Source organism: Hymenobacter fastidiosus, from assembly GCF_039539565.1.
GTDB classification, from domain to species: domain Bacteria; phylum Bacteroidota; class Bacteroidia; order Cytophagales; family Hymenobacteraceae; genus Hymenobacter; species Hymenobacter fastidiosus.
Window position 1 is genome coordinate 1 of record NZ_BAABDJ010000014.1, and the last position, 57,671, is coordinate 57,671.

General features: G+C 59.8%; 45 protein-coding genes. 17 read left to right on the forward strand and 28 right to left on the reverse strand.

What is annotated here, in order from left to right; genetic code table 11:
- Positions 1-83: 83 nt before the first annotated feature.
- From ABD833_RS08560 to ABD833_RS08605, 10 genes are all read right to left on the reverse strand, one after another.
- Positions 84-992, reverse strand: coding sequence for a DUF5777 family beta-barrel protein (locus ABD833_RS08560; protein ID WP_345072333.1), 909 nt, complete (start codon positions 990-992; stop codon positions 84-86).
- A 5-nt stretch (positions 993-997) separates the two neighbouring features.
- Positions 998-1,567, reverse strand: coding sequence for a YceI family protein (locus ABD833_RS08565; RefSeq protein WP_345072335.1), 570 nt, complete (start codon positions 1,565-1,567; stop codon positions 998-1,000).
- Between the two features lie 11 nt (positions 1,568-1,578).
- Entirely contained in the window at positions 1,579-1,953 is a 375-nt protein-coding gene (locus tag ABD833_RS08570; RefSeq protein ID WP_345072336.1) for a hypothetical protein, read from the reverse strand.
- A gap of 48 nt (positions 1,954-2,001) precedes the next feature.
- Positions 2,002-3,633, reverse strand: coding sequence for a porin family protein (locus tag ABD833_RS08575; RefSeq protein WP_345072337.1), 1,632 nt, complete (start codon positions 3,631-3,633; stop codon positions 2,002-2,004).
- The gene (locus ABD833_RS08580) at positions 3,608-4,204 is read right to left on the reverse strand and encodes an RNA polymerase sigma factor (RefSeq protein ID WP_345072338.1); all 597 of its coding nucleotides are present in this window, start codon (positions 4,202-4,204) and stop codon (positions 3,608-3,610) included. Before ABD833_RS08580 ends, ABD833_RS08575 begins: the two co-directional genes overlap by 26 nt.
- 195 nt (positions 4,205-4,399) lie before the next feature.
- Positions 4,400-7,405 carry a protein translocase subunit SecDF gene (gene secDF, locus ABD833_RS08585; protein WP_345072339.1) on the reverse strand — a complete coding sequence of 1,002 codons (3,006 nt, stop codon included), beginning with the start codon at positions 7,403-7,405 and terminating at the stop codon, positions 4,400-4,402.
- 114 nt (positions 7,406-7,519) lie between these two features.
- Positions 7,520-7,885 (reverse strand): hypothetical protein, encoded by a 366-nt coding sequence (locus tag ABD833_RS08590; RefSeq protein ID WP_345072341.1) that lies wholly within the window; start codon positions 7,883-7,885, stop codon positions 7,520-7,522.
- A gap of 225 nt (positions 7,886-8,110) precedes the next feature.
- On the reverse strand, positions 8,111-8,734 hold the full coding sequence (locus tag ABD833_RS08595) for a uridine kinase family protein (protein WP_345072343.1): 624 nt from the start codon (positions 8,732-8,734) through the stop codon (positions 8,111-8,113).
- Between the two features lie 101 nt (positions 8,735-8,835).
- Complete coding sequence (gene rdgB / locus ABD833_RS08600) at positions 8,836-9,432, reverse strand: RdgB/HAM1 family non-canonical purine NTP pyrophosphatase (protein WP_345072345.1); 597 nt, start codon at positions 9,430-9,432, stop codon at positions 8,836-8,838.
- Between the two features lie 122 nt (positions 9,433-9,554).
- Positions 9,555-9,965, reverse strand: a complete 411-nt coding sequence (locus tag ABD833_RS08605) for a hypothetical protein (protein ID WP_345072346.1) — start codon at positions 9,963-9,965, stop codon at positions 9,555-9,557.
- A gap of 196 nt (positions 9,966-10,161) precedes the next feature.
- Here ABD833_RS08605 and ABD833_RS08610 point away from each other — a divergent pair, with 196 nt between their 5' ends.
- From ABD833_RS08610 to ABD833_RS08635, 6 genes are all read left to right on the forward strand, one after another.
- Positions 10,162-10,407, forward strand: coding sequence for a type B 50S ribosomal protein L31 (locus ABD833_RS08610; RefSeq protein ID WP_345072348.1), 246 nt, complete (start codon positions 10,162-10,164; stop codon positions 10,405-10,407).
- Between the two features lie 433 nt (positions 10,408-10,840).
- Positions 10,841-12,052 (forward strand): GlmU family protein, encoded by a 1,212-nt coding sequence (locus tag ABD833_RS08615; RefSeq protein ID WP_345072349.1) that lies wholly within the window; start codon positions 10,841-10,843, stop codon positions 12,050-12,052.
- 180 nt (positions 12,053-12,232) lie between these two features.
- Positions 12,233-13,372 (forward strand): DNA polymerase III subunit, encoded by a 1,140-nt coding sequence (locus tag ABD833_RS08620; RefSeq protein WP_345072351.1) that lies wholly within the window; start codon positions 12,233-12,235, stop codon positions 13,370-13,372.
- 201 nt (positions 13,373-13,573) lie between these two features.
- Entirely contained in the window at positions 13,574-14,512 is a 939-nt protein-coding gene (hemC, locus tag ABD833_RS08625; RefSeq protein WP_345072353.1) for a hydroxymethylbilane synthase, read from the forward strand.
- 98 nt (positions 14,513-14,610) lie between these two features.
- Positions 14,611-15,255, forward strand: coding sequence for a peptidylprolyl isomerase (locus ABD833_RS08630; protein ID WP_345072355.1), 645 nt, complete (start codon positions 14,611-14,613; stop codon positions 15,253-15,255).
- A 3-nt stretch (positions 15,256-15,258) separates the two neighbouring features.
- Positions 15,259-16,191 (forward strand): SDR family oxidoreductase, encoded by a 933-nt coding sequence (locus ABD833_RS08635; protein WP_345072357.1) that lies wholly within the window; start codon positions 15,259-15,261, stop codon positions 16,189-16,191.
- Positions 16,192-16,839: 648 nt separating this feature from the next.
- Here ABD833_RS08635 and ABD833_RS08640 read toward each other — a convergent pair.
- The 3 genes from ABD833_RS08640 to ABD833_RS08650 all read right to left on the reverse strand — a co-directional run bounded on the left by ABD833_RS08640 (position 16,840) and on the right by ABD833_RS08650 (position 20,660).
- A complete protein-coding gene (locus tag ABD833_RS08640) occupies positions 16,840-17,823 on the reverse strand; it encodes an ABC transporter permease (RefSeq protein WP_345072359.1) in 984 nt (327 codons plus the stop codon).
- Complete coding sequence (locus ABD833_RS08645; RefSeq protein ID WP_345072360.1) at positions 17,820-18,782, reverse strand: ABC transporter permease; 963 nt, start codon at positions 18,780-18,782, stop codon at positions 17,820-17,822. Before ABD833_RS08645 ends, ABD833_RS08640 begins: the two co-directional genes overlap by 4 nt.
- Before the next feature lie 105 nt (positions 18,783-18,887).
- A complete protein-coding gene (locus tag ABD833_RS08650) occupies positions 18,888-20,660 on the reverse strand; it encodes an ABC transporter substrate-binding protein (RefSeq protein ID WP_345072361.1) in 1,773 nt (590 codons plus the stop codon).
- Positions 20,661-21,236: 576 nt separating this feature from the next.
- Between ABD833_RS08650 and ABD833_RS08655 the strand changes: the two genes are divergently transcribed.
- Positions 21,237-22,778: a hypothetical protein gene (locus ABD833_RS08655; RefSeq protein WP_345072362.1), complete on the forward strand. Its 1,542-nt coding sequence runs from the start codon at positions 21,237-21,239 to the stop codon at positions 22,776-22,778.
- Between the two features lies 1 nt (position 22,779).
- Here the strand turns inward: ABD833_RS08655 and ABD833_RS08660 are convergent, their stop codons facing one another.
- Entirely contained in the window at positions 22,780-23,148 is a 369-nt protein-coding gene (locus ABD833_RS08660) for a hypothetical protein (RefSeq protein ID WP_345072363.1), read from the reverse strand.
- 852 nt (positions 23,149-24,000) lie between these two features.
- On the opposite strand from ABD833_RS08660, the gene ABD833_RS08665 reads away from it, so the two are divergent.
- On the forward strand, positions 24,001-26,979 hold the full coding sequence (locus ABD833_RS08665; RefSeq protein ID WP_345072365.1) for a PAS domain-containing protein: 2,979 nt from the start codon (positions 24,001-24,003) through the stop codon (positions 26,977-26,979).
- A 207-nt stretch (positions 26,980-27,186) separates the two neighbouring features.
- Here the strand turns inward: ABD833_RS08665 and ABD833_RS08670 are convergent, their stop codons facing one another.
- Positions 27,187-29,238: an OmpA family protein gene (locus tag ABD833_RS08670; RefSeq protein WP_345072367.1), complete on the reverse strand. Its 2,052-nt coding sequence runs from the start codon at positions 29,236-29,238 to the stop codon at positions 27,187-27,189.
- A gap of 104 nt (positions 29,239-29,342) precedes the next feature.
- Positions 29,343-30,404: a tetratricopeptide repeat protein gene (locus ABD833_RS08675; protein WP_345072368.1), complete on the reverse strand. Its 1,062-nt coding sequence runs from the start codon at positions 30,402-30,404 to the stop codon at positions 29,343-29,345.
- 322 nt (positions 30,405-30,726) lie between these two features.
- Here ABD833_RS08675 and ABD833_RS08680 point away from each other — a divergent pair, with 322 nt between their 5' ends.
- On the forward strand, positions 30,727-31,149 hold the full coding sequence (locus ABD833_RS08680; protein WP_345072369.1) for a BrxA/BrxB family bacilliredoxin: 423 nt from the start codon (positions 30,727-30,729) through the stop codon (positions 31,147-31,149).
- 168 nt (positions 31,150-31,317) lie between these two features.
- Here ABD833_RS08680 and ABD833_RS08685 read toward each other — a convergent pair whose 3' ends face one another.
- Complete coding sequence (locus ABD833_RS08685) at positions 31,318-33,390, reverse strand: M3 family metallopeptidase (RefSeq protein ID WP_345072371.1); 2,073 nt, start codon at positions 33,388-33,390, stop codon at positions 31,318-31,320.
- A 158-nt stretch (positions 33,391-33,548) separates the two neighbouring features.
- Complete coding sequence (gene recQ, locus ABD833_RS08690; protein ID WP_345072372.1) at positions 33,549-35,744, reverse strand: DNA helicase RecQ; 2,196 nt, start codon at positions 35,742-35,744, stop codon at positions 33,549-33,551.
- Positions 35,745-35,865: 121 nt separating this feature from the next.
- Between recQ and ABD833_RS08695 the strand changes: the two genes are divergently transcribed.
- Together ABD833_RS08695 and ABD833_RS08700 are read left to right on the forward strand one after the other, a co-directional pair.
- On the forward strand, positions 35,866-36,804 hold the full coding sequence (locus ABD833_RS08695; RefSeq protein WP_345072373.1) for a KpsF/GutQ family sugar-phosphate isomerase: 939 nt from the start codon (positions 35,866-35,868) through the stop codon (positions 36,802-36,804).
- Between the two features lie 253 nt (positions 36,805-37,057).
- Positions 37,058-38,149 carry a mannose-1-phosphate guanylyltransferase gene (locus ABD833_RS08700; protein WP_345072374.1) on the forward strand — a complete coding sequence of 364 codons (1,092 nt, stop codon included), beginning with the start codon at positions 37,058-37,060 and terminating at the stop codon, positions 38,147-38,149.
- Positions 38,150-38,236: 87 nt separating this feature from the next.
- Here the strand turns inward: ABD833_RS08700 and ABD833_RS08705 are convergent, their stop codons facing one another.
- The 6 genes from ABD833_RS08705 to ABD833_RS08730 all read right to left on the reverse strand — a co-directional run bounded on the left by ABD833_RS08705 (position 38,237) and on the right by ABD833_RS08730 (position 46,225).
- Positions 38,237-38,908, reverse strand: coding sequence for an outer membrane beta-barrel protein (locus ABD833_RS08705; protein ID WP_345072376.1), 672 nt, complete (start codon positions 38,906-38,908; stop codon positions 38,237-38,239).
- A gap of 177 nt (positions 38,909-39,085) precedes the next feature.
- On the reverse strand, positions 39,086-40,018 hold the full coding sequence (gene rlmB, locus ABD833_RS08710) for a 23S rRNA (guanosine(2251)-2'-O)-methyltransferase RlmB (RefSeq protein ID WP_345072377.1): 933 nt from the start codon (positions 40,016-40,018) through the stop codon (positions 39,086-39,088).
- Positions 39,982-41,220, reverse strand: coding sequence for a GWxTD domain-containing protein (locus ABD833_RS08715; RefSeq protein ID WP_345072379.1), 1,239 nt, complete (start codon positions 41,218-41,220; stop codon positions 39,982-39,984). Before ABD833_RS08715 ends, rlmB begins: the two co-directional genes overlap by 37 nt.
- 161 nt (positions 41,221-41,381) lie before the next feature.
- The gene (locus ABD833_RS08720; protein ID WP_345072381.1) at positions 41,382-44,372 is read right to left on the reverse strand and encodes a protein O-mannosyl-transferase family; all 2,991 of its coding nucleotides are present in this window, start codon (positions 44,370-44,372) and stop codon (positions 41,382-41,384) included.
- A gap of 218 nt (positions 44,373-44,590) precedes the next feature.
- Entirely contained in the window at positions 44,591-45,250 is a 660-nt protein-coding gene (locus tag ABD833_RS08725; protein WP_345072382.1) for a T9SS type A sorting domain-containing protein, read from the reverse strand.
- Positions 45,251-45,511: 261 nt separating this feature from the next.
- Complete coding sequence (locus tag ABD833_RS08730) at positions 45,512-46,225, reverse strand: biotin--[acetyl-CoA-carboxylase] ligase (protein WP_345072384.1); 714 nt, start codon at positions 46,223-46,225, stop codon at positions 45,512-45,514.
- A 92-nt stretch (positions 46,226-46,317) separates the two neighbouring features.
- On the opposite strand from ABD833_RS08730, the gene rsfS reads away from it, so the two are divergent.
- Complete coding sequence (rsfS, locus tag ABD833_RS08735) at positions 46,318-46,704, forward strand: ribosome silencing factor (RefSeq protein WP_345072386.1); 387 nt, start codon at positions 46,318-46,320, stop codon at positions 46,702-46,704.
- Between the two features lie 81 nt (positions 46,705-46,785).
- On the forward strand, positions 46,786-48,903 hold the full coding sequence (gene ftsH / locus ABD833_RS08740; protein WP_345072387.1) for an ATP-dependent zinc metalloprotease FtsH: 2,118 nt from the start codon (positions 46,786-46,788) through the stop codon (positions 48,901-48,903).
- Positions 48,904-49,002: 99 nt separating this feature from the next.
- Here ftsH and ABD833_RS08745 read toward each other — a convergent pair whose 3' ends face one another.
- Positions 49,003-49,440, reverse strand: a complete 438-nt coding sequence (locus ABD833_RS08745) for a hypothetical protein (protein ID WP_345072389.1) — start codon at positions 49,438-49,440, stop codon at positions 49,003-49,005.
- A 164-nt stretch (positions 49,441-49,604) separates the two neighbouring features.
- Between ABD833_RS08745 and ABD833_RS08750 the strand changes: the two genes are divergently transcribed.
- Together ABD833_RS08750 and ABD833_RS08755 are read left to right on the forward strand one after the other, a co-directional pair.
- Positions 49,605-50,261 carry a LutC/YkgG family protein gene (locus ABD833_RS08750; RefSeq protein ID WP_345072390.1) on the forward strand — a complete coding sequence of 219 codons (657 nt, stop codon included), beginning with the start codon at positions 49,605-49,607 and terminating at the stop codon, positions 50,259-50,261.
- Positions 50,233-51,021: a UDP-2,3-diacylglucosamine diphosphatase gene (locus ABD833_RS08755; RefSeq protein ID WP_345072392.1), complete on the forward strand. Its 789-nt coding sequence runs from the start codon at positions 50,233-50,235 to the stop codon at positions 51,019-51,021. The genes ABD833_RS08750 and ABD833_RS08755 overlap by 29 nt, the downstream gene beginning before the upstream one ends.
- Before the next feature lie 24 nt (positions 51,022-51,045).
- On the opposite strand, the gene ABD833_RS08760 is transcribed toward ABD833_RS08755, so the two are convergent.
- Complete coding sequence (locus tag ABD833_RS08760; protein ID WP_345072394.1) at positions 51,046-51,273, reverse strand: hypothetical protein; 228 nt, start codon at positions 51,271-51,273, stop codon at positions 51,046-51,048.
- Here ABD833_RS08760 and ABD833_RS08765 point away from each other — a divergent pair.
- Together ABD833_RS08765 and ABD833_RS08770 are read left to right on the forward strand one after the other, a co-directional pair.
- A complete protein-coding gene (locus tag ABD833_RS08765) occupies positions 51,266-51,988 on the forward strand; it encodes a hypothetical protein (RefSeq protein WP_345072395.1) in 723 nt (240 codons plus the stop codon). The two genes, ABD833_RS08760 and ABD833_RS08765, sit on opposite strands and share 8 nt — an antisense overlap.
- Before the next feature lie 254 nt (positions 51,989-52,242).
- The gene (locus ABD833_RS08770) at positions 52,243-53,406 is read left to right on the forward strand and encodes a zinc-dependent alcohol dehydrogenase (RefSeq protein WP_345072396.1); all 1,164 of its coding nucleotides are present in this window, start codon (positions 52,243-52,245) and stop codon (positions 53,404-53,406) included.
- A gap of 1,348 nt (positions 53,407-54,754) precedes the next feature.
- Here ABD833_RS08770 and ABD833_RS08775 read toward each other — a convergent pair.
- Positions 54,755-55,132: a cupredoxin domain-containing protein gene (locus ABD833_RS08775; RefSeq protein ID WP_345072397.1), complete on the reverse strand. Its 378-nt coding sequence runs from the start codon at positions 55,130-55,132 to the stop codon at positions 54,755-54,757.
- 87 nt (positions 55,133-55,219) lie between these two features.
- The gene (locus tag ABD833_RS08780) at positions 55,220-57,493 is read right to left on the reverse strand and encodes a heavy metal translocating P-type ATPase (protein WP_345072398.1); all 2,274 of its coding nucleotides are present in this window, start codon (positions 57,491-57,493) and stop codon (positions 55,220-55,222) included.
- Between the last annotated feature and the right edge of the window lie 178 nt (positions 57,494-57,671).

Consider the following 57,671-nt stretch of genomic DNA (forward strand, 5'->3'; position numbering starts at 1 on the left):
CTAACGCATGGATTAGCTTGGCAAACATCAAACGGGTGCTCAAATTCTGCTAACTCAAACAGCTTCTGAGGAATGGAGCAGGGCTACCGCCGGTCTTTGACGGTAAATGCCCGGCTCACGTTGAAGCCGAAGTAGATGTCGCCATCGAAGAAGTTGCCCAGGGTCTGGGGAACGAAGAACTTCTCGATCATGCCCTGGGCGTTGGTGAAGTGCAGCTGAAATACGTGGCCGCCGGTTTCAATATCTACGCCCACGCCAATAGCGTTGCGGAAAGTATCGGCGGTAGCACCGGGCAACAGGTAATAGTAGTCGCCCGTCAGGGCCAGCCGCTTGGAGATTTTCTGGCGTACTGCTCCTCCGATGGCGTACACGTCGTTCTGGTCGCGTCGCCTATCAACGAAGTTGCGGTGAATCACCGTGGGCATCAGCTGGGCCGAGAGAGAAGAGCTGAACTTGCGGGCAATCAGCGCCTGGTAGGTGTAGGTGAAGCGGCTGGCCATACTGCGCTCCGGGGCCGGAAATTTAAGCGTGGTGAGGGCCGAGCTGGCCAGCAGCGTCACGGATACGGGCATGGCGCGGGCGCCTTCGCTCTGCCGCAGCGCCCGGTACTTCACGAAGCCGTCGAACGTCTTTTCTTCCGAGCTGCGCCCCAGGCCCACCGCCAGCCGGTCGGTCAGCCCATACTCAAAGCTGAGCCGTAGTACGGCCCGGTCGAGCCCGAAGAAATTGTAGGCCCCGCTGTTGAGCGTCCCGAAGCGGTGCTGAATCAGAAACAGCAGGGTGCCCCCGCCCGGCGTTTCCACCGACTGGCTGTTGATGATGTGGGTGCCCTTAAAAGTAGCCAGGGTGATGTCGCGGGCCGGTCGTACGCTATCCGGACGCTGGGTTTCGAGCTCTTTAAGCAGATCATCCTGAGCGTGGGCCGGGCTGCTGAGGCCCAGCACCATGCCCAGAAGAAGCCCGGCTGCCGGGACGCGTAAAGGTAGTTTCATACTGATTACTTGGCAGGTTGAGTTAGGGCAGCCGGGTCGCAGGTCAGCGCGACGGTCACGGCAATGGTCTTGGCGATGTTGTCGCGGACGAGAGCCGGAATTTCGATGTTGTAGTCGGCAGGGGCGACTATGAACTTCGACCTTACCAGCAGCTGGTTGTTTTTCAGCTCCAGCGTACCGGGGACCTGCACGCGGCGCTTTACCCCGTGAATGGTTAGCTCGCCTTCGACCTGCACGGGCTGCGGACCGGTTTGCTGGACCAGAGCGGGCTGGAAATTCAGCACTTTGCCCGTGAACGTAGCCCGCGGGTATTTCTCCGACTCCACGTAGTTTTCGTTGAAGTGCTCCTGCATGAGGGTGCGCCTGAACTGAAACGCCTTCATGGGCACCGTAAACGCCAGCTGCCCGCTGCTCAGGTCCAGCACGGCCGCCACCTGCGCGTTGCGGGCATCAATATCTTCCAGGGGAGTGCCGGCGAAAAAACTAATCAGCCCGGCCCGGGTCGCGTATTTTCCCTGCGCCCGGCTCCGGGGGAGCAGGAGCAGACTCAGCGCCAGAAACAGCACGTATTTCATAGTCGGAAGGCTTAGTTGTCGGGGGCTCCGGCGGCCACCCAGGTTTTGAGGCTGGCAATATCGCAGTCGGAAAGCCTGGCCGCTCCTACCGGCATCGGGATAAACCCTGGCGCATGGCTCGAAACTCCAACCAGCAGCCCGTTGTCGGCGTAGGGCTTCACCCGCGCATACCCCTCCAGATTCACGTTGGCCTGGGGGGTAAGCTGGTTATGGCAGCTGCGGCAGTTTCGGTCCAGAATGGGAGAAATCGTACCACTGTACGTTACCGCCACTTCGGCACAGGCGGGCAGGGGCTTGCTTTCCAGCAGTTCTTCCGCATTATCGTAGGTACAGCTACTCAGGCCTGAGCCCAGGACAAGTAGCAAAAGAGAAGCGCGGCGCAGCATACGGATGTTAAAAGGAGATGAGTAGTGAACTGGGAAATGGGTTGTCCGTTACCGGACCACCGGCGAAGCGGGCAGCAGAGCATATTTCAAAGCGAAAAATACCCCGGTGCTGCTGAGCTTCACCCTGCCAAAACCGACGCCGCCCAGGGGGATTTTCACGAAGGGCTCCCCCTGTACGGCCCAGCGGCCCCCAAATGTACGCTCATAGCCGGCCGACAGATTGAGGACGCTCAGAAAGTGGTTAGACCCTTTGCGCAGGCTCCAGTCGCGGGAAACGGGCTTACCATAGGAGTAGTAGTTGTAGCGGTAAGCCTCGTTGCGCATCAGCAGCGACGAGAGGCCCGCCGAAGCAAATACCGCCGTCCGGGCGCCTTGCCGCAGATCATAGCGCAGGTTAAGGGGAATATCAATGATTCGGCACGTGGCATCCACTTTATTGATAGCGTAGGAATTGGTCCAGTAGCCAGCCGGCGGATGGTAGTCGGAGCCGCGGGCGGCATAGCGCTTCACCGAGCGGAGCATTCCCGCGCTTATCCGCCACTTCTGCGCAAACCGGTATTCCAGCGCCGCCCCCAGGTTGCTGCCCGGGGTGGTGTAGCTGGCCCACCGCACGGTGCTCAGCTCCGGGGAATACAGTAGGGCAAAACTGAGGCGGGGCGGTGATTTAACCTGGTCGCGTGGTTTTTCTGTGGTCGTTGAGTCAGCACCGGCAGGGGCAGCAGCCACGACGGCGGCTTGTTGCCCTACCGAATCGGAGGCGTCCGGTGCCGGGGACTTCACCGGTACGGCCTCCCGGGACGGTAAACCGGTAGTGGCCGGAGGTGGTGCGGCCGAAACGGCTGTCGAGGGGACCGGAAGGGCGACGAACGGATGGCCGGTCCGGCGCGGCGTCTGGCTCTCAGGCGCCTGTAAGTGCGTGGCGGGAGCCGCGTTACTACCCGGCTCTGGCCGGGAAATATTACCTGCCGGCTGGTCTGCCGGGGCTGACGTAGCGCTGGATAATCCGGCAATGGGTGAACCCATAGCCGGGCTTGCGGGCCGGGCCGCCGCGGATTCGGTCTTAGTCAGTTTCGGTTGCTCCGTTAAGGCTGGCCCCCCCGGCAAACCAGGCCCTGCTTTCTTCGCGTTGCGCGTTACTGGCCCGCCGGCCTGGCGCCACGTCCGCCGCCTGGGCTGTCGGTCATCAAACCCGACGGGTTTCACGCGCCCTGAGGCTAAGCCAGGGGTAGGGTTAGCTGGCTCCGTCGCCATGCTGGCTGCGGCCGGTTGAAGGTCAGCAAGGGGTTTGCCGGCCGTAGGAGCAGGGTGCAGTTTCGAATCGACCCCAATAGCTGGTTTGGCCGAGAGCCCCGGACTGGTCCCGGCGGGCAGACCGACAATAACAGGCGTTGGAGCCGCGGCCAATTGAGAAAATTCCCGGGTTGCGTTGCCGGACGCTACGCCAGCCGGGCGCGACCAGCCCCGCCAGCCCAGCCAGCCCAGCAGAGCCAGCAGGACGATAACGGTTTCCAGGGCAAAAATCCGGAGCACTTTGCCGCGCACCTGCTGCTGCATGGCCTGGGCATCGAGCTTGCGCTCCATGGCCAGCCACGCGCTGAGGTTGTGTTCGTCGGGATAGTGCTCGGCGCCCCGCTGAAACAGCGCGTCGAGTTCTTCATCCGACATGTCCGGCGTATGCATGGGGGCTGGTTTTTTTAAGGAGTTCTTTTAAGCGGGCCCGGGCCTTCGAGAGGTTGGATTTGGAGGTGCCTACTGAAATGCCCAGCCGCCGGCTGATTTCCTCGTGGGTGAAGCCGTCGATGACGAAGAGGTTAAAGGCCGTGCGGTACGCGGGGGAAAGCTGTTGGATCAGGACCAGCAGCTCATCGTAGGCCAGCGAGTCCAGGGCCGTCAGGCCGCCGTCGAGCTGGGCATAGGCCACGTCGTTGAGTTCCTGCTGGTATTGGTGCTTTTGTTGACTACGGTAGTGGTCGATGGCCGTGTGAATCATGATTCTCTTCAGCCAGCCCCGGAAGGAGCTGGTTATCTCGTGCCGCAGCGGATCGAACTTTACCACGTCGCGAAACACTTTCAGGAACCCGTCGTTCACCGCTTCCATCGCTTCGTCGCGGGTGCGGGTGTAGCGCAGGCAAATGCCCATAGCGAAGCTGTAGTACAGCCCATACAGCCGCCGCTGGCTGCCACGCTCCGTCTGTCGGCACCCGGCCAGCAGCGCAGTGAGCATCTCGGGGTCGTGGTCAGATCGGGGCACGGCAGCGGGGGTATATGGATTACTCGCAAAATAACCGGGGAAAGGTTGCTTTGCTTTTACAAAAGATAGTTTAGTGACTTAGGGCCGGATAGTAAAGTCAACAAAAAAAGCCCTCCCGGCCATATGGCCGGGAGGGCTTTTGAAATTTGGGTAAGGACCAGCCATTCCGGCCGGGCTTTTCCCAGGTAGTTTCCTTTATTGAACCGTCGTCGACAGCTTGGGCGCATCGGCCGCCGCTACTTCCGTAGTTACCGTGGTGCCCCGTTCACGGGCTTCCTTGCGGCCGTAGGTATCGAGGATAATCGGCGTGGCGATGAACAACGATGAGTACGTACCGAAGATAATACCCACAATCATGGCGAAGGAGAATGAGCGCAGCGTTTCTCCGCCGAAGATGTAGAGTACGACGACCACCAGGAATACGGTGGTGAACGTAATCATGGTCCGGGAGAACGTGCTGTTCAGGGCCGGGTTCACCACCTGCGCAAACGTCAGGTTAGGATTTTCCCGCAGGTATTCCCGGATCCGGTCGTAGATAACCACGGTATCGTTCATCGAGAAGCCGATAACGGTGAGCACGGCGGCCACGAAAATCTGGTCCATCTCGTAGTTCAGCCCGAACAACCGGGCAATCGGGAAGGCGGCAATAACCAGCAGCGCATCGTGGAAGAGGGCAATAACGGCGGCCATGGAGTACTGCCACTTTTCGAAGCGGAACAGCACGTAGACGAAGATACCCAGCAGCGTCAGCGCCAGACTCAGCACCGAGGTCCGCTTGATATCGTCGGCGATGGTAGCTCCCACTTTCGAGGTGCTCTGGATGCGGGCATCCGAAGCGCCGTACTGTTTCAGGCCCGCCAGCAGCGTTTCCTGCACTTTCGTGTCGGCCACGGTGCTTTCGTCATCAGCCAGATAGCTGGTGGTGATGCGCAGGCGGTTTTCGTTGCCGAAAGTTTTTACCTCCGTACCAGCCCCCTGGAAGTTCTTGGCCAGGGCCTCGCGCACGTCGGAAGCCACTTCCGGCTTGCTGAAATCAACTACGTAGCTGCGGCCGCCGCGGAAGTCGACGCCCAGGTTCGGCCCACCCTGCACGGCCATCAGCACAAAGCCAACAACAATAAAGAAGGTGGAGAAGGCGTAAGCAATTTTGCGCTTGCCCACGATGTCGAAGTTCACGTTCTGGAACAGGTTGCGCGATACCGGCGTGCTGAACGAGATGCTCGTGGTTTCCTTGCCGCTGGTGAGCCACTCGATGATGATGCGCGACACGTACACGGCCGACAGGAACGAGGTAAGTACCCCGATACCCAGCGTGACGGCAAAGCTTTGTACCGGACCGGTACCGAAGAAGCCCAGAATCACGGCAATCAGCATCGTGGTCACGTTGGAGTCGAAGATGGCCGAGAAGGCGCGGGCGTAGCCTTTGTTGATGGCGTCCTTCACGCTCAGGCCGTGGGTCAGCTCTTCGCGGATTCGCTCAAAGATCAGTACGTTGGCATCTACCGCCATACCGAAGATCAGCACCAGACCCGCAATGCCGGGCAGCGTAAGGGCCGTGCCGAACTGGGCCAGTACGCCCAGCACCAGGAAGCCGTTGAACAGCAACGCCAGGTCAGCGACCAGACCAGCTTTGCCATAATAGACGGCCATGAAGATCATGATGATTACCAGACCCGCAATCGAGGAGTACAGGCCCTGGTCGATGGCTTCCTGACCAAGCGAAGGGCCTACTACCGCTTCTTCCACAATCCGGGTAGGAGCGGGGAGCTTGCCGGCTTTCAGCACGTTGCTCAAATCCTGGGCTTCTTCGATGGTGAAGTTACCCGAGATGCTGGAGTTGCCGCCGGCAATTTCGGCCTGCACCACCGGGGCGGAGTACACGTAGTCGTCGAGCACGATAGCTACCTGCCGGCCAATGTTGGCGGCGGTCAGTTTCTGCCACTTGCTGCCCCCACTAGGGTTCATCTGCATCGAAACCTCCGGGCGGCCGCCCTGGTCGTAATCCTGCCGGGCATCGGCTACCACTTCACCCCCGAGCGGGGCCGTGGCCTCGCGCGATTTGCGGATGGCGTAAAGCTGCAGGTATTCCTGGCCTTCAATTACGTCGGGCTTCACGCCCCACAGGAAGGTGAGGTTTGGGGGCAGGATGGCGCGTACCTCGGCGCTTTTCAGCACGCTGTTCACGCGGGCAGTGTCGCGCACGTTCGAGCCCAGCGCGCCGGGCATGGTGAAGAGCTTGGCCAACACGCTGCTCTGCTGGGCAGGGTTAGCGGAGTCGGCCGTAGCCTTGGTGTCTTTTTTAGCCAGCTGGCTGGCCAGCGAAGTAGAGTCGCCGGGAGCAGCGGCCGTAGCCGTCGTATCGGTCGCGGCGGCCGGGGTAGCGGCGGCGCCGGTGAGCTTCTCCGCGGCTTCTTTTGCCGTCAGCACGTCGTTGAGCTGGGTGAAGTAAGGCCCAAACTCGTCGGCGCGCCATACTTCCCAGAATTCCAGCTTGGCCTGGCCCTGGAGCAGCTTGCGAATCCGCTCGGGGTTGTCCACGCCGGGCAGTTCGATCTGAATGCGGCCCGTGCCTTTCACGCGCTGGATGTTGGGCTGGTTGACGCCGAACTTATCCACGCGGGTCCGCAGAATGTTGAAGGAGCGGTCAATAGCTTCTTCTTCCTCCTTATCGATGGCGGCAATTACCTTCTCGTTGGTCGAGTTGATGTCGATGCCCCGGCTTTTGTTGGTTGTGTTGGCGAAGATGCGGGCCAGCTTGTCATTGGGTGCGATTTCGCGGTAGGCCTGGGCAAACAGGGCCGTGAAAGGCGTCGACGCGCTGCTCTTCTGCATTTCCTGCGCCTGCGCCAAAGCCTTGTTGAAGTTGGCGTCCTTGGAATTGCCGGACATGGCCCGTACGATTTCCACCGGCGAAACTTCCAGCGTTACGTGCATGCCGCCTTTCAGGTCCAGACCCAGGCCCAGCTCGCTCTGCCGGACATCCTTATACGTGTAGTCCACGCCCAGCACGTTGATTACCGGAGCCCGCCACACGGAATCCAGATAATGCTGGCGCTTCGGCTGATCTACCTGCCCGTTGCGGGTGGCGTAATCAACGGCCTGCTGCTGTACCCGTCGCGACACCATGGTGAACGACAGAAAGTAAATGCACAACACCGACACAATGACGGCGAGGGCGATAATAAGTCCTTTATTACGCATTGAAAAAAGAAAAGGGATTCAGGGAAATTGCAAACCATCACTGGCCACCCGGCCGCTAAAAAGGTGCTGGAGTCCAGCCCACTGCGGATTTAACGGGCGGCACCGCCAGGCTCCTTAGGGCGCTTGCGGCGAGAGGGCCGCGAGCAGCAGGCGGGCACGAAATAAATCGGGAACCGCGCTGGGCCGGGGGCGCAGCACGGAGGAATGCCGGCAGATGCCCGCCCACGTGGGTAACTCCGGCGCCGGCAGCCAGGCTTCCATAGCCGGAGCGAGCCATACCGCCAGCGAAGTCGTGGCTTCAAAAGAAACTTTCTGCTTGACTACCGCCGCTTTCGGTCCCGTGCCCACGTGCGTCGCCTTACCCACCGCAACCCGGAAGGTGGCAACCGCCTGGTGGTTCAACGACAGCACAAACAGCACCGTGGCTGTGAGCAGCGTGAAACGCAGGCGGGACAGAAAGGAGGGAAAGGACGTTAACATGGGGGTGGCAAGAGTGACAAATATAGCCAAACCAGCCGGCCGCCGCAACGAAAGTCGGTATTGAGCCGCTAAGGCCGCGGAAAATCCGGGTTACCGGCAGTCGATAACAGCTGTCCTCGATAGGTTGCAAACCGTTGTGGGGGCGACCTGAAACGAGAATTGCCCTGGTGGCCCCGGATAGATGGGAGGGCTCCAGGGCAATTTTGAAAGACGAAATCCAGCTTTTTATTTAACGCCGGTTTTGCTTTGCAGGTAGCTCACCAGCACCTCCAGCCCTTTGTCGAAATGGCGGTTGTTGGGAATCACGATGTCGGCGTCCTGCTTGAAGGGCCGGATATACTTTTCGTACGTCGGGGCTACGTGGTTGGTGTAGCGGTAGAGGACGTCTTCCAGGTCGTAGCCGCGCTCGTCCCGGTCGCGCACGATGCGGCGCTGGAGCTTCACGTGTTCCTGGGCATCGATATAGACCTTCAGGTCGAGCAGTTTGGCCACTTCCTCGAAGTAGAAGACGAAAATGCCCTCGACGACCACAATCGGGGCGGGCCGAAACACCAGCTCCTTAGGCACCAGGTTCGGATTGTTGAACGTATACTCCTGCCGGCGCACCTCGCGTCCCTGGCTGATCTGCAGCACATCGGCGGCGTACGCGGCAGAGTCAATCGAAGAGGGCAGATCAAAATTCGTCACCCCGTTGAGGTCGATATACTGACTTTCGCGCGGGTGATAATAATTGTCCTGCGAAATCAGACAAATGTCTTCTTCGGGAAACGAAGCCAGCAGCCGACGCAAAAACGTGGTTTTGCCCGAAGCGCTGCCGCCTGTGATACCGACGATGAAAGGGTGTTGCATGGGGTGGGGAAGCGGCCCGTACCGACGGGGCCAACCCTGCAAAAGTAAGCAAATGCCCGCTGCGTAAAGTGCGCGGTCGTCACATTACCGTAATATTCCCGCTAAAGCGGTACTTGCCTCTCCAATTCCTGCAAGAATGCCACCAGCTGAGCTACGGCCCGTCCCCGGTGACTCAGCCTGTTTTTCTGCTCCAGCGACATCTGCGCGAAGGTACTGGCGTGGTGCAGGGGTTGAAAAACGGGGTCGTAGCCAAAGCCGTCCGCTCCCCGCCGCTCTGCCGTAATCAGGCCGTCGACTACGCCGTGGAATTCGTGCCACTCGCCGTTGGGCAACACCAGCGCCACCACGGTCCGGAATCGGGCACTGCGGTCGACGGGGCCGCGCAACTCGTGCAGCAGCTTTTGAATGTTGTCGGCAGCGGAGCGCTGGGGGCCGGCGTACCGCGCCGAATAAACCCCCGGCTCACCGTTCAGGGCGTTTACTTCCAGTCCGGTATCATCGGCGAAGCAGGCGGTCTGGTAGTGCTGCCACACATACTCGGCCTTCTGGCGGGCATTGCCGGCCAGCGTGTCCTGAGTTTCGGGCAGCTCCTCGTGGCAGCCAAGGTCAACCAGGCTCACCAAGTCTACCGAAGACGGCAGCAGGGCACGGACCTCAGTCAGCTTATGGGTATTATTGGTGGCAAAGCAGAGGCGCATCCCGGGAGTGATAAAGGTTGAATTGTGAACGGACAAAAAAAAGCCGGACGAATCCGGTGGCGAAAGGGAGCAGGTGGTCGGGAGCGGATGGGAAAGCCAGGGTACTTCAACGGCGGATACCCTTATCGGAACATTGACTTGATGCTGCCCCAGGAGCGCTGCACCGCACTGGTCGTAAAGTTCAGCACGGTCGTGTAGCTCTGGTCGCCGGCGCTGGTGCGCACAGTAAGTTTATACGTGAAGGGGCCACCGCCGGCGGCTCCTGCGCCACCACGAAATACATTAGTATCCAAAAACTGGTAACGCCGCTGGGCCGTTGGCGACACGGTGGTCAGACGGGTAAAGGAGGGCTCACTGTTGGCTTTGCGCCAGATTTCGTAGTTGTCGACGCCGGCTTCACTGGCGACCTCCCAGTCCAGCCGGATGTTGGTGCCATCGAAAGTGGCCTGAAAGAGCGTGATGGTAGCGCCCAGGGCCAGGGACGCTCCCAGCAAAACCAGCAACAGGACGGCAAGCGTAGTCTTCTGGGCCATGAGCGGGAGTAACAAAAACCAATAGCTAGATAGTAACAGCAGGGCACCAAAAATAAACAAATTCCGCTAGCCTGTGCTAAGCGCAGGCACAAATCTGGAAAAGACGCGGTCAGGTTTTTGAAATTCGCAGCTAACGTGTACTTTTGCAGTCCCTTCCGCAAAATCGGCAGGGCCCGTAGGCTTTAACTCCCCGATCATGAAAAAAGACATCCACCCCGAGTACCGCGAAGTTGTGTTCCAGGACTCGTCCAGCGACTTCAAATTCATCACCCGCTCGACGATGAACTCCAGCGAGACTATCACCATGGAGGACGGCAAGACCTACCCCGTTATCAAGGTGGAAGTTAGCAGCGCCTCGCACCCCTTCTACACCGGCAAAAACGTGTTTATCGACACCGCCGGCCGCGTGGAGAAGTTCCGTACCCGCTACCAGAAGAAATAACTGTCCGGCCCCAGGCCTTGCGCAGTTGGGTTAAAACCAAAAGCTCCTTTCCTCACCGAAAGGAGTTTTTGGTTTTAACCCAACCTGGTAGGGCCTGAACGCAGGCAGCTATCCTCGTGGTGAAGTGGCAGGCCAAAACGGCGTAGGGTGCGGGGCTTGTCCCCGCCCGCTGCCCCCGCCCGCTGCCCGCGCCAGGTCAACGCTTTCGGGCCACGACGGGCGGGGGCGCACCCCGCACCCTACTGCGCCACGAGGATAAAACATCCGGCTGAGTGTCAGCCAGAACCCGAAATCAGCTGCTCTTCCGCCGCCTTTTTTCGGTTGTCAAGGCCTGGCCGGGTAACTTCGCGACGGCGAGCGGCCCGGCCAACCGGTTTTGCCAGCTTCTGAAGCCCGGGTCCCCAGCGTCCAATCCCAGCGAATAGCTCCTCTTATGACCGTTCTGCTCTTTGATGATCCTGCCATTCGGCCTAACCTGCTGCCTTTCACGTTCACGCGGCCTATCGCGGCCCTGCGCTGCGGCATTCTGACCATTGCCGAGAAATGGCAGCATCGTCTCGGCTCAGAAGTCCATTACCTGACCGAATCTTACCTGCAGGCTAAGTATCCGGCGGGTAGCGTGCAGGGGCCCGCCTTGGTCATCAACGGGGCCGTGTGCCCCGATGCCGTGCTGATTCAGCAGGTGCAGGCTTTGCGGCCCGGACAAGCGCTGCTGGACGGCGACTTGCTGGTGGCGGCTCATCTGGCTGATGCTTCCCGGGTGGCGGAGCTTATTCAGGATGGTCTGGCCGACCGCCAGGAGGTGGTGGAGCCCGTCACGGTCATCAGCGAGCTGTGGCATCTGTTTCTGCGCAATGGGGCCGAAATCCGCCGCGACTTCGACCTGCTAACCCACGGCCGGCAGTCGGCACCCATCGAAGATGCCCATACCATCGTGTATGCGCCGGAGAACATCTTTTTAGAGCCAGGGGTCAAAATCCGGGCGGCTATCCTGAACGCCGAAGACGGGCCCATTTACCTGGGTCGCAACTCCCAGGTCCACGAAGGCGCTATTATTAAAGGTCCGTTGGCCTTGTGTGAAGGGTCGCACATCAACTCCGGGGCTAAAATGCGCGGCGACAACACCGTAGGGCCACACAGTAAGGTCGGCGGCGAAGTAGGCAACAGCATCTTCCTGGGCTATTCCAATAAAGGCCACGACGGGTATCTGGGCAACTCCGTTATCGGGGAGTGGTGCAACCTGGGGGCCGATACCAACACCTCTAACCTGAAGAATAACTACGCCCCGGTGAAAATCTGGAGCCACGCCAAGGGACGCTTCGTGAATACCGGCCAGCAGTTCTGCGGCCTGATGATGGGCGACCATAGCAAGTGCGGCATCAACACGATGTTCAATACGGGCACCGTGGTAGGGGTAGGGGCCAATATTTTCGGGGCCGGCTTTCCCCGTACTTTCATTCCCTCCTTTAGCTGGGGCGGTGCCGCGGGCTTCGAAACCTTCAAAATGCCGAAAGTAACCGAAGTAGCTGAACGCGTGATGGCTCGCCGCCACCTCGACTACGATGCTACCGAGCAGGCCATCATGCAGCACGTTTTCGAGGCCACGTCCCAGGACCGGGTGTGGGAAAGGTCAACTAGTAACTGATGGTACGCGCACCCCTGACTGATTGCTTGGAAAGGGCTTACTGGAAAGCAGCAAAAGCCGCTTTCCAGCAACTGCAGACAATCAGTGCGTACCATCAGTCCGTAACGGGCAGTGAGCAGTAAAGAATAGCGCAAGAAGAGTGCACACTCCACCAATTGCTCATTGTTAATTGTTCAACGAATGCGTTTCTCCGAAATCCCCGGCCAGGAAAGTGTAAAGCAGCTTTTGCGTCAATCGGTGCAGCGGCAGCACGTGGCGCACGCTCAGCTGTTTCGTGGCGCCGACGGCTCTGCCGCGCTAGCCTTGGCTTTGGCTTACGCCACCTTTCTGAACTGCGAGAGCCGGCCGCCCGGGGCCGATGATTCCTGCGGGCACTGTGCCAGTTGTCAGAAAACCGACAAGCTGATTCACCCCGATCTGAACTTCATTCTGCCCGTCACCACTACCAAAGCAGTAGCTAAAGATGCGGTCAGCAGCAAATTTATGGCCGACTGGCGCGGCTTCGTGCTCGCTAATCCCTACCAGAGTCTCAACGACTGGATGCAGCACATCGGGGCCGAAAACAAGCAAGGCAGCATCTCCAAGGAAGAAAGCCTGCAGTTGTTAAAGCTCGTATCCTTGAAAGCCTTTGAGGCGCGGTTTAAAATCGTGGTTGTCTGGCTGCCCGAGCTGATGCATCCGGCGGCGGCCAACGCCGTGCTGAAGCTGCTGGAGGAACCCCCGCCGGCCACCATTTTTTTGCTGGTTAGTTCCGCCCCGGAACAGTTGCTGCCTACTATCATCAGCCGGGTGCAGCCGGTAGCCGTCCGCGCATTCTCCGAAAACGACATTACCGGGTATCTCCGCGACCAGTATCAGGTACCCGAAGTAAAAGCCCGCCAGCTGGCTCAACTAGCCGAAGGGAACCTCGGCTCCGCCATCGCCGCGCGTAGTACTACCTCGTCGGAGCATGATTACTTTGCCTTCTTCACCGACTGGATGCGCCAGTGCTACGGCTACAAGGTGGACAAGCTGCTCAGCCAGAGCGACGAATTCCAAAAGCTGGGCCGCGAAAACCAGAAGGAGTTTCTGCACTTTGCGCTGGGGCTCCTGCGCAAGGTGCTCCTGTTCGGAATTGACGCCCAGTTCGTACCGCATCTGCCGGCTGGCGAGCAGCAGTTCGTAAGCGGGTTCAGCCGCTTCGTGCATTTGCGCAACGCCGACCTGCTGACGACGGAAATCAACGATGCCCACTACCATATAGAGCGTAATGCCAACCCCCGGATGGTGTTCGTGGATACCTCGCTACGCATTGCTGAACTACTGAAAATAGCCGCCTAGGCCCTGCAATGACGGAAACTATGGTTTGCTAAACAGCTATAGTAGCCGCTAATGGCCCTATAGCCAGGACCAGTACTTGGCAGCGTAGTACATTTGTCAGCTGCACCAGAAAAGCAAACTTCAGGTGGCCGGCAAAAAACAGGCAGGATCGACCGGTTGCTGACCAGCTAGTTCACTCCATTTTCAATTCCCGCTTCTTCCGTGAAAACTATCCGCATTGGTACTCGTGGCAGCAAGCTGGCGCTATGGCAGGCCAATCATGTCGCGGCTTGCCTGGCGCAGGCCAAGCTGCCCAGCGAAATTGTCATTATCACCACTACTGGTGACCTGATTCTCGATCGTTCCCTGGATAAAATCGGGTCGAAGGGCGTGTTCACGGAAGAGCTGGAGCAAAGTCTGCGGTCGGGTCACATCGATATTGCTGTCCACAGCGCCAAAGATGTGCAAAGCAGTATCCCGGATGATCTGGAGCTGTTGGCTTTCATGAAGCGGGAGCGCGCCAACGATGTGATTGTGAGCTACGATGCCAACCTGGACTTGCACCGTTCCGATCTGGTGCTGGGCACCAGCAGCACCCGCCGCAAAGCTATGCTGAAGCGTTTTTACCCCAATGCCACCACGGCTGAAGCCCGGGGCAATCTGCAAACGCGGTTGCGCAAACTGGAAGAAGGACAGTATCATGGTCTGGTACTGGCCTATGCCGGGGTGCACCGCATGAACTACGATTCGCTGATCCGCTACATTTTGCCGGAAACGCAGTTTGTGCCGGCCACCGGGCAGGGCAGCGTGGCCATTGAGTGTGCCCGCAGCATTGATCCTGAACTCCGGTTCGATCTGCGCCGGATCCTCGATCATCCCGCCACCCATCTTTGTCTGCTGGCCGAACGGGCTTTTTTGCGCACTATGGAAGGCGGCTGCAGCATCCCGTCGTTTGCCTTGGCCAAGCTGCATTCCGATGGGTTTATTCAGCTACACGGCGGGCTGATCAGCCTCGACGGGAAGCAGTACATTGAAGAAAAGATTATTGCCTCGGATTCCCGTCAGGCCGAAGCCATGGGAGTGAAAGTGGCCGAAAACGTGCTTAGCCGCGGAGGGCGCCAGATTCTGGACGATATCCGGAATCAGCGTGACCAGGAATAAGGTTTCCGGCTTTGCTGAATATGTTGCGCCGGTGCTGGAGCAGCGACCAGAGAAAGCACTTAATTTCGTCAGGCCACGGGCCTAACTTTACCCCACTTATGAATACTCCTTTCCGCATTTCAGCGCTCATTTTAGTATCTATACTGCTGTCGGCCGCGAACCTGGTAGCGGCTAAAATCCCGAAAAAGAGTAAAAAAGATGAAGTAGTGACCATCAGGACTTCGTTGGGCGAGATCAGGCTGATCCTGTTCGAACAAACTCCGCTACACAGGGCCAACTTCCTGAAACTCGCCAAGAGCGGCCTGTACACCGGCACAACCTTCCATCGGATCATTCAAAATTTCATGGTTCAGGGTGGCGATGCCAATTCGAAAGACGCGGACCCTACCAATGACGGGCAGGGCCAGCCCAACGAAGTCACTATTCCGGCTGAGATCCGCCCTGAGCTGCTCCATAAGTTTGGCGCGGTAGCCGCCGCCCGCCAGGGCGACTTTGCCAACCCGACGCGGGCCAGCAGTAGCACTCAGTTCTATATTGTGCAGAATCATAACGGTACAACTCATCTCAATGGGCAATACACCGTTTTCGGACAGGTTATCAGCGGTCTGGAGGTAGTGGACAAAATTGCCGCGCAACCCAAGGATGAGCGCGACCGGCCCGCAACGGACATCAGGATGACGGTGACGGTGCAGAAGCTGAAAAAAAAGAAAATTGCTGAGCTGTACGGCTATAAGTACGAATAACGCATGATCAAACGCGTCCTGATCACGGGTTCGAATGGCTTGCTGGGGCAGAAGCTGGTGGCTTTGCTTCATCAGCAGGCCGAAGTGGAAATCATTGCCACTTCCCGGGGCAGCAACAAACTGGCTACGCTCTTTCCAGCGGTTCGCTTTGTTTCGCTCGATGTTACCGACTTACAGCAGGTGCAGCAGGTACTACAAGCCGAGCAGCCGACGCATCTTATTCATACTGCGGCCATGACCAATGTAGATGAGTGCGAGCTGAACCAGGCAGCCTGCTGGCTGCAGAATGTGACGGCCGTAGAAAATCTGGTTGCTGGGTGCGCTCAATTGGCCGTGCATCTGCTTCACGTCAGCACCGACTTCATTTTCAGCGGCGAGCAGGGCCCCCTTACTGAAGACGCTGCTCCCGCTCCCGTCAATTTTTACGGGCAAAGTAAGTTGGCCGCTGAACAGGTGGTAAGAGCCGGATCTGCCCAATGGTCAATCGTGCGGACAGTCCTGGTATATGGTACGGCTCACGAGTATGGCCGTAGCAACATCGTGCTGTGGGTGCGCGACTCGTTACGGGCGGGCAAGCAGATTCAGGTGGTCGATGATCAGTTTCGGACGCCCACTCTGGCCGAGGACCTTGCGCAGGGCTGCTGGCTTGTAGTTAAGCACAATGCTCCCGGCATTTTCAACATCAGCAGCCGCGAACTGTTGACGCCATTTCAAATGGCGATACAGGTAGCTGACTATTTCGGTCTGGATAAGACGCTTATCGTTCGTGCCAACAGCAGCACCTTCACGCAGCCAGCCCGGCGTCCTGCCCGCACCGGCTTTATTATCGACAAGGCCAGGGACCAACTCGGGTATCAGCCCCACACCTTCGGGGAAGGAATTGAACTGTTGGCCCACCAAATGCAGGAACAGCAGGGGCGAGAACAGCAGGAGTGAAGCGGACGCAAAAAAACCGCCGGCAGAACCAGCGGTTTTTCACACACCTATTGCAACAACCTTACAGGTTTTGTCGCTGCGAGCAACTGCAGCCGCACAAAACCAAATTTTACTATTCGATACTACCCTCGGACGGAACGACTCCAACGAGTAAGTCGCCGACTAGCAGGGCAGTACCACTATGCAGAGCCGCTTGCCCCGCCGTGTACGATACCCATTCGCCGTCAATCAACCGAAAGCCCTGACTACTGACCATTAAGGCCTGGCGGGTAGCTATTTCCAACAGAAGAAGCTGCAAGGCATAATCCTGTCGGCGTTTAAGTTGAGAAGAAGTCATATTGATAGCTGCCCGGCAGCCCGTAGAAGCGACATTCCAAGGTGGTGCGCCGTTTCTTATCACAATAGTAAGGGATGAAACCCCGCCTGTAAAGGACAAGTACGGTGTAATTGTGACATAGCGATTAAAGCTGATTTTTTCGCCTATGATGCCGGAAGGTCCCCTCGACTTTATACTGAATGGTATTTATAATGGCGTAAAAGCGAATATAGGCATTGCAGGTGCTGAATTGCGGCGGCCGGCAGATATTGGGTAAGGCACAAACGCCGAATAACAGGTAAAAAAAACTGATTTTGTGACAGAACTGTACGCTAACCGGGCCGGTGATGAGCAGATATTTGCCGCAGAGCAAGGGTCGTAATCAGAATAGCTAACGTAGGCCATAAAATGAGCCACCAGGCAGTAGGGGCCAGGCGAACGGACGCTAGAATACGTCCCCAACTAGCCGTTTCGGGAGGCAGGCCCACGCCAAGAAAAGACAGGGTGGTTTCGAGGCCGATAAGGGTCGCTACGCTAAGCGGAAAAGTAGCCCGTAGCGTATGCCAGTAGTTGGGCCGGATATGATGCCATAAAATTCTCAGGGCTGGTAAGCCCAGAACGCGGCTGGATTCTATATAGGGCAACGCCCGAATCCGTAGTACTTCGGCGCGTACCAGGCGCGCCGCCCCGGGCCAGTAGGTAAGCGTCAGGACCAGCAATAGTCCGGACAGAGAAGCGGTTGATAGGGCCGCCAGGGCTAAAACCAGAATCAGGAGCGGTGTCGAGGTCAACAGGGCAATCAGGCCCAGCAGGGCCTTATCAAACGGGACCGGGAACGTGCGATGGTAGCCAAACCGGGTGGTGAGGGCCGCCAACAGGATCAGGCCGGTAGCAACTGCGCTGGCTGCACTAAATAAAACGGGTGACGGACCTCGGACTACAGCGCAGAACCCCAGAACCCCCAGGGCGGCTAAGGTGTAATTCAACGACAGGCGGAGCTCATAATTCCCCCAGAATCCGGCTATGCTTCCCACCAGCGCACCCAGCAGCGTAGCGAGTAGGGCAGCCGGTAAACTAATCAGCAAGGTGGTACGGGCTCCAAACAACAGGCCCGCCAGCAGGTCGCGTCCCAACGGATCAGTGCCAAGCCAATGAGGATGCGTGAATGGAGCAGCCGTAATTGCCGTTAGGTCGGTCGTATCGGGAGCATAAGGCAGCGGGAACAGCGGGACCAGTAAAGCGACCAGCAGCAAGCCAGTCAGCCAGAGCAGGGCCAGCCACCGATAAATAGTACCCGCGGTAAATAGGTGATTCATAGGGGCAGCCTGATGCGAGGGTCAGCCTGAAAAGATAACCAGTCGGCTACCACCTGGCCCCAGACCCGTACCAGGGCAACGGTCAGTACGCCACCCAGCAATACCGGATAATCGTGGGCCGCCGCCGCCGCCGCGAGCAGCCGGCCCATACCAGGTAAAGAAAAGATCATTTCAACTACGACGGAACCGGCCACCAAGCTTGGCAGCAACTCAGTAAGCAGCGCCAGAACCGGAATAAGGGCATTGCGCAGAACGTGGCGCCGAATTACCAGCGCATCAGGCAGCCCTTTTGCTCGTGCGGTCAGTACGTAATCAGCCCGCAGCTCGTGGTTGAGCGCCGCATCCAGCTGTACTACCAGCGCGGGTAGACTGGCTAGCGTCAGGGTCAGCATCGGCAGGGCCAAATGATAGGCCATGGTCTGAAAATGAACCAGCCATGTCGCCGTTGGATCTTCGCGGCCGAGACCATAGGCCGGAAACAGAGCGACCATTTCCGGATTAGCCAGAAGCAGCAGTAGTAAGAGCGAAACGACAAATAAGGGCGCCGCATCAATCAAGTAGAGACTGGTTAGTAGCAAGCTCCGTCCGCGGCTTTTACGCCCCAGGCGCGGAGTCAGGAGCCAGGCCAAAGCCAGGCAACTCAACGCGGCGCCAATAGTAAGGGGCAAGGTGTAGCGCAACGACTGCAGCAGCAGAGATACTACCGGCTGGTCATCGCGAAACGATACGCCTAAATCAGCGTGCAGAAGTTGCCGCAGCCAGTTATGATACTGATTGTGGGCGCCGTTCCACTGCCATCTCAGGGCCAGGCCAGCAACGGGGGGCGGGGCCGCCGAAAAATAGAACAAAGGAGCCGTCAGGCCTAAACGCTGTCGAATCTGAAGCTCGGCCAGTTGACGCTGGGCTGGTGAGGCCACGTGAGACCCCGTCTCACCTTCCCCAAAGCGGTGGTTCAGCACCTGCTCCTGGGTTAACAGGCGACTTATTATAAAGATAACGGATACCACCCCCCATACCGCCGGGAAGGTGCGCAGCAGACGGTGCAGCAGAAAATGACCCATACGTTATGGCTGGATAGTTCCCGCCGGCAGGCTTTGGATAGCCGCGGCTTCATATCCCGGTCGGATACCCGTAGCGTGCAGGTTGGTGAGCCTATTTGTGGCCGCCAGCCGATACTGCAAAAAATACAGCACTACCAGCGGGCATTCCTGGCGTAGCAGGTACTGAAATTTGCGCAGCAGGTGAGCTTGCCGTTTCGGGTCTCCTTCTGTGGCAATGGCCTCAATAAGCTGGTCGCTGGCAGCGGTGCCAAAGCCCGTGAAGTTGCCCCAGCCAATACTTTGTGAGTGAAGAATTGGGGTGAAATTATACGTGAACGGATTACCGCTCAACAATTGCAGGTACAGCTCGACATTGCCGGTCCGCAGGTGTTCCGTGAACAAAGAGGCTTCCGTAGGACGAGGCTGCACCGGAATACCAATTTTGGCCGCCGCCGTCCGAAACTGCAACGCAATGGCTTCGTACGCCGGGTTGCCCGCGCGGTAGCTGATACTGGGCTTGAGGTGCTGCAGAGTCCCGTTGGCTACCCGACGAGTCCAGCCCTGGGCCTGCTGTTGCCAGCCGGCTGAACGCAGTAAATCCTGAGCCCGTTGGGTATTAAAGGTGAGCAATGGCAGGCTATCGTGGTAAGATTCCCCCGCCGCTGGGCTCACTAAGCTCACACTCGGGTAGGCCATCCCCTGCTGGCTAGCCTGGATCAGCCCAGGGATGTCGAACAGATAACTCAGCGCCTGGCGCGTGCGGGCATCCTGTAGCTCTGGTTGGCGGGTGTTGAAACCGGCCGCTATCATCTCGTACGAATCGGCAGTATAGAAGCTAAGCTGGGTAGCCGCTTTATTCTGACGCAACGCAAGAAAGTCCTTGGCCGGCATCATGGGATAGATGTCGATGTCGCCTCGGCGCAGGGCTAGTACTGCCGTGGCCTCATCAGCAATTATCTCATAGTCGATAGCCGCTGGCTTGGCCTGCAGCTGAGGCGGGGCTGCTTTAACTCGGTCGCCCCACCAGTTGGCTTTGCGCTGAAGCGCCACATACCGATCAGTTTGCCAGTCAACTAGCCGATAGGGGCCACAGCCGGCCAGATTTTCAGGCTGCCGATTAAGGTTAGCCCGCTGGTAGCGTTGAACGAAGGCCGTTATATCCGGCTGCTGTCTACGCTTGTTTGGCACTGTATCAGCCCGCAAAGCCGCCAGCGAAACGCGCCTCAAATGCTTCTGAGGATCTAACTGATGCTCTGGCAGGATCGGGTAATCACCCGAGCTATGCACGAGCTCCCGGGCCCTTCCCCGAAAAGAAAGCGTAAACCGCCGTTCATCTGCCGGGTCCGGTTCTATGTTCTGAATGAAACCGTATTGCGCCCGGGAAGCCTCATTCGGCAGCCCTGGGCAATTCATTACTTTCAGGGTAAATACTACGTCACTGGCCAGTACTGGCAGCCCATTGTCCCAGGATGCTTCTGATCGTAGCTGATAGGTCACCAAAGTGAGCGAGTCCCGCTGGCGAACTACGGGCATGGCTTCAACCAGCCACGGAACAAATTCTTTCTGATTGTAATCGATGCTTAACAAACTGCAATGCAGTAAGTTGAGAATTTCGACGGCATGAGAATTGGGTGCTACCAGGGGGTCCAGATTCTCAGGGTCGCGGGGCCAGCGAATCCGGATGGTACTGCTCTGGTGCGATGGGGAGGGTGAGCACGCGACCAGACACAGGACGCTGGCTATACCCAATAAGAATCGTCTCATGAAAAGGGTCCGTACAGAGTAGGAGCCGGGCAAGTTAGCCAAGATTCCGTAGGAGTACGACCCTTTCCTAAAGCGGGGGCCGCTTACATTATACCGCCGCCCCAGCCACCGTGGCCTGATCCGGCAGGAGCTACTGTAGCTGTGGAAGTGGGATTAGGCGCCGCAACACCCGCCTGAGCAGTGGTATCGGAGGTAGCAAGGCTGGCAATCTGCAACAGGGCGATGGCGAGGAACTCTAGCATGATGCGGGGGCTTAGTGGTTCAGGTGATTGAATGACACAAAGTTGGGCATCAGCCCTCCGCTCCGAAAGGAAAGAGGTGTCACAAACGTGACTTGAATGTTTTAAAGAGTGTTTGTAAAATAAGTGACGGGCGTGGCCCTCCGGGGGCCCGATGCAGCCTAGTCGACAACAGAGCTGCCTGAGAACGGTGTTCAATCCGGTGGTGTTTGTGACAAACCCACCGTAAAAAAGCCGGATTTCACCCCCTACAAAGGTGTGGGCAAAACAGCTTAGGGATAAAGGAAATAACCTGCTTTTTTGTGACAGGGTTTTATTCGCGTTATTTAGGGGTGAAACCGTTGAGCAGGACTGATGGGAGACATTCCATATGGAAAAACTTAGTAATCTGGCGAAAATTGTGACAGATAGGCGGCTCAAAGAGTCTCCCTTATTTGACTTTTCTGCGCAGGCCAGCAAGCATAAAGATTACAAACTGATGCAGCTGTTGGAAGCGGAGCCCGACATCACGCAACTGCAGTTAACAAAAGGGCTTTACGGGAAGATAAACGCGAAAAGCCAGATTTCCTTCCGTAAACTGAAGTCACGGGTACAGCAAAAGCTGCTCAATCACCTGTACTTTCTGGATCAGTCTGATCCGCGTCATTTGGTTTCCCGACGCTACGAGCTACAATGCCTCAGCCTTTATCACCAGGTGAGTGTACTGTATGGGGAAGGCGAGTATTTACTGGCCGAACAGCTTTTGCGCAAATGCCTTAGGCAGGCCCTGGATGGCGAATTTACCCAGTATGCCGTGTTGGCGGCTCGCCTGTTGTGCACCCTGTATGCCGATTTACGCCAACCAGCCCGGTATAAATCGATGAGCAGGCAGCTTGGCAAATACCAGCAGCTGTTGGCCTTGGAAGACGAAGCCGGGCAGATATACAGCAACAGCAAGCTGGCGCTGGCTCATACGGTGCGCACGAGGCGGACGTTACTGAACGAAATTCCTGCTTACCAGGCGCAGCTGGAGGAGCTGCACCAGAAGGCCCAAAGCTTTACCACCTTCAACTATCTCTACCTTATCAAGCTCACGCAACAGGAGCTGACAGGCGACTACGACGAAATTATTCGTCTCACAACGGCTACCGGCCGACAGGCCGCCCAAGGAAAGCTGAACAATAAACGCTTCGATAAGCGGTTCAATAACTACATGAATGCGTATGCGCACTTGCGTAGTAAGCAGCCGGTCAAGGGTCTGGCGCTGTCCGAGGAATATTTTAAGGATTTTCATCCCTCATCCGGCAACTGGTTTTTCTTTCTGGAAAACTATGCCTTGCTCGCTCTGCACGCGGGGCAATACGGGCAGGCGCACCAACTGCTGGAATTGGCGCATAAGAATCCCTATTTCCGCAAGCAACGGGTGGCCGCCCGGCAGAGGTGGGACTTATTCAGAGCCTATATTCATTTTGTGCAGCCGGAAGGCTCGCCATTGCGGTTGCGGCACTTCAATCAGTTTATCCAGACTGTACCTGACTATAGCCGGGACAAACAGGGGTACAACGTAGCCATTCTAACGCTTCAGTTTCTGTATTATCTGCGTCAGCAGGACATTGAGGCTTTATTGTCGCGCCTGGAAGGACTGCGTAAGTATGAGCGTCGGCACCTCCGGGATGCAGCCACCGTACGGAGTCAGCTTTTCTTTCGGCTGCTGCTGCTAACAGTAAAAGAACACTTCAATCCGCAGCTTTGCGAGAAAAAAGCCCAGCCCCTGCTTAGCCGGTTACGGGCGGCCCCGCAGCCGGGGGAAGCTTATGCCGAAATAGAAATTATACCCTACGAAGCCTTATGGCAACTGATCCTGACCATTCTACGGGTCAACGTGGAACAGGAACTGGCTTTGGAAAAAGCCGCCCGCAACCGGGTTGCTTAAGTCAGGGCCTTATTGCCGGGGTGGCCGCAGTGCTGGAGGCCGCATTTAAGGCGGTATACCGCAGAAACTGCGTTTCCGACAATACCGCTTTAAGCTTTCCGGTGTACTCCTCACTTATCACCCGCAGTTTGGTCTGCTGCATGGCAGGATCATCGGCATACAAACGCGCGGCCTCATCTTCCTGCACCAGGCGGGCATACGTGAGCCGACGAACCTGAATGCTGCGAGCATCATCGAGCGAAACCTGTTGGGCCAGCTTACGGCTGCGCTCAGTAGCCTGCGCGCGCAGGTCGGGGCCCTGCTGCGCCAGACAAGAAACGGAGGCTCCGAAGCCAACTGCAAACATCGTTAGGGTGCAAAACTTCTTCATGGCTGGAAAAAAATAATAAGGTGTGCCGGTAGACCACTCAACAAGGGAACGTGGTAGCAAATAAAGCAATTTTTTAGTCGATAAGTACAGTGTTAAAGGAATCTTATGGCAATATGGTAAGATTTAATTTGGCTAATCGGCTATCGGTAAGTTCTGCCTGAGCTCTTGGGGCCGTAGAAAGAAGCTGCTGTTCGCGCCCCGATCAGGGCCTGACCACCAGCAACCGGCTCACGCAACGGCTACAAGGGCAGGGGCAGGGGCATTGGCTCGCAGGCTCCTGCGGATTGCCTGCTGCCCGGGCCTGCGAAAAGCATGCTGTACGCGGCGTCCGTTGGCTACGTAGCCGTCCTGAAAGTCCTGGAGGACAACCAGATTTGTACCCTGAGGTAGTGGCGAATCGGCGGCGGCGGCGCCGGACTGTCGAAGGTATTGTTGCCCCGGTCCGGACCGGGGGAAGCCAGCCCGGGCCGTGACAAGCAGGAGCAGCAGGAGCAGACAGCGGAACAAGCGGACCAGTAACGAGAGCCGGAGCGTGGCTGGAACAAAACCGAAACGTGGGCAAGATAGGCGGCCGGCCGCGCTTGACTACTCGTAATCCGGACAACGCCCCTACTGCCCCGCCGAACCGGTTCGGCGGCTTCGAACAAGTTACAACTGCTCGTCTGATCAGGAGTCAGGGCTATTCTTCATCAGGGGGCGCAGATAAGCGTATCTTTCCTGGGTAATGGGTCGCCTCAATTATTGCCGCAAGATTGAAGCCTCAAATGCTTGGTCAAAACTCCCCGCCTGACCCGGTAACTGGCTCCCATCATGCTATTGCCGGGCTCTATCGTCGCTTTTCTGCGCTTCACCATGCCCACCGCCTCTGCCTCGTTACCCGTCGACTTTGCCTGCGTTGAGGGCTTGCTGCAAACCGTACTGGATATTTCGCTGACGGCTATTCAGCTGTGGCGTCCCCTCTCCGGGGCAGCTGAGGGCGGGCTGAGCGACTTCCGCCTGGAATACCTGAACCCCGCCGCGCGACACCTGCCGGACTTGCCGGCCCGGGCCGGCAGTAGCCTGCGTACCAGTTTTCCCCACCCGCTGAGCTCCGGGCTCTTCGACTTCTGCCGCCGCGTGTTTGAAACGGGCGAAGCCGACTCCTACGATATCGACTACCCGCCCAATGGGCCCGGCAACGGCTATCATCTGGCGGCCCGGCGCCACGGGCCGCTGCTGATCGTGAGTGTTACTGTGCCTGTCGACCATGCCCGGCCGGCCGGGGAACTGCCCCTGCGCGAAAGCCCGATCCGCGAGTCGCCCACCCACCGTTTAGCCGAGGAGGGTGAAAAATTGCGCCGGATATTCGCTCAGACTCCGGCGGCCATCTGTATTCAGCGCGGCCCCGAGCATCGCTACGAGTACTGCAATCCGGCGTACCAGCAGTTGTTTCCCGACCGGGAGCTGTACGACCGGACCGTGGCCGAAGCCCTGCCCGAAACCGTGGAGGCGGGCATCGTGGACCTGCTGGACAACGTGTACCAAACGGGCATAACCTACTTCGGCCACGAATTACCGCTGCTGGTAGCGCAACCCGCCGGCCGGCCGCCCAGGCAGATGTATTTCACCTGCACTTACCAGGCCTACCGGGAAGACGGCCAGATTGTGGGCGTTGCTACTTTCGCCCACGACGTGAGCGGGCAGGTGCAGGCCCGTCGGGAACGGGAGGGGCACTACCGGCAGCTGCACGAGCTGTTCGAGCAGGCTCCGGTAGGCATTGCCGTGTTCCGGGGGCCCCAGTACGTGGTTGAAATGGCCAATCCGGTGGTGTGCGCGATGTGGGGCCGCACCCCAGCGCAGGCCTTGCACACGCCCCTGTTCGAGCTGCTGCCCGAAGCTGCGAACCAGGGCCTCGAGCGGCTGCTCGACGGGGTGATGGCCACCGGTACCCCCTACGTGGCCCACGAACTACCGGCGCTCATCGACCACCAGGGCCACCGCGACACGGTGTACTGGGACTTCGTCTATAATCCGCTGCGGGAGGCCGACGGCCGGATTACGGGCATCACGGTGGTAGCCACGGAGGTGAGCGAGCAGGTCCAGATCCGGTTGGAGGTGCAGGGGCTCAACGAAGAGCTATCCGCTACCAACGAGGAGCTGCAGGTGGCCAACGAGGAAGGCCTCGCCAACAATGCTGAGCTGCAGTACTCCCAGCAGCAACTGCTCATCCTCACGCAGGAGCTGGAAGCCCGGGTGGCCGACCGCACTACCCAGCTGCAGAGTGCCCGGGCCGATACGGAGCGGCAACGCGCCCGCCTCGAACGGCTGTTTATGGCCGCCCCGGCCGCTATCTGCATTCTCGACGGCCCGGAGCTGGTATTCGAGCTGGTGAACCCTATCTATCAGCAGTGGTTTCCGGGACGGGCACTGCTGGGCCATCCGCTGCTCGAAGCCCTGCCGGAACTGGCCGGTCATGCCGTGCTGGAACTACTGCATCAGGTATACCAGACCGGAGTCACCCACGACGAGCCCGCGATGCTGGTGCCCGTGGCCAGTCCCGCTACCGGCCGGCTGGAAGACCGCTACTTCAACTTGGTCTACCAGGCCCGCCTTGATAAGCATGGCCGCACCGACGGGCTGTTGGTCTTTGCCTTCGAAGTAAGTGAGCAGGTGAGTGCCAAGCAAGCCAGCGAAGCCAACGCCAAGCAGCTACGGCTGATTACCGACGCGCTGCCAGTGCTGATTGGTTATCTGGATCAGGATCAAAAATACCGGTTTGCCAACCGGGCCTACGAAACCTGGTTCAATCAAAACGCGGCCGACCTGCTGGGGCGGCCCGTGCGCGACGTAGTAGGTGAACCCGCTTACCTGGGCATGCAGCACTACATCGAACGGGCCCTGGCGGGGGAGCAGGTCGACTTTGAAGCGCGGATGCCCTACCGGCCGGGTGTGGTGAAACACATCCGCACCAGCTTTATTCCGGATGTACAGCACGGGCGGGTCGCCGGTTTCTACTCCCTCGTCACCGACGTCACGGAGCAGGTGCTGGCCCGCCAGCAGGTGCAGAATCTAAACCGGCAACTGGCGGCCAGCAACGACAAGCTCTACGCCGCCAACGCGGCCCTGGGCGACGCCAATCAGGAACTGGGCGATACTAACCAGCAGCTGACCCGTACCAATGTGGATCTGGATACCTTCGTCTATTCGGCCTCGCACGACCTGAAAGACCCCATCAACAACATTGAGGGCCTGCTCCACGCGCTGGGCGATGAGCTGCCGCTCCCCGGGCGTCTGGGCGATGTATCCTATATTCTGAAGCTGATGCAGGATGCGGTCGACCGCTTCAAGCACACCATTGAAAGCCTGGCCGACATCTCCCGCCTGCAGCAGGAGCATGGTCAACTGGCCCCGCCGGTTCGCCTGCCCGACGTTATCCGCGATGTGCGCCTGGATCTGGCCCCACTGATTCAGGCCGCCGGAGCCCGGCTTTATGTAAACGTAGAGGCTTGCCCGGTGCTGATGTTCTCGGACAAAAACCTGCGCTCGGTGGTCTACAACCTGCTTAGTAATGCCCTCAAATACCGCCATCCTGACCGGGTTCCCCATATCAGCCTACAAGCCCGCGTGGAAGAACGCTACCTGGTGCTGATGGTGCAGGACAATGGCCTGGGGCTGGATATCACGCCCGAGCGGCCTCTGTTCGACCTGTTCCGACGCTACCACACCCACGTCGCCGGCTCGGGGGTGGGGCTGTACATGGTGAAGAAGATGGTGGAAAATGTGGGCGGCAAGATTGAGGTAGAGAGTAAGCTCGGGCTGGGCTCCACGTTTAGCGTGTACTTCAAGCGCTGAAACAGGTCGCGTAATCCGGTTGTTGCGGGCCTCAGCCCCGGTCTGTTGCCCGAAACCAGTGAACTGGCGCGAACAGCGGGCGGGGGCAAGCCCCGCACCCGACGCCGTTTTGGCATTCCGCTTCGCCATGCTAATCAGCCGTCAGCACGTAAGCTACTGCGGCTCCTTCTTGCCCGATAATCTGGTTCTGCTCCGGGTATATTCCCGTTACTTGCCCGTCACCTTGAACTCGGTGCGGCGGTTGAGCTGCCGGCCGCCTTTGGTGGTGTTGGGGGCTACGGGCTGAGCGTCGCCGTAGCCGGCGAAAGTCAGCCGGGCCTTGTCGGTGCCTTTAGCCACAAGATAGTCGACCACCGCTTTGGCGCGGCGCAGGCTCAGGTCCTTATTGTATTCCCCCTTGCCCACGTTGTCGGTGTGGCCGGAGATTTCGAGGCGCAGGGCCGGGGTTTCAACCAGCAGCTTCTGCAGGCGCTCCAGCTCGGCGGTGCTTTCCTTGCGCAAGGTCGCCTTGTCGAAGTCGAAGAAAATGTTGTTGAGCACCACTTTCACGCCCACGTCGAGCTTCTTGAGGGCAATATCCTTCACCACTTCCGAGTAGGCCGCGCCGGCGGGTACGTCGAAGTTCTCGGAGTGGAACAGGTAGCCTTCCTGCCGCACCACAATGCCGTAGTTCACGCCCGACGGCAACGACACCAGGTAGCGCCCCGACTGGGCATTGGAGCGGAAGGAAGCAATGAGCTCATTACGCGAATTATCGACGACGTCGATGGTGGCTTCCAGCGGCTGCTTCGAGGCTTCATCCGTCACCACGCCTTTCAGAATGGTTACCTGCGCCGTGGCAATGGGTACGGGTGGGGCCAGCTGGGTTTCCTTCACCGGCTGAATGCGGGAGGCCAGCAGCTGGTCTTCCTGGCTGAGCACGGGCTGCTTGGCGGCCCCGAGAAAGGTAATCTGGTAGATGTCCTTCGACCCCAGCCCGTCATCCCGGAAGGAGGAGTAGTAGCCGTGGCGGCCCGAGGCCGAAATCACGAAAAATACGTCGTCGTCGGGGGTGTTGATGGGCCAGCCCAGGTTTTCCGGCGCGCTCCACTTGCCGTTCTCAAACACCGACTTGAAGATATCGTAGCCGCCCATCGAGTCGTGGCCTTCCGAGGAGAAGTACATCGTCTTGCCATCGGGGTGCAGAAATACGCCCTCTTCACCGTAGGGGGTGTTGATGGTCGGCCCCAGGTTCACGGCCGGGCCGCGGCCCTCAATCTGGATCCGGTAGATGTCCCGGTTGCCCAGGCCGCCTTCCTTATCGGTTACGAAGTACAGCGTGCGCCCATCCGGCGTGTAGGCCGCCGACGACTCGTGGTACTTGCTGTTGATGCGGTTGCCCATTTTCTGGGGCTTGCGCCAGGCCGCGCCGCGCAGGTCGGCTTCGTCCAGGTCGCCGCCGTTGTCTTCCGAATACACCAGCATGCGCTGCCCGTCGGGGGCCAGGCCTACGGTGGCATCGTGGCCGTCGGTATTCACCGGTGCCCCCAGGTTGCGGGCCGCCGACCACTCGCCCTTGCTGGTGCGGGTGCTCTGGTAGATGTCTTCAAAAAAGCCGCCGGTTTCGGGGTCGCGCTGCTTGCCCGTGGAGTTGTCGCGCCGGGAGGTGAAGAGGATAACCGACTCATCGGCCGAAATAACCGGTCCGTATTCGGCATAGGGCGAGTTGATGGCCGGGCCAACGTTGTCGATAAAGGCGCGCATAGGCGCGGCCATGAGCTTGCGGCCGTTTTCGCACTCGGTTATTTTCCGGCGGATGGCGGCAACCTGGGCGGCGGCGTTCTTGGGGTTGGTAGCGGGCGTGGCGGCCTTGTATTCGGCAATGGCCTCGTTCCACTTGGCGTTCAGCTGCAGGCCCCGGCCCAGGTAGTAATGGATGTTGGGGTCCACGTCGGGGTTGAGCTGATAGGCCTTCTGGAGGTAGGTGAGGGCGCGGGGCTTGAAGCCCGAGTGCAGGTAGGAGTTGCCGATGCGCAGGTTGAGGCGGGCGTTGTTGGGGTTGAACTTCTGGGCGTTCAGGTAGTGGGGCAGGGCCTGCTCGTAGCGCGGCGGGTCGGAGTCGTACCATCCGTCGCCCTCCTTGATTTCGCGCTGGGCTTCCTTCAGCCCGTCCTTACTGGAGCCGAACTGATCCTTGCTGAACTCCACGTTCTGGGCGTTGGCACAAACAGCCCAGAGCAGGGTGCCGAGCAAAAAAAGGAGGCGTAAGAGAGTGTACATTATCGGAGCTTAGAATAGGAGAGCTTAGCGCTCAGACTGGGGCCGCGCCGGGCGGGTTGTTCTGGCGCGCGGACTACGAAGCGCGCGGCGCGCGGCCTGGTTGTTTATTCGCTGCCGCAACCCGAGGCCGCCGCGTAGTTCGTGCCCACTTCCAGGCCCAGCTCGGCGGCTTTGCGCCAATCCTGACAGGCCTGATCGTCGCGGAGCATTTCGCGGGCGTGGCCGCGGGTGAGGTAGGCTTCGGCATACTGACCGTTGAGGGCAATAGCCCTGGTAGCGTCGGCAACGGCGTTTTTATAGTCTTCCAGCTTGTGGTAGGCGGCGGCGCGGTTGTTCCAGGCGAAAGCATACTGGTCGTTCAGCGCAATGGCCTTGCTGAAGTCCTCCACCGCTCCCTGATAGTCGCCGGCCTCGTAGCGGGTAGCGCCCCGGTTGGTGTAGGCCACAGGGTTGTCAGTCTTTTTGGTGAAGTAGTCGTTGTAGTCGGTCAGGGAGCCTTTCAGGTCGTTGGCGCGCCGCCTGGCGGCGGCGCGGTTCAGCAGGGCCGGCAGCAGGTCGGGCTGGAGGCTGAGGGCTTTGGTATAATCCTGCACGGCGGCCGGGAAGTTGCCGAGCTGCCGCTCGGTGCTGGCGCGGTCGTGGTAGGCGTAGGCGTAGTTGGGGTCGGCGTTCACGGCCGCGTCAAAATCAGCTTTGGCCGCTTTGTAGTCAGCTTTTTCGAAGCGTAAAGCCCCGCGGTAGTACCAGGCCGGGGCGTAATCAGGCTTGACTTCCGTGGTCTTGGTGTAGTCCTGCTCCGCTTCGGCGGGCTGCCCGAGCGCCTCCCTGGCCTGACCGCGCCCGAAGTAGGCCGTAAACCCGGCCGGATCGAGCTTAATGGCCTGATCGTAGTCCTGCACGGCGGGCTGGTAGTCCTTGAGCTCGTAGCGGGTGGTGGCGCGGTTGTAGTAGGCTTTGGCAAAGTCGGGTCGCAGCGTCAGCGCCCGGTCGAAATCCTGGAGGGCGGCGCGGTAGTTTTTGCCGTTGTATTTGGCTACGCCGCTGTTGTAGAGCTTTTCGGCCTGCTGGGCCGGCGGCAGGGTGCTGGCCCGCACCGTGTCTACCTGGGCCTGCGCCGTAGCGGCTGTCAGGCCCAGGGTGGCCGACAGAATAAAAGTCTTTAGCATCACGTTGATTTGATAAGCAGCGACGGGTTAAATATAATTTTAATTGCTGAAACGGCGCCACATTGCCTTTCATTTATGCGTCGTTGGTATTTTATCAATGAGCAGGGATGCCAGACCGGCCGCCGGCCCGCCACCCGCTGCCGGGAGCCCCCGCACTGTTTCCGCCGCCGCGGTGTTGGCCTACTCACAGAAGCCCCGGGCGGAAACCTCCGGGGCTCCTCTGCGGTTTTGCCCGGACAAGCGCCGGAGTTTGCGTATTTTTGCCCCGCCTCCGGGCTTCGCTTGCTTTTCTCACCCTCAGTCACTTCAGCCACTTACGCTAATGGCCACTTACCCTGAATACATGGTTGCCCCCATCCGGCAAGACCTCACGGACGCCGGTTTCGAGCAGCTTATGACCCCCGAAGCCGTTGATTCGGCCCTTGGTGCCCAGAGTGGTACCGTACTGCTGGCCGTGAACTCGGTGTGTGGCTGCGCGGCCGCCAAAGCCCGTCCGGCCCTGAAGCTGGCCGTATCGAGCTCCGACAAGAAGCCCGCCAAGCTGGTGACCGTTTTCGCCGGCATGGAAACCGCTGCCGTAGCCCAGGCCCGCCAGCACATGCTGCCCTACCCGCCCTCGTCGCCCAGCATTGCCCTCTTCAAAGACGGCGAACTGGTCCACGTTATCGAGCGGCACCACATCGAAGGCAACGACCTGATGCGCATCGTCGACAACCTGCAGGGCGCCTTCGAGGAGCACTGTTAACCACGGATTCGTCCGGATTTTTCGGATTGATCGGATTTTGTGGACGGCGCTGGCTTCAGCTCAGCAAGCCCAAAATAAGAAAGGCCACCCGAATGGGTGGCCTTTCTTATTCGTAGAGAATCGACTACAAAATCCGACCAATCCGAAAAATCCGGACGAATCCGTGGTTCAGAGGCCCAGCGACTTAAAGAACGCCTCCTGGTTGGGCTCCCGGCCCAGGAAGGCTTTCACCAGCTGGTATTCGTCGTCGGTGCCACCCTTGGCCAGGATCATGTCGCGGTAGCGCAGGCCGGTTTTCTGGTCCATTACGCCGTTTTTCTCGAATACTGAGAACATGTCTTCGGCGTACACTTTCGACCACATATAGCCGTAGTAGCCCGCGCCGTAGCCGGTCAGGTGGCCGAAGGAAGCCTGCATGTTGGTGCCGTCGAGGTAGGCGAAGGGGGTAATCTGATTCTGTAGCTTCTTCAGTACCTCGGTAGTCGTCTCGGGGCCGTTCGGGTCGAACTTGTCGTGCAGGGTCATGTCGAGCGTACCGTACAGAATCTGCTGGGACGCGGCCAGGCCGGAGCCCACGTTGCGGGCGGCCCACATCTTGTCGTACAGGTCTTTCGGCAATACTTCCGCCGTCTGGTAGTGCCGGGCGAAGGTTTTCAGGGCCTCGTAGTTCCAGGCCCAGTTCTCCAGAATCTGGGACGGCGCCTCCACGAAGTCGCGCTTCACGCTGGTGCCCGACTGGCCCGACAACTCGGCGGTGGTCACCAGGTTGTGCATCACGTGCCCGAACTCGTGGAAGAACGTGACCACCTGACCGTGGCTCATCAGCGCGGGCTTGCCGGGGGTGGGGGCGTTGAAGTTGCAGAGCAGCACGGCCGTGGGTAGCTGGTAGCCCTTGGGCGTTGCCTTGCCCGATTCCACGCCGAAGCAGGCCGCGTGGGTGTACTTGTTGTCGCGCGGAAACAGGTCGAGGTAGAAGCGGCCGATGAGCTTGCCCTCGCGCTGCACCTCAAACATACGGGCCTCCTTATGCCACACCGACGGGTCCTGCACCTCGTTGAACTTGAGCCCGAACAGCTGCTGGGTGGTCTGAAACAAGCCATCAATCACGTGGTTCACCTCGAAGTATTCCTTCACCTTCTCGGCGTCGAGCTGGTACTTGTCCTTCATCAGGATGTTGCTGTAGAACGACGTTTCCCAGGGGGCCAGTAGCTTCACGTTGGGGTCTTTGAGGTAGGCGCGCTTCACCACCAGCAGCTCCTCCAGATCCTGCCGGCTTTTCTGCTTCACCCGGTCTACCAGCTTGTTCTCGAAAGCCCATACGGTCTCCGGATTCCTGGCCATGCGGCTGCTGGTCTGGTAGGCGGCGTAGGTTTTATAGCCCAGCAGCTGCGCCTTTTTCTGCCGCTCAATCAGAATTTGCTTAAGCACGTCGAGGTTGGAGTCGGCGGCGCGGTTGTTATAAAGCACGTAGAGCTGCTTGCGCATCGCCTCCGACTCGGCGTACTTCATGAACGTGCCGTAGGTGGGGCCGTCCAGGGTGATGCGGTAGGCGTCGCCGGCCTTCGTGCGGCTCTTTTTAAAGTCTTCGGGCAGGCCTTTCAGGTCGGCCTCGCTTACCAGCAAAAAGCTCTGGTCCCTGGCGATGTTGGCGCCGAAGGCGATGGTCAGATCCCCAATTTTGTTGTTCAGCGTCTGGAGCTGCTGGCGCTTGTCCGGCGTCAGGGCGAAGCCGTTGCGCTCGTAGTCCTCAATGGTTTCGGTCAGAAACTTCCTGCGGGGGCCGGTCAGGGCCTGGGCTTCCTTGGTTTTGGAGTAGTCCTTCACGGCCCGGTAGAGCTTCTCGTCCAGGGCCAGCTCGTTGCCATACTTGCTGATCTGGGCCAGACTCTTTTGCGACTGGTTCCGGATGGTCGAGTCGGGACTGGCGTTGAACAGGATGCTGATCGGGCCCGCGACCCGGTCGATGGCATCCCCGAGGTTGTCCAGCGCCACCATGGTGTTGGCGAAGGTGCGCTTGCCGGCCGCTACGTTGTAGATAGCCGTCAGCGAGGACTTCGTGCCGGTGATTACCGTGGCCGTGGCCTGTTGCACATCCGCTTTGGTGACTTTGGCGAAGGCAATGGGCTGGTTGAAGGCCGGCGTCAGCGGATTGGAGCCCGCGGCGGCACTCAGGAGTGCCGACAGGCCAACCAGCAAGGTCAGGCCCGCCCGGGAAGGGGTAAAGCAAGTGTGAAAGGACATACAAGTGGGGTTGAGAAGTGCGGCTTCGAAGGTAAGATATCCCCCGGAAACGTCTCCCAACCCGGCCCCTAAGCCAGGGGCTGCTTCCGGCGCTCCCGCCCACCAAAAAGCCACTCCTGGCGGGAGTGGCTTTTAGCTTGCGAATGGAATTCAGGCCGCTAGTTGGCGTACTCGCTCAGGAATTTGATGCGCATCAGGCGCAGATCTTCCTCGGTGTACTCATCCGCGCCCAGCTCTTTCAGGGCCACGGCGATGTTGTCGGTGCTGGCCTGCAGGAAGTAGTCGGTGATTTCCTCCTGGCGGCTATAGTCGAGCACCCCGTTGATATAGTAGTCGAGGTTGAGCTTGGTGCCGGAGTAGCAGATGTGCTCGATTTCCTCCATCAGCTCGCGCATGTCGATGCCCTTGGAGGAGGCAATTTCCTCCAGGTCCATCTTCTTGTCGATCTGCTGGATGATGTAGATCTTGATTTTCGACTTGTTCACGGCCGACTTCACTACCACGTCGGCCGCGGTAGTGATATCGTTGTCGTCCACGTACTGCTGAATCAGCGTCAGGAAGGGATGACCAAACTTCTGGGCCTTGCCCGAGCCCACCCCGCCGACGTGGGCCAGGTCGTCCATCTTGGTGGGGAAGGTAGTGGCCATCTCCTTCAGCGACGGATCCTGAAACAGGACGTAGGGAGGTAGGTTTTTTTCCTTCGCAACCTTTTTGCGGAGGCCCTTCAGCATCTCGAACAGGGCCTCGTCGTGGCCGGCGGCTTGCTGTACTTCCTCCTGTTCCTGTTCCTCTTTCACCTTTTCCTCGTAGTTGTGGTCTTTGGTGAGCTTAATAGAGTGAGGATTTCCGATAAAGTCAAGCCCTTTCTGCGCGATTTTCACCACCCCGAAGTTTTCGATGTCTTTTTCGAGCATGCCGCTCAGCAGAACCTGCCGCAGCACCGAGTGCCAGAACTGGGCGTCGTGCGCCTTCCCCTGCCCGTATACGGGCAGCGTGTTGTGGCCGTAGCTTTCCACGTGGGCATTGTTCATGCCCATGAGCACCGTGCCGATGTGGTCGAGGCCGAAGCGCTCCTCGGTCTGAATCACGGCTTTCAGGGCCATCAAGACCTCGTCGCGGCCTTCGAACCGCTCTTTGGGGTGGCGGCAGTTGTCGCAGAAGCCGCAGTCTTTTTCGAAATGCTCGCCGAAGTAATGCAGCAGCTGCTTGCGCCGGCACACGGCGGAGTCGGCGTAGTTGGCCATTTCCTGGAGCAGGAGCTTGCCGTTGTCGCGCTCCGTCACGGGCTTGTCCTTGTTGAACTTCTCCAGCTTCACGATATCGTCGTAGCTGTAGAACATAAGGCAGTTGCCTTCCAGGCCGTCGCGGCCGCCGCGGCCGGTTTCCTGGTAGTAGCCCTCAATACTTTTGGGGGTGTCGTAGTGAATCACGAAGCGCACGTCGGGCTTGTCGATGCCCATGCCGAAGGCGATGGTGGCCACAATCACGTCGCAGTCCTCGTTGAGGAAGGCATCCTGGTTGTGCATGCGCACCTGCGGGTCGAGGCCGGCATGGTAGGGCAGGGCTTTCACGTCGTTCACGCGCAGCAGCTCGGCAATTTCCTCCACCTTCTTGCGGCTCAGGCAGTACACGATACCCGCCTTGTTCTTGTGCTGCTTCACGTACTGAATCAGCTGCTTCTTGGTGTTGTGCTTGGGCCGGACTTCGTAGTAGAGGTTGGTGCGGTTGAACGACGTCTTGAACACTGACGCCTCGTCCATCTGCAGGTTCTTCTGGATGTCGAGCTGCACCTTGGGCGTGGCCGTGGCCGTGAGGGCAATAATGGGCACCTGGCCGATGTTGTCGATGATGCCCCGGATGCGGCGGTACTCGGGCCGGAAGTCGTGGCCCCACTCCGAAATGCAATGGGCTTCGTCGATGGCGACGAAGGAAATAGTGGCCTTTTGCAGGAAATCGATGGTTTCGTCTTTGGTCAGGCTCTCGGGGGCCACGTAAAGCAGCTTCACCTCGCCGCTGATCACGTCGCGCTTCACGCGGTTGATTTCCGCCTTGGTGAGCGTGGAGTTCAGAAACTGGGCGTTTACGCCAAAGGCATTCAGCTGATCCACCTGATTTTTCATCAGCGCAATCAGGGGGGAAATCACGATTGCGGTACCGGGCAGAATGAGGGCGGGCAGCTGGTAGCACAACGACTTACCGGCGCCCGTAGGCATAATAACAAAGGTATTGTGGCCTTTGATAACGTTCTGGATGATGGCCTCCTGAGTTCCCCGGAACTGCCCGTACCCAAAAACTTCCTTTAACTTGCCCTTCAGATCAGCCTCTCGCGGGACGACTTGGGTTACGGCTGGCATCGACATTCTCACTTGCTCTATTGGGTTGCAGAATTGAGCATCAACCCTCCGGGGTTGACTACTCAATCTATACAAATTTAGATTGAAACCGCAGAACGACACCATCTCGATTGCAAAAAAAGTGCTTCTCGAAGAAGCAGAAGCCATTCGTGGGGTGGCGGAGGCCATTGCCCGGACGCCTGATTTTGCACAATGCGTAGCTGCCATACTCTCATTGCGGGGTCGGGTCGTCGTCACCGGCATTGGCAAAAGCGCCCACATTGCCGGCAAAATGGTGGCTACCCTGAACTCGACGGGTACGCCAGCGCTGTTTATGCACGCCGCCGACGCCATTCACGGCGACCTGGGCATGATTCAGCCCGAGGATTTCGTCATTGCCATCAGCAAGAGCGGCGACACGCCCGAAATAAAAGTGCTGGTGCCCCTGCTCAAGCGCAAAGGCGTACCCCTGGCCGCGCTGGTCAGCAATGCCGACTCTTACCTGGGCGTGCAGGCCAACTACGTGCTGCACGCGCCGGTGCTGCGCGAGGCCTGCCCCCACAACCTGGCGCCCACCACCAGCACCACCGCCGCGCTGGCCCTGGGCGACGCGCTGGCCGTGTGTCTGCTGGCGTCGCGGCAGTTTACCACCGCCGACTTTGCCCGCCTGCACCCCGGCGGCACGCTGGGCAAGAAGCTTTACCTGAAAGTGGGCGACCTGAGCCGGCAGAACCAGGCCCCGCAGGTGCGGGAAGACGCGCCGCTCAAGGACATCATCCTCGAAATATCGGGTAAGCGCCTCGGGGCTACCGCCGTGCTGAATCTGGCCGGGGAGCAGCTCCTGGGTATCATCACCGACGGCGACCTGCGGCGCATGCTCACCAACTTCACCAGTCTGGAAGCCGTGCGGGCCCGCGACATTCTCACGCCCGGTCCCGTGACCGTCGACGTGGAGGATTTCGCGGCCGAGGCCCTGGTGCGGATGCAGGATCGTAACATCACCCAGCTTATCGTCACGGAAGACGGGCGCTTCAGCGGCTTCATTCACCTCCACGACCTGCTGCGCGAAGGGCTGGTGTAAACGGTGAGTTGGGGAAGTTGTGAAATGGGGAAGTGGTGCAAGGCCCTGTCATCCTGAGCCTGCGAAGGACCTTATCCCGTCGGAGGGTATACCAACGACTTGTTCAGCCCTGATAAGGCCCTTCGCAGGCTCAGGATGACAGCCGATAAAAAACCGTAGCAGCACGACTACCGCTTCGCTTCCCAACAAAAGCAGATATTAGCACGCCCCAAAGCCAGTTGTTTCCTCTCACCCCGCTCTGGCTCCCGAAACTATGGAACAAAATACTTACCTCGTCGTGATGGCGGGCGGCATTGGTAGCCGCTTCTGGCCTTTTAGCCGCACTTATCTGCCCAAGCAGTTTCACGACGTGCTGGGCGTGGGCCGCTCGATGCTGCAGCTCACGGTGGAGCGTTTTCAGGGTATCTGCCCGCCCGAAAACGTGTTTATCGTTACCAACCGCGACTACACCGACCTGGTGCGGCAGCACCTGCCCGATTTGCCCGCCGACCAGATTCTGGGGGAGCCCATCGGCCGCAATACGGCCCCGTGCATTGCCTATGCCAGCTACCGTATCGCCCAGCGCGACCCCAAGGCCGTGATTATCGTGACGCCCGCCGACCACGCGGTGCTGCGCGAAGTGGAGTTCCAGCGCATCATCACCCAAGCCGTGGATGCGGCCCGGGCCCACGAAATTCTGCTCACGCTCGGCATTCAGCCTTCGCGGCCCGATACCGGCTACGGCTACATTCAGTATCTGAGCGAGGAGAAGAAAGGGCCCCTGCCCAAAGGGCTGAAAAAGGTCAAGACCTTCACCGAAAAGCCGAATCTGGAGCTGGCGAAGATGTTCCTGGACAGCGGCGACTTCCTCTGGAACTCGGGCCTGTTCGTATGGCGCGCCGACACGATCATCCACGCCTTCCACCAGTACCTGGGCGACATTGCCGAGGTCTTCGACGAAGGGGCCGAGCAGCTGGGAACCTCCGCCGAAACCGACTTTATCACCCAGGCCTACACCCGCTGCCGCAACATCAGCATCGACTACGGGGTGATGGAAAAGGCCGACAACGTGTACGTGCTGCCCGCCGACTTCGGCTGGAGCGACCTGGGCACCTGGGACTCTCTGCACCGCATGGGCCACCACGACGCCGACAATAACGTGGTGGACGGCGACGCGCTGCTCTACGACACCCGGGAGTGCGTCATCAAAACCCCCGCCGACCGCCTCGTGGTAGTCCAGGGCCTCGAAGGCTATATCATTGCCGAATACGACAACGTGCTGCTCATCTGCAAGCGCACCGAGGAGCAGCGGGTGAAGGATTTCGTAGCCGACGTGAAATCGAAAAAAGGCAACGGCTACAACTAAACGCCCTGTGTGCTAAGAAAATTGAAAAGGCCCTTTACACAGTGTAGCGGGCCTTTTTGCGCGTAATAAAAAGGGTGCCGACGCGGGCTAGAAGGCTATAATGGCGTTTACGCGCACAGCCGGAGCCTGCACCTTGGTGCGGGTGTCATACTGCTGCGTAGTACCCGAATTGCGGTCGTTGCTGGTGACGGTATTAGGAACCCGCAGTACATCGTAGTACACCTCGGGATTGAGGTAGAAGTGTTTCCAGACGCGCATTTTGGCCCCCAAGCCGGTGCTGTTGCCGATGCCGTTGGATTTCACTGTCACCTCCGTGTCCAGGCAGCCGCACAGGCCCCCGGTAAAGTTGCCCTTCGACAGAAAGCTGCGGTAATAAAACTCGCTGAAAACGTACAGCCACGGTGCTTTGGCAATAGCCGCGTACTGCCCGCCAAGGCGCACGCGCAGGTCGCGGCCGTTGGCGCCGCCCACCGGGCAGTCGGCGCAGCTGCTGGGGTTCTGGGTTATACTGGAGCCGCTGTTGTAGCTGATGCCCGAGCGCAGCCCAAAGCGTCCGAGATTGTAGCGGAATACGGCTCCGGAAGCCCACTGCGCCTTGTCGTTGAGCTGGCTGGTGGCGTAGCTATATTGCTGCTTCGCAAAGGGCGAATAATTGACCAGCTCCAGGCCTGCTTCGAAGCGGTGGGGGGTATCCTGGGCGTGAGCAATGAGGGAAAATCCGGTGAGCAGCGCGGCAATAGCCAGGGTGTTTTTTAGCATGAGCAAGGATAGAAAAATGGGCTGAGTGCCCGTAAGTCACTCAAATGACCCGTTGGCGCTGCCGGAAGTTGCAAGTCGCTTTCTAAATATTCGCCGCGCCCGGTCGGGCCGACGGACGGAATGCAAAAAGCCTGCGGATAGTCTATCCGCAGGCTTTCAACAAAAGAAGGGTAATGGCTACTGCCCGCTACGGAGGCGCTGGCGCAGCACTTCAAACAGCATGATGCCGCTGGCTACCGACACGTTCAGGGAGCCAATCTGGCCGGCCATCGGGATGCGGAGCTTGTGGTCGGCGAGCTTGAGGTACTCGGGCGAGATGCCGTCTTCCTCGCTGCCCATGAGCACGGCCACGGGGCCGGTCATGTCCACGGTGCCGGCTTCGAGGCTGGCATCGGCCTTTTCGGTACAGGCCACCACCGTCACGCCCGACTGCTGCAAAAAGCCGATGGTTTCCTTCAGGTTGGGCTCCCGGCACACCGGGATGATGTTCAGGGCCCCGGCCGAGGTTTTGAGCGCGTCGCCGTTGATCTGGGCGGCGCCGCGGCTGGGGACTACAATGGCGTGGACGCCCATACACTCGGCATTGCGGGCAATGGCGCCGAAGTTGCGCACGTCGGTCACCCGGTCGAGCAGGAGCAGGAGCGGGACTTTGCCTTCCTCATACAGCCCGGTCAGGATATTGTCGAGTGGCGCGTAGTCGATGGGCGACACGAAGGCTACCGCGCCTTGGTGGTTTTTGCGGGTGAGGTCGTTGAGCTTCTCAATCGGAACCAGGGACACCGGGACGTTGGCCGCTTTGGCCAGCTCGGTGATTTCCTGAGTCATGCTGTTCTTGGTACCGCGCAGCAGATAGATCTTCTCCAGGGTGCGGGCCGCATTCAGGGCTTCCTGAATAGGGCGCAGGCCGAAGAGCATGTCGATGCTGCGGTCGGCGGCGGGACGGTGGGGGTAGCGGGGCTTGCCGTCGCCGATAGGGGGGCGGCCTTCGGCGCGGGGTGCTGCCGGCCGTTCCTCCCGGCCACCGTCGCGGGGTACGGGCCGGTTTTCGGAATCAAAATACGTGCGGCGCTCCTTTAGCGGCCGGTCGGGGCGGTCAGTCCTTTTCTCCATTGCTCCACGGCGGCATACCAAAGCAGTTCATACTCGGGTCGGCGCACCAATTCATAGTGTTCGGGGGCAAAGGTACTCGGTTTGGGCCGGAACGTGTACGTCGCGTTGCCGCGCCCCGTGTCGCGGTATACCCACCGCTCCTCCGTGGCCGTCCGATACACTGCTTCCGGTGGCCCCAGCACGATATACAGCAGCCCCCGGTCGGTGCGCCAGCCCGCTTTATGGGCCGAAAACAGCTGGTTGGCCTCGGCTACCCGGCCGTAGTAGGTGCGGATCAGCTGGCGGGCCATCGTCTGATTGTTATTGGCCACGGCCAGCCAGAATGCATCGACGGCCTGCTTGGGATTGGGGGCATTGTAGAGTTTTTTGCGCTCCGCCGAGGTAGTCAGATAAATCAGTGGCTGAATCAGGTCGTCGGCCGTTTTCAGTTCCGGAAACTCGTTATCCTCCACCAGCAGCGGCAAGGGGCGCAGGTTGGCCCCAACCCGGAGCGCATACAGTCCCGGGCGTCGCAGGCGCAGTTCCTGGCCGGCGCGAAAAAACAGCGAATCAACCAGACCCAGCGTGCGGGGTGCGGCCGGCTGGGTAGCCAGGTCCGTCATGGGCGGGAGGGCAGCGCTGAAGCCGGCCGTGGAGTAGAGCCTGGCCAGCACCGGCAGCTCCGGCCCGTAGCTGTCCACCCGCACCTGTGCTCCAACGCGCACGGCGCGGCGCAGCAGCGGGTCGCCCACGGAATCGGTGAGCAGGAAGGTGCGGCCCAGGCGTTCGGGCGTAATCGTCAGCCATGCGCCGGCACCGGAATCTGCCTCATCGACGGGACCACAGGTCAGGCTCAGCACCTGGCCGGGAGTGAGGGTAGCGGCGGGCAGGGAAAACTCAACCCAGGCGGCCGCTCCGACCGGCCGGATCCGGCGGCTGAGGTGGCGTACCGTATCCTGCCAGAGGGGGCGCCGGGCGTCGTAGCCGGACCAGGCCGCCACGCGCAGCGGATACTGGCGCTGCAACACGCTGCCGTCGGGGAAGAGCAGGTAGAAGTGGAGGCTGTCGGCCTCGCGGCGGGTATCAAGCTGCAGGCGGCGCTGGGCATTGTAAAGCCCGGCAAAGTCGCGGCGCGGTCCGGCCGCGGTCAGTTCGGCCCGGCCTAACAGCAGGAACCCCAGCAGCAGGGACAATAATACCAGCGAAGTAGAAAGGCGGGGCATCACGAAGGCAGCGCAGGATTGATACGGAGGTATTGAACGTAGCCGGCACCAATTTAGGATACGGCGGCCGGCAGCAACCAGGCGCCGGCCTGGTGGTGCTACCAACGCAAACAGCCGCTCCGGAACCGGAGCGGCTGTTTATTAACGGTACTGCTGACCGGCTACTGGCGCGGGTAGTACTGGTTGAGCAGGTCGAAGGCTTTTTTGCCCCGGGCCTGGTCGCCCACCTGTTCGGCGGCGCGGTACACGCTTTGCAGCGCCATCAGGTTGGTCTGCACTTCCAGGTCGAACAAGGCGCTGTTGTGGGTGCTGTAGTAGGCCAACGACTGCTGGGCCCGGTTGGTCATGGTGTCCATAATCTCGTTGGCGCGGGCCTTGTCGCCCACGGCCACCAGCGGCACCACGAACTGCGGAATGGTGTAGTCGTAGGGAATGGATTTGTCGGGCATCACCGCGAAAGCCTTATCCATCACCTGCTTGGCCTTGGCTTTGTTGCCTTCGGCAAGGTAGGTATCGGTCAGGCGGGAGAACTGCCGGCGGTAGTTGCCGGGGAAGCGCAGGTTGTTTTCGTCGTAAAAGATGTCGGCCCGGTCCAGGTTGCGGTAGGCAAACTTGGTCATCAGGTTTTCATACATCAGGTCCTTAGCTACGTAGCCATCATCCTGACTACGCGGGTCGTAGTTCGGGTCGCGGGCGGGCAGGATGCGGTAAGCCATGCCTTCGAGCTGGAAGTAAGGCTGCAGGTTCATGTAGTCGTCGGAGTTGACGGTCGTGGAGAAGTAGATCGGGCGCTTCCAGTTGTTGGTGGCCAGCATGTCCAGAATCACCAGGTTTTTCTTCTCAATGGCGCCTTTGCCCATATCCCACTCCATGCGCGATACCAGCTGCTTGCGGCGGTCTTTGGGAATAATGCCCAGCTTCTGCACGGCGGCCGTATCGATGGGCAGGAAGAACTTGCGGGTCGGGAACGAGAGCATGGCGCGGCCACTCTGGGTCTGCACCTGCAGCAGGGGGCTGTCCTGGTCCACGAGCTGCACGAACTCCTTCAGGTTGACCTCCTTCACCACCGGATTCTCCACGTAGGGCAGGTAGTCGTTGGTGCCCTGGGCGTAGTCTTCCGCGCTCATCGAAACCGGCAGCGCCTCCGACAGGTAGGAGCGCCGCTTCATCTGGTTGATGTACCAGTCGGTATTCAGGTAGCTCAGCACGGCCACGCGCACGTCGGTGCGGATGCCCTCCACTTCCTGGGCGTACCAGAGGGGGAAGGTGTCGTTGTCGCCGTTGGTGAACAGAATGGCGTTGGGCGCGCAGCTGTTCAACAGGTTTTTGGCTGAATCCACGGAGTTGTAGCGGTCCGAGCGGTCATGGTCGTCCCAGCCCTGGGCCACCATCAGACCCGGGGCCAGCAGGCCCAGCAGGCTGGCGGCCATGGCGCGGGTGCCGTCGGCTTTCAGCACGGCTTTCAGCAAATCGGCCAGCCCCAGCACGCCCAGGCCAATCCAGATGGCAAAGGCGTAGGTGCCGCCGGTGAAGGTATAGTCCCGCTCGCGGGGCTCAATAGGCGGCTGGTTGAGGTAAATAACGATGGCCAGACCCGTGAACAGAAACAGCAGGCCCACGACGAAGGCGTTGCGGCCGTCGCGCCGGGCGTGGAAGAACAGGCCCAGCAAACCCAGAATCAAAGGAATAGCGAAGAAGTTGTTGCGGGCCGGGCTGTCGGCAATGCGCTCCGGCAGGCCGGCTTTGCCGCCATCCGTAGGCCAGATCACGCCGGCCTGCTGAATGTCGCTTTCGCGGCCCACGTAGTTCCAGAGGAAGTAGCGCCAGTACATGTGGCCGATCTGGTACTTGAACAGGTAGCTCAGGTTCTGGCCCATCGTGGGCTTCACGCCTTCCTGAATATCGACCCACTTCTTGTAGTTGTAGATGTGGCTCGGGTCGGGGCTGTAGATGCGCGGCAGCAGCATTTTGTCCTCGTCGCGGTAAATGGTTTCCAGGCGGCGCTCGGCTACCACGTACTGGTCGCCCTTGCGCACGTAGCGGGGCGCGCCTTCCTTCTGGTCGATGGGCTCGGCGCTGAACTGCGGACCGTACAGCAACGGCCGGTCGCCGTACTGCTCCCGCTTCAGGTAGCTCACGAACGACAGCACATCTTCCGGGTTGTTCTCGTTGATGGTAGGGTGGTAGCTGCTGCGGATCGGCACAATGAGGTAGGACGAGTAGCCGATCAGGATAAACACCAGGCACAGCATGGCCGTGTTCACCAGGCGGTTTTGGGTGCGGAACGAATAGCGGAAGCCGAACCAGATCAGGCCTACGAACAACGCCAGAAAAATCACCAGGCCGAAGTTGAACGGCAGCCCCACGCTGTTCACGAAGAACACCTCGAAGCCGCCGGCCAATGACGGCAGGCCCGGGATGATGCCGGCCAGGATCAGCCCGACAATCACGCTGCTGATAACCAGCGTCAGGATGCCGCCCGTCAGGGTAGGGTTGGCGTGCCGACGATAGTAGTAGATAAAGCCCAGGGCCGGAATAGCCAGCAGGTTCAGCAGGTGAACCCCGATGCTGAGGCCGATAACCAGCGCAATCAGAATCAGCCACTTGTCGGAATCCGGCTCGTCGGCGCGGTTTTCCCACTTCATCATAATCCAGACTACCGCCGCCGTGCACAGCGCCGACATGGCGTACACCTCGGCCTCGACGGCGTTGAACCAGAACGAATCGGAGAAGGCGAAGGCCAGCGCGCCCACGGTACCGGCTCCCAGAATCAGCAGGGTCTGGCCCGAGGTGGGCTCGGCAAACCGGTCGTTCTGCATGCCCGGCCGGTCCAGCACCAGCTTTTTGGCCAGCATGGTGATGGTCCAGAACAGGAAGAGCACCGTAAACGAGCTGCTCAGGGCCGACAGCCCGTTGATCAGCACCGAAACCTTGGTGGCATCACCGAAGGAAAACAGCGAAAACAGGCGGCCCAGCAGCAGGAAGGTGGGCGCGCCGGGCGGGTGAGGCACCAGCAGCTTGTAGGAGCAGGCAATGAACTCGCCACAGTCCCAGAAGGAAGCCGTGGGTTCCAGCGTAAGCAGATAGGTGATGGTGGCGACGGCGAAAACCAGCCAGCCCACCAGATTATTCAGGCTTTTGTAACTACGCATACTTGCTTGAGAGTAGGGGCGGGAAACAGTCCCACCCGTCGATGCACGACGGGGCCAGTCGAAAAAAGGAAATCGGAGAAGCGCCAAAAGTAGGCAATAATTCTGGCCGTGCCGCACCGGCGTAAACGGAGAAATACCGCATCCGCGTGCCCAGGACACGAAAAAAGCAGCCGGAAGGTGCGGCTGCTTTTTTCTGAAACCCGGTACAGGGAGAAGCGCTAATTCTGGAGGATCAGGCGTTTGGTGGTCAGGACTTTGTCGTTGGCCAGCAGGCTGTAGAAGTAAATGCCCGAGGGCAGATCCGACAGGTTGACGGGCACGGCGTCGCCGGAAAAGTCGGGTTTCAGCGTCACGGTGCGCACTTCGCGGCCAATCAGGTTGCTCAGGCGCAGCTTGTAGTCCTGCCCGGGTTTCTGGCCCAGCGACACCATCACCATCCCCCGGCTCGGGTTGGGGTACACGCTCAAACCCACGGCGGCGGTTTTTGAGTCCAGCGCAGCCAGCGGCGCGTTGGTTACTACAATCCGGCCTATCATTCCCTGCCAGGGCCCGCCGGGTGTAGCCTGGAAGGAGTGCGGCTGGCAATGGTAGGTGATGGTACCCAGCGTATTGAACGGCCCTCTGGAGGCCGTAGGGTTAGCAGCCGTTACGTTGAACGCTCCAAACGACGTTCCGTCGTCAGCTACGGAAGGATGCGAGCCGGAAACCCATTCCCAGCGCACCTGGTCGCCGGGATTGATGGTGACGGTTTCAGGGGAGAAGTTGTTGGGGTTTCCGTTTACCGTGACGCCTACGCGCACCACAAACGTGGCCGCTAAAGCAGATAACTGAATGAGCATCAGCGCCCACACCAGCAAAAGACGAGTAGAGATTTTCATGGCATTCAGTCGTTGTGGCAACCGCCGATCCGGCGGTTTGGGTTGACAGAGCAGGGGAAGCAGCTAAAGTAAACCAGGGAAGCATCTGGAGCCGCCGGCTGCCTCAGCCCAGACAAGCACCGTGCCCGAAACTGCCCCGGGTAAAGATGCTGGTTCAGACCAAAGGGTTGCGCCCGGGTTTAATTCCCGCTGACTTCCCCGCTGGCTCTCACTCGTGGGGTACGGGTAAAAAGTTGCCACCACCAATGATATATATTTTATTTAATGGATATATCGGATTTCCTGTAGTCCGAAGGTGTGCAGCTGGCCTTCGATTTCGACGGCCAGCCGGCCGGTTTCGTCTACGCCCACAATCTGCCCCCACACCTTCTGGCCGGCCACTTCGTATTCGTGGCGTTCCTGGTAGCGGTATAATACCTGCAGATAGTCGTAGCGGAGCTGGGCCAGGCGTCCGGCGCGTAGCTGCAGATAGCGGCGCTCCAGGCACTCAAGCAGGCGAGTCGCCTGCGCGGGCAGGGCATAAATGTGCCCCGTGAGTCGGGCTACCGAGGTGGCGGTGGGCACTGCGAATTCCTGCTGGTTTACGTTCAGCCCAATGCCAACAATACTGTATTGAATCTTCGGGCCGCTGAGCGTGTTTTCGATCAGGATACCCCCTAATTTTTGGGCGCCATAAAAAATGTCGTTGGGCCACTTCACCCGCAGGCTTTCGGCGGCACCCAGCACCTGCCGGGCCCAGTCGAGCACGCCCAGGGCGACGGCCTGACTAAGCTGAAACTGGTCGGTGGGGGCCAGAAACGTGGGCTTCCAAACGACTGTCAGCGTCAGGTTCTCGCCGGGAGCTGCTTCCCAACGGTTGCCCCGCTGTCCGCGGCCCGCCGTTTGTTTGTCGGTTATGACGGTACAGCCGTCGGTGGCGCTGTTTTTGACTAGGAGGGCCTGCGCCTCGGCATTGGTCGAGGTACATTCGGGCAACCAGATGATTTGCTGGCCCGTGAAGAGCGTTTGGGGGGATAGTGCCTCCACCTGTTTTTCTTACTTTGTGACTTCAAACCTAACAATACCCTATGAAAAGTACCCTGGTTCGGCAGGATTCAGACAGATTGGCAGACATCGTAGTACGCGGCATGCAGGAAAAAAAAGCGGCTGATATCGTAGTGCTCAATCTGAAAGACCTCAAAAACGCGGTAGCCGACTATTTCGTCATCTGCTCCGCGTCTTCCGATACGCAGATCGACGCCATTGCGCGCTCAGTGGAAGAAGAAGTGGAAAAACTTACCGGTCAGAGCCCCTGGCAGACCGAAGGCCGGATGCACCGGGAATGGGTGCTGCTCGATTACGTTGATGTGGTCGTGCATGTGTTTCTGCGCGACCGGCGGCAGTTCTACGCCCTGGAAGAGTTGTGGGGCGATGCTGAAATCAGCCACATTACGGAAGAAGCGGCGGCCGTGTAAAGTAAAACGGGCCTGAGTTCGTTTCAACAATTACGCAGGCGGCGTGTTCCGCCTATGTTATTCGTTTAGTAACTCCTTTTCATGCCAGATACAACGCCCAAAAAGAAGAAGCCCATTCTGCCTACGCCCGCCCCGCGGCCTAGCATGCAGATGTGGGTGCTGGCTGGGTTGGTGGTGTTCATCTTCGGGATGCTCTTCCTCAACCGCAGCAGTTCCAGTGTCGAAATCAACCAGCAGCGCTTCAAGCAGATGCTGGTCGCCGGTGACGTGCGTGATGTGACGCTTATTAATGACCGTTTGGTAGAGGTAATGCTCAAGCCGGAGGCCGCTAAAACCGAGAAGTACAGCTCGGAGCTCAGCCGCCGGGGGCCGCTTTCCATTGACGCCGGTCCGCAGTATAGCTTCCGGGTGGTTGATGGAAAAACCTTCAAGGATGACCTGGACAAGATGCAGGCTACCCTGCCGGAAAACCAGCAGGTAGGTCTCAACATCGACTCGCGGCAGGGCTACGGCGACCTGATCGGCACCTGGGGCTTCATGATTCTGGTGATGGTGGGCTTCTGGTTCCTGCTCCGGCGCATGAGTGGCGGCGCGGGTGGCCCCGGCGGCCAGATCTTCAACATCGGTAAAAGCCGGGCTGCTCTCTTCGAAGGTGGCGACAAGGTGAAGATTACCTTTAAGGATGTAGCCGGGCTGGAAGAAGCCAAGGAGGAAGTCGAGGAAATCGTGGAGTTTCTGAAGAACCCCTCCAAGTTCACGGTCCTCGGCGGTAAGATCCCGAAAGGCGCCTTGCTGGTCGGTCCTCCCGGTACGGGCAAGACCCTGATGGCGAAAGCCGTGGCCGGTGAAGCCGACGTACCGTTCTTCTCCCTGTCGGGTTCCGACTTCGTGGAAATGTTTGTGGGAGTAGGCGCGGCCCGGGTGCGCGACTTGTTTAAGCAAGCCAAAGCCAAGGCTCCCTGCATCATCTTCATCGACGAAATCGACGCCATTGGCCGCAGCCGTTCCCGCGGCAATATGCCCGGCGGCAACGACGAGCGTGAAAACACGCTCAACTCCCTGCTGGTCGAAATGGACGGTTTCGGCACCGATTCCGGGGTTATCATCCTGGCCGCCACCAACCGCCCCGACACCCTGGATTCGGCCCTGCTGCGTCCCGGTCGGTTCGACCGGCAGATCAGCATTGACAAGCCCGACATCAACGGCCGCACCCAGATCTTTGAGGTGCACCTGAAGCCGCTGACGCTGGGCCCCGATGTGGATGCCCGGAAGCTGGCCGCCCAGACGCCTGGTTTTGCCGGCGCTGAAATTGCCAACGTCTGCAACGAAGCCGCCCTCATTGCTGCCCGCCGCGACAAGAAGATGGTGACGATGCAGGACTTCACCGATGCCGTTGACCGCGTGATCGGGGGCCTGGAGAAGAAGAACAAGATTATCTCGCCCGGCGAAAAGCGTATCGTGGCGTACCACGAAGCAGGCCACGCCATTGCCGGCTGGTTCCTGGAACACGCCGATCCGCTGGTGAAGGTGAGTATTGTCCCCCGGGGCGTAGCCGCGCTGGGCTATGCGCAGTACCTGCCCCGGGAACAGTTCCTCTACAACACCGAGCAGCTCACCGACGAGATGTGCATGGCCCTGGGCGGCCGCGCCGCTGAGGAGCTGGTGTTCGGTAAGATTTCGACCGGGGCCTTGTCCGACCTGGAGCGCATCACCAAGATGGCCTACAGTATCGTGACGATGTACGGCATGAACGACAAGCTGGGTAACATCTCCTTCTACGACTCGAAAGGGCAGAATGAGTACGGCTTCTCCAAGCCCTATTCGGAAGCTACGTCGCAGATGATTGACGAGGAAGTCCGCACCATTGTGGCCAACGCTTACACCCGGACCAAGGAGCTGCTTACCGAGCGCCGCCACGAGCTGGAGGTAATTGCCAAGGAGCTACTCGAAAAGGAAGTGTTGCTGCAGGAAGACCTCACCCGCCTCGTGGGCAAGCGTCCTTACGATACCCAGACCTCCTATCAGGCTCACATGGCCGGCACCGACCGCAGTGAGACGCTGAGTGAGCTGAAGCAGGAGCATCCCGTGCCGCTCAGCAACGACCTACCGGAGAATGATCTGCCCGGTATGAACGATAATTCCCCCGATACCAGTCGTTCTGACGTACCCTACGGCAACGCCGCTACCCCTATTGGGTAAGTAAGCAAAACCGTTTGCTGGTTCTCAGACGCAAAAAAGCCAAGCCGATTTACGGCTTGGCTTTTTTGCGTCTGACAGCTGATTCGATGACGGGAATCCCTAGTTAACGACGGTAAATTCTTTTACTACCACCGCCGACGTAGAAGAGGAAAGCGAAACATTGTTCTCCGTGTTCCAGGCCAGGGAAAGTGACTGACCAGAGCTCAACGGCTGGTTGGTAGTAACGAATATCCAGAGCTTTTCGCCCTTGGGGCGGCTTGGCAGCACGAAGCGTTTGGCTAATTTGCCTCCGTTGGTTTCGGCCCAGGTGATGGTGCCGCCCAGCAAAGTAGGTTTAGCCGCCTGAGCATCCGACTCGGTGGTGGCCACGCCGAAGCTGCCGGTGGTAGCTGAGCCACTGAGTCCTTTCATGTTGAAATCGAAAAAGATGTCGAACGGACCAACAGCGGCGACAGGAGCAGGTAGAGGCTTATCGGCGCAACCCGAGAACAGGAGCGCTGACAAGGCCAGGGCTGCGGAAGAAATAAGATGTTTCATGAGGGGAAAATGAATAGAACTGAACCGTAAGGTGCCAACTTGCCCGCACGACCCAAGTCGTGGCGGCTGGCTGAAGGGTACCCGGGAGCAAATGTCCGAAGTTCGGAATAAGTTCCGGGCTTCTGTTTCCCGTGAATAGCTGCCAACGACTACCTTTACTCTCCATGGCCGAGTCATCCCGCGACCTTATTCTTCGCCGCATCCGTGAAGCACTGCAGCCGCCGAGCGCGCCGTTGGCCGCGCCTGATTTCACGGCCCCCGTGTTTCCCGGCCTGACCGCGGATCTGGCCGTGGCTTTTGCCGAGAGCTTCGTGCGCAGCGGGGGCCTGTTTTACTACTGTGTTTCGGAAGAACATTTCTATGACCAGCTCTTTACCTACAAGCAGGAAAAGAGCCTCGACAACCTGTACGTATGGGAGCCGGAGCTGAAAAAGCTGCTGCACGCGGGCGGTATCGGTTTCGTGGGCGACGAAACGGATTGGATAGCTAAAGCTGATGCGGGACTGACCACCTGCGAAGCCCTGGTGGCCCGCACGGGCAGCGTGCTGGTCAGCGCGGGCAGTGCCAGTGGCCGCCGCCTGAGTATTTATCCGGATCAGCACTTGGTGCTGGCCCGCACTTCCCAGATTGTACCGGATATCGGCGACGCCTTGCGGCTGATGCAACAGCACTACGGCGACAAGTTGCCGTCCATGATTTCCCTGACGACGGGCCCAAGCCGGACGGCGGATATTGAGAAAACGCTGGTCCTGGGGGCCCATGGCCCGCGCAGCATCGCACTGTTTCTGTTGGATGACGACGCGCCCGAAGCAACTGCCTGACCTTGCGCTGCCACCCGGCCGCCAGGTATATTTCGCGTCGGACTTTCACCTCGGGGCCCCTGATGCGGTGCGTTCAGCGGAGCGCGAGCGGAAAATCGTGCGCTGGCTCGACCAGATTGCGCCGGATGCGGCGGCGGTGTATTTGGTGGGCGATATTTTCGACTTCTGGTTTGAATACCGTCATGCTATTCCCCGGGGCTTCATCCGGTTGCAGGGAAAGCTGGCCGAGCTCACCGACGCGGGTATTCCGGTTAGCTTCTTCACCGGCAACCACGACATGTGGATGTTCGACTACTTCACCAAGGAGCTGAATATCCCGATTCTGCGGGAGCCGGTAAGCCAGCGCATTGGCCAGCAGGTATTCCATATCGGCCACGGCGACGGACTGGGCCCCAAGGACTACACGTACAAAGTGCTGAAGCAGATTTTTGCTTCGCCAACGGCGCAATGGCTGTTTGCGCGGCTGCATCCCAACTTCGGCATCGGGCTGGCCAACGCCTGGAGCCGTCGGAGCCGCATTCAGAATACGGTTGCCGACGAGCAGTACTTCGGCGACGACGAATGGCTGCTCGTTTACTGCCGGGAACTGGAGCAGCGCCACCACCACGATTTCTACGTGTTCGGCCACCGCCACCTGCCTCTGAACGTGGAAGTGGCTCCGGGCAGCCGCTACGTGAACCTGGGGGAGTGGGTCAATTATTGCTCCTACGCCGAATACGATGGACACGAACTGGCTTTGCGGCATTTTGAGCAGCAGTAGAGCTGAGCGCTCGGAGGGGAGCCCTCAGAACTCCGGGCGCGGGCTGCCGGGCCGGGGGCTGCGGCTTCTGCTGTGCTCCGTTCTCATATCGGCCTTCTCCCTGCTAAACGCCTGGGCCCAGACCACCGTGCCGGCCGCGGGCTCGGTAGCGCCGGCAGCTACTTTGGCCCCGGTAACCTCCACGCCCGTCGCCGGCAAGTCCACGCCCGGCGCCGAGGCCGGCGATGCAAACGGCTGGACGTTGATGCGCACAATCAAGCTCGCCCAGCCCGGAGCCGCCTCCCTGGACCGGCGGGGTAATCTGTACGTCGCCGACGAGCAAGATAACATTCACCAGTATGGGGCCGATGGGCAGGCGCTTAACGTGTACTCGCCACCCCAGCCGGGCCACACGGCTCAGATTGAAGCCTGGAATACCGCCAAAATTCTGGTTTTCTACGACGACCGTCAGCAGATTGTGCTGCTCGACCGGTTCCTGGCTCCCCTCACCGAGGTACGGCTCCCCGATTTTATCGATGGGCAGATTCGTGCTGCCACGCTGGCGCCCGATGACCGGCTCTGGCTTTTCAACGAAAGTGACCTGACCCTGCGCCAGTTCGATCCTACGCCCCAGCGGCTGACGCTGAGTACCCCGCTGGATCTGATTATTGGCCGGTCCAGGCCCGATTTCCGCTTTCTGCGCCAGTATCAGAACAACCTTTATCTGGTTGACCGCACCAGTGGCATCTTCGTGTTCGACAACCTCGGGAACTACCGTAAAAAGCTGCCTTTCACCGGGCTGACTACGATTGGCTTCCGCGGCGATGAGCTGTATTACCTGACCGATAGTACGGTCCACTTCTTTCACCTCTATACCTTCACCGAGCGCACCCTCGCCCTTGCGGCTGCGCCGGTACGGCAGGTGCTGTTCGGCGAGCAGTATGCTTACGTGCTGACTGCCGGCAGTATTCTGGTGTATAAGATGTAGCCTGCCCGCGACGCAATCAACTAGTGGTGGCCGGAATACCGGCTGGTGAAATCTCCTGTCGGCCGCATGCCGGGCAGGAGATTTCCCGTTTCGGGTGGTCCGCTAATCATCGGTTGACCCTGCTCTGGCCAGGGGTTGGGCTGAGCTGAACGGTAGCAACCAAGCAGGCCAGACGTCGTTAGCTTTTGTAACCGGAGCCTTGCGGGTCGCCGTTGCTCTGCCGTCTGATCTTCCACCATTACCTCCTGATTCTGATGAAAGCACTCGTGTATCACGGCATGAAAGATGTCCGCGTCGACACCGTCGATGACCCCAAAATCGAAGAGGCGCGTGACGCCATCATCCGCGTTACCAGCACGGCTATCTGCGGCTCCGACCTGCATATTTACAATGGCAGTATTCCCCAGCCCCGGCCCATGGTGCTTGGGCACGAGTTCATGGGTATCGTAGAAGAAGTGGGTAAGGGCGTAGGAGGTAAGCTCAAAGTCGGCGACCGGGTGGTGGTGCCCTTTCCCATTGCCTGCGGCACCTGCTTTTTCTGCAACCACGAGCTGCCCGGCCACTGCGAAAACTCCAACCCCGACCACTACGGTCCCGAAGGCGGGCTGCTGACGGAGAAAGGGGGGGCCCTGTTTGGGTATACCGATATTTACGGCGGCTACAACGGCGGACAGGCCGAGTATGTGCGCGTACCCTACGCCGACTACGGTCCCCGCGTTATTCCCGACTCGCTTACCGATGAGCAGGCCCTGTTCCTGACCGATATTTTCCCGACCGGCTACTCGGGCATCGACTGGGCCGACGTGAAAGGCGGCGAATCCATTGCTATTTTCGGCGCGGGCCCGGTGGGGATTATGGCCGCCAAATCGGCCTGGCTGCGCGGGGCAGCGCGGGTAGTGATTATTGATACGCTACAGTACCGCCTCGACAAGGCTAAAGCGACGGCCAGCGTGGAAACCATCCTCTGGGACGGGGCCAAGAGCGTAGTGGAGCAGATCCGGGCCATGACCGAGGGCCGGGGCGCGGATGTGTGCGTGGAGTGCGTCGGCTTTGAGCCCGACCGGGATCTGCTGGACCGGGCCAAGGCCGTTATCAACTTCGAAAAAGGCTCTGACAAAGTGCTTACCACCTGCATGAGCGCCGTGCGCCGTGGGGGAGTAGTAACGGTGCTGGGCGTGTACAGCACGCCTTTCGACAATTTCCCTGTGCATCAGTTCTTCGATAAAGGCATTACGATCCGCGGCGGACAGGCTCCGGCGCAAAAGCATATCGACAAGCTGCTGCAATACGTGGTGGAGGGTAAGGTAAAGCTCGACGATATCATCACCCACCGCCTGCCGCTGGCCGAAGCGGTCCACGGCTACGACATTTTTCGTAACAAGAAGGAAGACTGCGTGAAGGTGGTGCTCAAGCCCTAGCCGGGCTTATGGGTAGTGTTTCCAGCACGACCTGCCCCGGGCAGGTCGTGCTTTTTTGAGTGCCGCCCGCCGGGTAGTCAACCTTCGGCTCGGCCAACAGGCCTTTCTTTTGTCTTTCGCCCATCAGGCGTATGCCGACGAGTATTCCCGGAAGTCTACCCTCCTGGTTGATGGTGCGTTTTTGCGGGTTGGGCTCTTGTCGTGGGGTGCTGGTGGTGCCGGCGGTGGGTGGCAGCTCTTTGGCCACGGTAGGCCGGAGCCGGGGCCCGGGCCTGGAGAAAAGCAGCTCCGCAAGCAAAGCCGCCCCGGCGGTTCGTCGCATCGGGGCGGCCGATGCCCACTCGTATTCTTTTCGGGTGCAGGTGTTCAGCCGGCCGGACTTTGACGCCTGGGTTCGGCAGGCCCTGCCCGGGCTGACAGTCAGTAGCCCCTCCGCCGACCGGATGCTGGTGAACATCAGCGGCGTAACGGGGGGCCCGCGGCGGCGGCGACGGGCCTGCCCGTGGGTGAAATTTGTGGACGGGCCCAACCGGGCCGCGCACGAAGAGCGGCAGATGGTGGGCCACAACCTGGCTACCAATCGGGTGACGTCGCTGCACCGGCAGTTGCCCCGCCGGGCCGGGCAGTTTCCACCAAGGAAAACCCTTTCGATCCGGCTGACCTCGACCTGCGGGGCCGGGTGCTCAACGCCGGGGCCATTCCCGGCCCGGCGGCCATTCATGCCACGACCATGGCTACCATCGTCGCCGGGGCGGGCAATACGGAGCCGACCGGCCGGGGGGGGCCTGGCAGGCCCAGGGGGCTACCTCCGATTTCGCCCAGCTGCTGCAGGCCGGCATTGCGGTGCCGAATCACGCGTATGGCGTTGGTATTGAAAACTTCTACGGCCTCGAGTCCCGGGCCTACGACCAGCAGACCCGCCGGTTTCCCGCCCTACTCCACGTCTCTTCATCGGGTAACGCGGGTGCTCAGGCCAGTCCTGAGGGCCTGTATCGGGCCTGGCTGGCGTAGCCAACCTGACCGGGCAGTTCAAGCTGTCGAAGAATCTACAGCCAGTCCGAAAGCGTCCAGTACGTGGCCGCCGACGATTTGCAGCTTTATCCGAATCCCGTGGCAGCGGGGGAGCCGCTACAGGTGATTCAGGGGAAGGTGGTCCGCTGCACGTGCGGCTCTACGACGCGGTAGGGCAGCTGGTCGGGGAGGCTGCCGAAGGAGGCTACTGAAGAAGGACAGGTGAAGCAGTTTGATACCCGCCCCCTCAGAAAGGGCTGGTATAGGCTGCGTATCCGCACCGTCAACGGCCGCTGCCTGCCGTGCCGGGTGGTGATTATCTGATGGTTGAGGTTTTCTATTTGACGATCAGGCTGCCGCGCAGCATGCCCATACCGCAGGTGAACGGGAAGGTGCCCGCCTGCTGGGGCAGTAGCTCCACCAGGGTGGTTTTGAAAGCCGGCAGGTCGCGGCGGATGCTGAAGTCCGGCAGCAGCAGCTCCTCGGAGCAGCTGTTTTCCTCGTCGCGGTAGAAGCTCAGCCGCACGGGCTTGCCGCGCTCCACCTCAATCACGTCGGGCGAGTACCCGCCCTTCACGGTGATGTCGACTTCCTGCACGCCGCTGGAACCGGACACGGCGCTGGTCGTTTGGCGGGCCGAGAAAAAGAAGTACCAGATGACAAAGGCCGAAAGGGCCAGCCCGGTCAGCGTGACAATGATTTCGGTGGTATCCATGAAAAAGGAGTTGAGGAGTAAAAAGTAAGAATTCAATCAAAAGCTGGCCAATGGTTTCCGCGGTAAGGCGGTTCTGACGAGCAATTCTTAGTTTTTGCTTGGAGTGAAGCTCCTAAGGCGCAACGAGTTGGTGAGGACGGAGACGGAGCTCAGGGCCATAGCCCCCGCCGCCAGCATGGGCGAGAGCAGCAGCCCGAAGAAGGGGTACAGCAGCCCGGCGGCCACCGGAATGCCCAGCGTATTATAGAGGAAAGCAAAAAACAGGTTCTGCCTGATGGTGCGGATGGTCTGGCGCGACAGCTCAATGGCCGTGACCACACCCTGCAGGTCGGAGCGCATGAGGGTGATGCCGGCGGCTTCCATAGCCACGTCGGTGCCGCCGCCCATGGCCAGGCCGATGTCGGCCTGGGCCAGCGCCGGCGCGTCGTTGATGCCGTCGCCGACCATGGCCACGGTACGCCCTTCGGCCTGCAGCTCCTTCACCTTACCGGCCTTGTCCTGGGGCAGGACTTCGGCGAAGTAGCGCGTGATGCCAACCAGCTGCGCCACCTGAGCGGCGGTTTGGGGGTTGTCGCCGGTCATCAGCACGACTTCGATGCCCATGCTCTGCAGCCGCCTGATGGCCGCCGCCGAGGTGTCGCGCACGGTATCAGCCACGCCGATAAGGCCCACGGCTCGTCCGGCCACGGCCACGTAGAGCACGGTTTTGGCCTGGGCCAGCAGTGCTTCGGCCTGGGCCGTGAAGTCGGGATTCAGCGTGACGCCGGCCTCGGTTAAAAGCCGGCGGTTGCCGATAAATACGGGCTCGCCGTTGACCGTTGCCCCTGCGCCTTTTCCCTCCAGAGCCCGGAAATCAGTGGCCGGCACGGCCGCTACCTGTCGGGCGTCGGCGTACCGGACCACGGCTTCGGCCAGCGGGTGCTCCGACTGCCGCTCTACGGCCGCTACCAGCTGCAGCAGCAGTCCCGCAGCCTGGCCGGCCATGGGCACGAAGTCCGTGACGGCGGGCTCACCCCGGGTGATGGTACCGGTTTTGTCCAGCAGCACGGTATTCACCTGGTACGCTTTTTCCAGCGCCTCGGCATTGCGAATCAGCACCCCGTGCTCGGCCCCCTTACCGGTGCTAACCATGATGGCCGTGGGCGTGGCCAGGCCCAGCGCGCAGGGGCAGGCAATGATGAGTACGGCCACGAAGTTGACCAAAGCCAGCGGCAGGCGGGATTCTACGGGAGCTAAATTGAACCAGAGCACAAACGTGAGGATGGCAATGACGACCACCGTGGGCACGAAAATGGCGCTGACCTTATCGGCGAGCCGCTGAATGGGCGCGCGGCTACCCTGGGCATCTTCCACCAGCTTCACAATCTGCGCGAGCATGGTGTCAGCCCCTACTTTGGTTACGCGGAAGCGGAAGGAGCCCGTCTTATTCAGGGTGGCGCCGAATACCGGGTCACCGGCTTTTTTCTCCACCGGCAGGCTTTCGCCGGTGAGCATGGCCTCATCCACGGCCGAGTGGCCTTCCTCGATCAGACCATCGGTGGCAACTTTCTCGCCGGGGCGCACCACGATGATGTCGTTGAGCTGCACCTGCTCGATGGGCACATCCACTTCCTGGCCGCCGGGGCGCACCACCCGGGCCGTCCTGGCCTGCAGGCCCATCAGGGATTTCATGGCCGCGGAAGTCTGGGTTTTGGCGCGCAGCTCCAGCACCTTGCCCAGCAGAATCAGGGCAATAATAGTGGCCGTGGTATCGTAGTACACTTCCGGCAGCAGCCCGCGGCTGGTGAAGAAGCCGGGCACCACGGTAGCCGCCAAACTGTAGAGGAAGGCCGCGCCGGTACCCACGGCAATAAGCGTATCCATGTTGGCGGCCCGGTGCCTGAAGCCGTTCCAGGCCGAGGTGTAGAACTCCCGGCCGCTATACAGCAGCACCGGCAGCGTGAGTGCCAGTAAGCCGTAATTGAGCCATTGCATGTTGATGCGCGCCATCATCGCGGGCCAGAGCATGAGCATGCTCAGGGGCATGATGATAACCGCCAGCCCCGCGGCCACCCGGAAGCGGCGCTTAAGCTTGAGGTAGGCCAGGGCTTTCTGCCGGTCGATTTCGGCGCTCCGCTCGGCCGCGCTGGTGTCGGGGGCGCGCTCCGTAACGCCGTAGCCCGCGTTGACCACGGCGGCCTTCAGCGTGGCCGGGTTCGTCTGGGCCGGCAGGTAGTCGATGGTAGCTTTTTCGGTGGCGAAGTTGACCACGGCCCGCTGCACGCCGGGCGTGCGGGTAAGGGACTTCTCGACGAAGGACGCGCACGAAGCGCAGGTCATGCCTGCGATGTCGAGGGTCTCGGTTTTGGAGGATGGTTCCATAGCTGTAATTGCGTAGGCCGGAATTCCGGCCCTGTTCGTAGTCTGCTCCGGCTTCGGGAAGACCAGTGCAAAGGAACGGCTATCCGGCCGCGGAGTTGGTACGGAATCCTTCCTTAGACTTGCATAATTTGCACCAGCCCCCGGCACCGGCCTTATAGAATCACGCCCTGCAGTTGCA

Bases quoted from the DNA above. Each gene is read 5' to 3' on its own strand.
- ABD833_RS08565 (WP_345072335.1), bottom strand. From the start codon at position 1,567: ATGAAATACGTGCTGTTTCTGGCGCTGAGTCTGCTCCTGCTCCCCCGG.
- ABD833_RS08605 (WP_345072346.1), bottom strand. From the start codon at position 9,965: ATGGCCCAGAAGACTACGCTTGCCGTCCTGTTGCTGGTTTTGCTGGGA.
- ABD833_RS08705 (WP_345072376.1), bottom strand. From the start codon at position 38,908: ATGCTAAAAAACACCCTGGCTATTGCCGCGCTGCTCACCGGATTTTCC.
- secDF (WP_345072339.1), bottom strand. From the start codon at position 7,405: ATGCGTAATAAAGGACTTATTATCGCCCTCGCCGTCATTGTGTCGGTG.
- rlmB (WP_345072377.1), bottom strand. From the start codon at position 40,018: ATGGAGAAAAGGACTGACCGCCCCGACCGGCCGCTAAAGGAGCGCCGC.
- ftsH (WP_345072387.1), top strand. From the start codon at position 46,786: ATGCCAGATACAACGCCCAAAAAGAAGAAGCCCATTCTGCCTACGCCC.
- ABD833_RS08620 (WP_345072351.1), top strand. From the start codon at position 12,233: ATGCGTTTCTCCGAAATCCCCGGCCAGGAAAGTGTAAAGCAGCTTTTG.
- ABD833_RS08630 (WP_345072355.1), top strand. From the start codon at position 14,611: ATGAATACTCCTTTCCGCATTTCAGCGCTCATTTTAGTATCTATACTG.
- recQ (WP_345072372.1), bottom strand. From the start codon at position 35,744: ATGCCAGCCGTAACCCAAGTCGTCCCGCGAGAGGCTGATCTGAAGGGC.
- ABD833_RS08680 (WP_345072369.1), top strand. From the start codon at position 30,727: ATGGCCACTTACCCTGAATACATGGTTGCCCCCATCCGGCAAGACCTC.
- ABD833_RS08700 (WP_345072374.1), top strand. From the start codon at position 37,058: ATGGAACAAAATACTTACCTCGTCGTGATGGCGGGCGGCATTGGTAGC.
- rsfS (WP_345072386.1), top strand. From the start codon at position 46,318: ATGAAAAGTACCCTGGTTCGGCAGGATTCAGACAGATTGGCAGACATC.
- ABD833_RS08685 (WP_345072371.1), bottom strand. From the start codon at position 33,390: ATGTCCTTTCACACTTGCTTTACCCCTTCCCGGGCGGGCCTGACCTTG.
- ABD833_RS08770 (WP_345072396.1), top strand. From the start codon at position 52,243: ATGAAAGCACTCGTGTATCACGGCATGAAAGATGTCCGCGTCGACACC.
- ABD833_RS08655 (WP_345072362.1), top strand. From the start codon at position 21,237: ATGGAAAAACTTAGTAATCTGGCGAAAATTGTGACAGATAGGCGGCTC.
- ABD833_RS08635 (WP_345072357.1), top strand. From the start codon at position 15,259: ATGATCAAACGCGTCCTGATCACGGGTTCGAATGGCTTGCTGGGGCAG.
- ABD833_RS08765 (WP_345072395.1), top strand. From the start codon at position 51,266: ATGCGCACAATCAAGCTCGCCCAGCCCGGAGCCGCCTCCCTGGACCGG.
- ABD833_RS08675 (WP_345072368.1), bottom strand. From the start codon at position 30,404: ATGCTAAAGACTTTTATTCTGTCGGCCACCCTGGGCCTGACAGCCGCT.
- ABD833_RS08615 (WP_345072349.1), top strand. From the start codon at position 10,841: ATGACCGTTCTGCTCTTTGATGATCCTGCCATTCGGCCTAACCTGCTG.
- ABD833_RS08755 (WP_345072392.1), top strand. From the start codon at position 50,233: ATGACGACGCGCCCGAAGCAACTGCCTGACCTTGCGCTGCCACCCGGC.
- ABD833_RS08595 (WP_345072343.1), bottom strand. From the start codon at position 8,734: ATGCAACACCCTTTCATCGTCGGTATCACAGGCGGCAGCGCTTCGGGC.
- ABD833_RS08570 (WP_345072336.1), bottom strand. From the start codon at position 1,953: ATGCTGCGCCGCGCTTCTCTTTTGCTACTTGTCCTGGGCTCAGGCCTG.
- ABD833_RS08610 (WP_345072348.1), top strand. From the start codon at position 10,162: ATGAAAAAAGACATCCACCCCGAGTACCGCGAAGTTGTGTTCCAGGAC.
- ABD833_RS08725 (WP_345072382.1), bottom strand. From the start codon at position 45,250: ATGAAAATCTCTACTCGTCTTTTGCTGGTGTGGGCGCTGATGCTCATT.
- ABD833_RS08670 (WP_345072367.1), bottom strand. From the start codon at position 29,238: ATGTACACTCTCTTACGCCTCCTTTTTTTGCTCGGCACCCTGCTCTGG.
- ABD833_RS08720 (WP_345072381.1), bottom strand. From the start codon at position 44,372: ATGCGTAGTTACAAAAGCCTGAATAATCTGGTGGGCTGGCTGGTTTTC.
- ABD833_RS08660 (WP_345072363.1), bottom strand. From the start codon at position 23,148: ATGAAGAAGTTTTGCACCCTAACGATGTTTGCAGTTGGCTTCGGAGCC.
- ABD833_RS08640 (WP_345072359.1), bottom strand. From the start codon at position 17,823: ATGAATCACCTATTTACCGCGGGTACTATTTATCGGTGGCTGGCCCTG.
- ABD833_RS08665 (WP_345072365.1), top strand. From the start codon at position 24,001: ATGCCCACCGCCTCTGCCTCGTTACCCGTCGACTTTGCCTGCGTTGAG.
- ABD833_RS08715 (WP_345072379.1), bottom strand. From the start codon at position 41,220: ATGCCCCGCCTTTCTACTTCGCTGGTATTATTGTCCCTGCTGCTGGGG.
- ABD833_RS08775 (WP_345072397.1), bottom strand. From the start codon at position 55,132: ATGGATACCACCGAAATCATTGTCACGCTGACCGGGCTGGCCCTTTCG.
- ABD833_RS08780 (WP_345072398.1), bottom strand. From the start codon at position 57,493: ATGGAACCATCCTCCAAAACCGAGACCCTCGACATCGCAGGCATGACC.
- ABD833_RS08745 (WP_345072389.1), bottom strand. From the start codon at position 49,440: ATGAAACATCTTATTTCTTCCGCAGCCCTGGCCTTGTCAGCGCTCCTG.
- ABD833_RS08560 (WP_345072333.1), bottom strand. From the start codon at position 992: ATGAAACTACCTTTACGCGTCCCGGCAGCCGGGCTTCTTCTGGGCATG.
- rdgB (WP_345072345.1), bottom strand. From the start codon at position 9,432: ATGCGCCTCTGCTTTGCCACCAATAATACCCATAAGCTGACTGAGGTC.
- ABD833_RS08750 (WP_345072390.1), top strand. From the start codon at position 49,605: ATGGCCGAGTCATCCCGCGACCTTATTCTTCGCCGCATCCGTGAAGCA.
- ABD833_RS08590 (WP_345072341.1), bottom strand. From the start codon at position 7,885: ATGTTAACGTCCTTTCCCTCCTTTCTGTCCCGCCTGCGTTTCACGCTG.
- ABD833_RS08575 (WP_345072337.1), bottom strand. From the start codon at position 3,633: ATGCATACGCCGGACATGTCGGATGAAGAACTCGACGCGCTGTTTCAG.